The following is a 57,671-nucleotide window of genomic DNA, read 5'->3' as shown; positions in this document are numbered from 1 at the left end:
ATAGGATAAGCTATTTAGGTAGTAAAAAACGTTTTTTTAGAGTAGGAGGTTCTATTTCTTTTCAAACCACAGCTAACAATACTACATTTGTATTTTATATTGCAAAGAATGGTATCCTTATTGATAAATCAAAGGTGTTTGCAAGATCTAGTGTTTCCGATGATGTTATTGCGTTATCAATCCAAACATTAGTTGAATTGACAACCACTGATTATGTTGAATTATGGGTAGCTCGTGTAGCTGGAACAGGAGACGTAAAAATTGCGTCCGTTAATTTATCTGCCAATTAACGTGGTAAAAAGTAGTAGAATACTTTATACATTGCTCTAATGTATCCTATAAACAAAAGATATAAACTGCAGAAAAATTAAAGTTTTGGTAAAAAATTCCTAAGCTTTAATTTTTAAATTTAGCTGCTATTGGTACGTTAAAATTATTATAATATTAATTAAGCTATTTTCATTAGTCGTTACTTTGTTTAAAATTTGATTAAAATGATCTTTCGTATCGTATTCTTGTGTCTCATCCTTCTTATTATTGAGCTGTATACTTTTCAAGTATTAAAAACTTTGATAAAATCAAAGCCAGTATTATTTTCAATTCAGCTTGTAAGCCTGTTGGTTTTAGTATATATTATTTATTCTTTAATGCAATTTGATCGAAATTCAGGGCAAACTAGGCAATTGATGGGTGTTGTGGGCATACTGCTTATTGTCTATGTTCCAAAATTAATTTTGACTCTTGTCCTCATGAGTGAAGATATTTTTAGATTGGGTGCAGGAACCATAAATTATTTTGTGGATTATGACAAAAGCACGGATTTCCTTAATTCCAGACGAAAGTTTGTCAGTCAAATCGGGTTGGGATTAGCAGCGGTTCCTTTTTTATCTTTAATTTATGGTGTGACCGTTGGAAAATACAATTATAAAGTAATCAAACAACGTATTTTTTTTCCTGATTTGCCAGAAGCTTTTGATGGTTTTACGATTACTCAAATATCGGATATTCACAGCGGAAGTTTTGATAATCCGGAAAAAATTAATTATGCAATTGATTTAGTTAATGAACAAAATTCAGATTTGATTTTGTTTACGGGTGATATTGTGAACACGGATGCCAAAGAAATGCATCCTTGGATAGAAACATTCAATAGAATAAAAAAACACGAATACGGTAAATATTCAGTGTTGGGGAATCACGATTACGGCGAATATGTAACGTGGCCAACAGAAGCGGCAAAAGAAGATAATTTCAAAGCTATAAAAAGTTTATATGGGGAAATTGGTTTCAATTTGTTGTTGAATGAACATACTTTTATTGAAAAAGAAGGAGCTAAAATAGCGTTGGTTGGTGTCGAAAACTGGGGTCATAACTTTAAGCAGGCCGGAGATTTAAATAAAGCTGCAGGACCGTTAAAGAAAGAAGATTTTAAGATTTTAATGAGTCACGATCCTTCGCATTGGGAGCACGTCGTGCAACATGATGAGAAACATTACCACCTTACGCTTTCGGGTCACACACACGGAATGCAATTTGGTATCGAAATTCCCGGTTATTTCAAATGGAGCCTTGCTCAATATGTTTACAAGCAATGGGCTGGTTTATATGAAAATCTTGGACGGTACGTTTATGTCAATAGAGGATTTGGTTTTCATGCCTATCCTGGTAGAGTAGGTATTATGCCGGAAATTACGGTCATTGAACTAAAAAAAGGTGTTAATGTGGCATAATTCGTTTAAAATGCTACATTTGTAAAATAAATATCTCTTTTTAGTGAATTTTAAAAATTAAATTTTTGGTTTTATGTCAAAATTTGGAGAACTTATAAATACTCAAGTGCCTGTGTTAATTGATTTTTACACAGAATGGAACGAATCTTCCGTTTCAATGCATCCTGTTATCAGAGATGTAGCAGCTGCTCTTGGCGATAAAGCAAAAGTAATTAAAATTGATGTGGATAAAAATCAAGAATTAGCAGATGCCTTGCGTATCAAAGGTTTGCCGACGCTGATGATTTACAAACAAGGTCAAATGATCTGGAGACAATCCGGCGAATTAGATGCCAATACCCTTATTGGAATCGTGCAGGAGCAATTGTAAAATTGGTTTTGGATGTCACAAAACACCACAATTAAAATTATTTTCTTTTAAAAAAGCCAGTGTTTTTGGTAAAACATATTGAAGGTTTTTGAAGGCTTTTTCACTATCGTGAAACACAATAATACTTCCAGGTTTTACATTTGACAGCACATTATCTAAACATTGTTCTTTAGATAGTGTCGTGTCAAAATCTGCGCTGAGCACATCCCACATAATTATTTCGTATCCCAATTTTTCTATTACTTTTGCTTGAGCGGTTTTTAATTTGCCGTAAGGCGGACGAAATAGTTTAGATCTTGAATTGTAATTTGTAGTTTTTTCGATTACTTCTTCGCACAATTTAATGTTTTCAATGTAAATTTCAGTAGGCGTTTTCCACGCGTTTAAGTGATTGAATGTATGGTTTCCAATGGCATGACCTTCATTAATTACTTTGCGGAATATTTCGGGATACTTGTCAATATTTTCTCCAATACAAAAAAAGGTAGCTTTTAAATCGAATTTTTTTAATTCCTCCAAAACCCATGTTGTAATTTCTGGAATAGGTCCGTCATCGAATGTGAGATATACGGTATTTCCTGTATTGGAAACATCCCAAGTATAATTAGAAAATATTTTTTTGATGATCCAATTTGTCTTGATCCAGTAGAATTTCATTTTTTAGTTTTAAAATTAAAAAAAATAGCGACATTTTTCAACATCGCTATCTTTTCTGATTGTATTTTAAATTATTCTTTGTCTCGTCCAAAACGTTCAAACATTTTGATGTACGTGTTGAAAGTGATTTTATGCTTGTTGTAAAAATTAGCATCTCCATTTTCTTTCATGACCTGCAAAAGGCTTCTGTAACGCTCAATATCGATTATGATAGGAGTTGCAATACTACTTTGCTCGGAAGATTTAAGTTTACCATAATAGTTGAGGTTTTCCTGATACTTACCGATTAGTTTTTCCAGCAATTGTTGTGCTTTTACTTTTTCATCAATTTTATAATAACCACCAGCAAAAGGCTCTATTAAAGAGTAATAACCGAAATATTCTAAAGGCATTTTTGTCATAGCCAAATCAATTATGATTTTTGCTTTGTCTTTTTTGCCTTCAATAATCAGTTGATTCATTAACCTTGAAAGGTATGAACGATAATTAATACTGTTCTTTCTTGTTTCAGGATCGTGATATATGGTGGTGCTTTCGCTGTTTCCCCAGTCCCATTTCATTACTTTATCATACATTTTATCGGAGTCTACTTGTCCCATTTCAAGGGGTCCTCCATCTTTAGGAATAATTGTTTTTATCGGTACTAATTTGTACACCATTCCTTCCAGTTGAAGATACTCTTTCATCCAGATATAATCTTCGTCATCAAATGCGCCTCCGCTAAAATAAATAGGTCGTTTCCAGTTGTTATTAGCAACAATATCCAGCATCATTAATCTGTTTTTGTACAACGCATTTTTACTTATATCCAAATCAATATAAGAAACTATAGAATCATTGTATTTAGCAGAAACTACTTTATTTTGAATAATGATGTTTTTGTCAACTGGAATTCTAATTTTATTTGTAGGATAAAAATGAATGGTTTGTCCGTTTTGCATTTCAACCGTTGATTTTGGATTTTTAATAAAATCAACAAAATCTTTTATATCCCAACGGGTTTCCACTTTTGGAATATGCGCCACATAATCCAATTTATCTCCCACATACTGATCGTGTGTAAATGATATAGGTAATGGGTCAGACTCGTATGTTTTGGTTTTCATTTGATCGATATACCAATCCGTCATGAATAAACTAGTATTTACAATCCTGACGTCCGTTCTTACTTTTTCAATTTCTTGCGCGTACCAAAGCGGGAAGGTGTCGTTATCACCAATGGTAAATAAAATAGCGTTAGGATCACACGAAGTAAGATATGCTTTTGCCACGGCTACAGCAGTTGATTTTCCTGAACGATCATGATCATCCCAGTTTTGGGCAGCCATTAGTACAGGAGCAGCAAGTAAACTGGCGAAGATAATTATTGGGCCGGCAATTTTTGGAGCTAAATATTTTTGAATGCTTTCGTATAATGCGTAAACGCCAAAACCAATCCAGATGGCAAACACGTAAAAAGAGCCGACTAAAGCATAATCCCGTTCTCGTGGTTCAAAAGGTCTTTCGTTCAAGTATATTTTTAATGCTATTCCTGTAAAAAGAAATAAAGCCAGCAGTACATAGAAACTTTTTAAATCCTTATTGGCATGGTACATTAAACCTATTAGACCAAGAATAAACGGTAGAAAGAAATAGACATTTCTACCCTTGTTGTTCAATACATCCGAAGGTAAATTTTCTTGGCTGCCCAAGTGTAATTCATCTATAAATGATATTCCGCTGAGCCAATTGCCGTCTAAGTAATCGTATCTTCCCTGAACATCATTCTGACGACCAACAAAATTCCACATTAAATACCTCCAGTACATATAACCAAATTGGTATTCAACCATAAAGCCAATATTGTCAACGGTTGTTGGTTTGTCAACCAATAAATAATCACCGTAACTTTTTAGGAATTTAATGTAGCCTTCGTTGTCAATTTGTTTTTGAGCGTAAGCTTGTCTGAATTCATTTACGATTTTTTCGGTTTCATTTTTCAGTTGCGCAATCGCTTTATTATAATCTTCTTCACTAAGTTGACTTGGGTCAATCCCGTATTTGGCCAGATCGTCTTCGTACGGATAATTAGGATTTAATCTGAACTCTGGCGGATTTGTAAAATTCATGTAGTTTTCAATATGATCGCCACTCCACATTCTTGGTAAAATAGTTTTGTGGTTGTCATCCGTATTTTGTTCTGCATTTTTGAAATTATTGACAATAACATATTTGCCTGTTTTGTAATCTCTTTCATAATTGGGGGCTTTGTCCAGATAAGGATTGTCTTCGTCTAAACCTGAAAAAGCTTCGGTGTATTGAGGACCGTAAAACAATGGGTTTACACCGTATTGCTCTCTGTTGTAGTACGCAAGAACTTCACGCGCATCAGAAGGTTTATTTTCGTTAATAACGGTGTTGGCGTTGGCACGAATTGGCAACATGGTCCAGGTAGAAAATCCGATTAGTATAAAAAGAACACATAGAATTAAAGTGTTGTAATTTACAAGACCTCTATTGTTGGTGTATTTTAATCCAAAATAAAACAGCGCAGCGAGCAAAACAGTGACTAATATAGTTCCTGAGTCAAACGGTAATCCTAAGCTATTCACCATAAAAACTTCGGTTTTACCAAAGAATCCCATAGTCATAGGAAGAAGTAATTTGAATATAAAAAGTAAAATAGCGATTACTACCACGTTCGCAATAAGGAAACTTTTGACTGTAACAACTTTATAGTTTTTGAAAAAGTATAAAAATCCAATTGCAGGGATTGTTAATAAAGCCATGAAGTGAACTCCAAACGAGAGTCCAACAACAAGTGAAATGATTAATAACCATTTATTTCCTCTTGGTTTGTTCATGTCTTGTTCCCAGCGTAATCCGAGCCAAAATAATAAAGCAATAAATAAGGAAGCCATGGCGTAAACTTCAGCCTCAACAGCATTGTACCAAAAACTATCAGAAAAAGTATACGCCAAAGCGCCAACAAGCGAGCTTCCTAAGATTACAATTTCATTATTCCTGTTTATTTCGGAAAATCTGGAAACTAATTTTTTTAATATCATTGATGATGACCAGAATAAAAATAAAATGGTGAAAGCACTTGAGAATACTGACATCATATTGACCATTAAGGCAATTTTAGTTTCATCTGCAGCAAACATGGCGAAGAAAGCACCAATCATTTGGTATAAAGGAGCTCCCGGTGGGTGGCCAACTTCTAATTTAGCCGCTGTGGCAATGTATTCGCCGCAATCCCAGAAACTCATGGTGGGCTCAACTGTCGATGTGTAGGTTAATAATGCGATTCCAAATGTAAGCCAACCAATAATTGTATTCCATTTATTAAAATTGAATGCTGCTTTATCCATGTACTAAAGTTTAATTTAATTGTAAGTCACAAAGAAAATGTTTTTTTGTTTAACCTCCATAGCATTAACACTATTTTCTGGAAAAGTAATGCAATTGAATAACGTGTTGACTATGAATCTTTTTCGTTTGTTTTTGAAATTAAATTTAATTTCAGAGAAATTTTTTTTGATAAAAAGTTTAAAAAAGTTTGCGCAAACTAAAAATTATTATAAATTTGCACTCGCTTAACAGCAATACTGGTCTATGGTGTAATGGTAACACAACTGTTTTTGGTGCAGTCTTTCAAGGTTCGAGTCCTTGTAGACCAACAAAAAAACTTCTCATAATTTTGAGAAGTTTTTTTTTATGTCTTATTTTCAAGGAGAATTATCTACATAATACCGTGTTCCTTGATTTATCAATTTTAGGATTGATTATTTATCATAATTAAGATTTCACATCCATCAGATTTTGAAAGTAATTACAGGTTTTGTGGTGTGATTCACTAAATCTTCACTGATGCTTCCATTAAAAAAATGAGCCAATCCAGTTCTGCCATGAGTACAAAGCCCAATTAAATCTGCATCAATAGTCTTTGAAAAATTGGATATACCGCTTTCAATATTGGCATCATTAAAAATATGTAAAGAGTAGTTTTTAATATCATAGTTTTTAATAAATTCTTTCATTGTTTTTTCAGCAGTAACAGTAGTCTTAAAGCTATTTGGAGTGCAAATCATCACTAAAGACAGGTTTGCATCAAAAATCTTAACGAATTCAACCAATTTTTTGAAAGGTTTTTTGATTTCTGTTGAAAAATCAGATGCGAATACAATGTTTTTGAATTTTATTTCGCCAACATCTTTTTTTATAACTAAAACTGGAACTTCGGAGAGGCGCACCACTTTTTCGGTATTTGAACCGATAAGTATTTCTTCGATGCCGGAAGTTCCATGAGATCCCATAACAATTAAGTCAATCTTGTTTTTCTTGTTGAACGATAAAATTCCGTCAAATGCTTTTTCAAATTGAACAGTAGCATTTATAGAGAGTCCGTTTAAAAAGGGTTGCTCCTTTATTTTTTGCAGGGTTTCATTTGCTTTTTTAATGAATAACATTACCTCAGGAATGCTGGCGCCACCTGTCATGGCGTCGCTCATTTGGTTTGGTAGTTCTAATAAATGCAGTAAAAAGATCTCGCATTTGTTCTTTTTTGCAATTATGGCCGCTGCTTTTAGAGCGTTTTCAGCATGTTCGGAAAAATCAGTTGGGACTAAAATGCGTTTCATAAATTAGAAGTGTTAAATTATGGTAATAACTGTTATTTTGATACGCTAATAAAGGTAAGAAATTATTTTACAGCAATCGATTATTTTAGTTTATAAAAAAAAACACTATATTTGCACCGTTATTTATTAAAATCTAGATAATGAGGGGACTAAATGTCCCCTCTTTTTATAAAAATATGACATTTAAAGAAAAAGTAAATTCGTTATTGGCAGAATGCCTTTTAGAAAAGCCATCAATTTTTTTGATAGACCTTATTATTACTGATGCTTTCAAGGTTATTGTGACTTTAGATGGAGATAATGGAGTGGCACTTCAGGACTGTATCGATGTGAGTCGTTTTATAGATAATGAACTGGATCGCGAGGAGCAAGATTACTCATTAGAAGTAGCTTCAGTAGGAGTAGGTTCGCCATTGAAATTAATAAGACAATACAAGAAAAATATAGGACGCACATTGATTTTGAAGACTGGGGCAGAAATAATTGAAGCAGAATTAGTGGAAGCTAATGATGATTTTGTAGTTTTGTCATGGAAAGCAAGAGAGCCAAAAAAAATAGGTAAAGGAAAGGAAACAGTTCAAAAAGAACTACAACTGCCTTACGGAGACATTAAAGAAGCAATTGTTACAGTAACATTTTAATTAAAGAATTCGCATGGAAAATTTAGCATTAATCGATTCATTCTCAGAGTTTAAAGATGATAAACTCATTGATCGTGTAACGCTTATGGCAATTTTAGAAGATGTATTTAGAAATGCATTGAAAAAAAAATACGGTTCAGATGATAATTTCGATATCATTATAAATCCTGATAAAGGAGATATGGAGATATGGCAGAGAAGAGTGATCGTTGCGGATGAAGACTTAGATTTTGATCATCTTGAGATTACTTTAACTGAAGCTAGAAAAATTGAGCCTGATTTCGAAATTGGTGAAGAAGTTTCCGAAGAAGTGAAATTAATTGATTTAGGAAGAAGAGCAATTTTAGCTTTACGTCAGAATTTGATTTCTAAAATTCATGAACATGATAATACGAATCTTTACAAACAATTTAAAGATTTAATAGGTGATATTTATACTGCTGAAGTGCACCATGTGCGCCCAAGAGTTGTGATTTTGGTTGATGATGAAGGAAATGAAATCATTTTGCCTAAAGAAAAACAAATACCTTCTGACTTTTTCCGTAAAGGAGATAATGTTAGAGGAATAATAGAAAGCGTTGAATTAAAAGGAAATAAACCTCAAATTATTATGTCCAGGACTTCTGAGAAGTTTTTGGAAAAATTATTTGAACAAGAAATTCCTGAGGTATTTGACGGTTTAATTATGGTTAAAAAAGTGGTAAGAATACCAGGTGAAAAAGCAAAAGTAGCCGTAGATTCTTATGACGACAGAATTGATCCTGTTGGAGCTTGTGTAGGTATGAAAGGGTCTCGTATTCATGGAATTGTTCGTGAATTAGGAAACGAAAATATCGACGTTATCAATTATACAAGTAACATACAATTGTTTATCACAAGAGCATTAAGTCCTGCAAAAGTGTCTTCTATTAAAATAAATGAAGAGACAAAAAGAGCAGAAGTTTTCTTGAAACTGGAAGAAGTTTCAAAAGCTATTGGTCGTGGGGGGCATAACATTAAATTAGCAGGTTTATTAACGGGCTATGAGTTAGATGTTATTCGTGAAGGAGATGTTGCAGGTGCTACAGCTGATGAGGATGATGTTGAATTAACTGAGTTTTCAGATGAAATCGAAGACTGGGTTATTGAAGAGTTTGCAAAAATTGGGTTGGATACAGCAAAAAGTATTTTAAAACAAGATGTAGAAGATTTAGTAAGAAGAACAGATCTGGAAGAGGAAACGATTCTGGATGTAATGAGAATATTGAAAGAAGAATTTGACAGTTAGTCAATGCGTCTTCAACGATAAACATGCCACTTTACAATTAATTCTTGCTCGGTAGGTATCGAGTTGGAAGTAAAGTGAGGAATAACAAAAAAGGTAATAATAAAAAGGTTTTATGTCTGAAGAGAGAATTATTAGAATAAACAAAGTTTTAAGGGAATTGAATATTTCTTTAGAAAGAGCTGTGGATTATCTAAAAGATAAGGGGATTGCTATTGAAGCAAATCCAAACGCAAAAATTTCTGATGATGTATACAATGTCTTGTGCGGTCAGTTTGCAGGTGACAAAGGGAATAAAGAAGCTTCAAAAGAAGTTGGCGAAGAGAAAAGAAAAGAAAAAGAAGCTTTGCGTTTAGAACGAGAAAAAGAAATTGAAGACAAACGTAAGCTGGAGGAAGAGCGTCTTAAGCAACAAGAGGTGATAAAAGCGAGAGCGGTTATAGCTGGTCCTGTTCAAGTAGGCAAGATTGATCTGAATCCTAAGAAACCTTCAATAGTTCCGCCTGTAAAAGCTGTTCAAAAAGTGGAAGCTCCAGATGTTAAAATAGCTGAGGTAAAAGCTGTTCAAAAAGAAGTTTCAGTAGAAAAACCGTCAGCAGAAAAACCTTTGGAAGAAAAAGTTGTTACAGACAAAAAAGAGGTGAAACCTGTTGTTGGAATTAAAGAGGTGAAAACAGAGGCTGTTAAAGAAGTCGCTGCGGAACCAAAAGTTGTTGCGAAAACCGAAGCAGTGAAAGTTGATGAAGCGCCTGTTGATGAAACCATCACAACGCAATATCAAAAACTATCGGGAACTACTTTAACTGGTCAAATAATTGATTTATCGCAATTCAACAAACCGAAAAAGAAAAAAGAAGAACCAAAAATCACTCCGAATAAACCGGGTGTTCCAGGTTCGGCTGCAGCCAATGCAAATAAAAACAAGCGTAAAAGGATTGCTCCTAAACCGGGTGCTCCAAGACCGCCTGCAGTACCAGGAGTTCCTGGCGCACCAAATCCTAACAAGATTACACCTAATGTAGGTGGCGGTGGATTCAACGCAAACAGAAGTGCAAGACCTGGTTTTGTAAAAGGAAACAGACCTGCAATTGTTGCAAAAGTTGAGCCTACTGAAGAAGAAGTTAAAAATCAAATTAGAGAGACTTTAGAAAAACTACAAGGTAAAGGTGGTAAATCTAAAGCGGCTAAATATAGAAGAGATAAAAGAGATACGCACCGTCAGAAATCTGATGATGAACAAAGAGCTATTGACGAAGGAAGTAAAACTATTAAGGTTACTGAATTTGTAACAGTTGGTGAAATTGCCATCATGATGGATGTGCCAATTACTAAAGTTATTGGTACGTGTATGTCACTTGGAATCATGGTTACCATGAACCAACGTCTTGATGCAGAAACCTTGACTATCGTTGCTGATGAATTTGGTTATGAAGTTGAATTTATCACTGTAGACATTGAAGAAGCAATTCAGGTAGTTGAAGACAGAGAAGAAGATTTAGTTTTCAGAGCGCCAATTGTAACCGTAATGGGTCACGTCGATCACGGTAAAACATCGTTACTGGATTACATTCGTAAAGAAAACGTAATTGCAGGTGAATCTGGAGGAATTACACAGCATATTGGTGCCTACGGAGTAACATTGGATAACGGACAAAAAATTGCATTCTTAGATACACCGGGTCACGAAGCGTTTACTGCGATGCGTGCGCGTGGTGCTCAAGTTACAGATATTGCTATTATTGTGATTGCTGCTGATGATGACATTATGCCGCAAACCAAAGAAGCAATTAGCCATGCTCAAGCTGCTGGAGTCCCAATCATTTTTGCTATCAATAAAATTGATAAGCCAAATGCTAATCCTGAAAAAGTAAAAGAAAGACTAGCAGGTATGAATTTACTTGTAGAAGATTGGGGTGGAAAAATTCAATCACATGATATTTCTGCGAAAGTGGGAACAGGTGTGAAAGAATTATTAGAAAAAGTACTGTTAGAAGCGGAACTTTTAGATTTGAAAGCAAATCCAAATAAAGCGGCTTCTGGAACTGTTGTTGAGGCTTTCCTTGACAAAGGAAAAGGATATGTTTCTACAATATTAGTTCAAAACGGAACATTGAAAATTGGAGATTATATGTTGGCGGGTAAGCATCATGGTAAAATTAAGGCCATGCATGATGAAAGAGGGAACATAGTAACTGTTGCGGGTCCTTCGACTCCGGTTTCAGTTCTTGGTCTTGATGGAGCAGCAACTGCGGGTGATAAGTTCAATATTTTTGAAGACGAAAAAGAGGCGAAACAAATTGCTTCAAAACGTTCTCAGTTGATGCGTGAACAATCCGTACGTACACAACGTCATATTACGTTAGATGAAATTGGACGTAGAATTGCATTGGGTCAATTTAAAGAATTGAACATTATCCTTAAAGGAGATGTGGATGGTTCTGTTGAAGCCTTGTCTGATTCGTTCTCTAAATTATCTACTGAAGAAATTCAAATTAATATTATCCACAAAGGGGTTGGAGCAATTACTGAAACTGACGTAATGTTGGCTTCTGCTTCAGATGCAATTATTATTGGATTTAATGTTCGTCCTGCTGGAAATGCAAGACAATTAGCAGATAAAGAGGAAATCGATATCCGTTACTACTCTATTATCTATGCTGCTATTGATGACTTGAAAGATGCCATGGAAGGAATGTTAGCTCCGGAAATGAAGGAAGAAATTCTGGGTACAGCTGAGATCAGAGAGATATTTAAAATCTCTAAAGTGGGTTCTATTGCAGGAAGTATGGTTATGGATGGTAAAATTGTTAAGAACGCCAAAATGAGAATCATTAGAGATGGTGTGGTAGTCTTTACTGGAGAGCTTTTAGCTTTGAAGAGATTTAAAGATGATGTACGAGAAGTTGCCAAAGGTTACGATTGTGGTATTCAAGTAAAAGGATATAACGACATCGAAGAAAGAGATGTTATTGAATCGTACCATGAAGTTGCTATCAAAAAGAAGTTGAAATAAAATTTCAGTATTATAAAACTAAAATCCCGAGCAATCGGGATTTTTTTTATTTTTATAACTTACTAAAAAATTGAACCATGAATAAATTACTTATATTATTTTTTATAGCAGTCAGCACTGTTGCGTTTTCTCAAAATAAAATGGAATATCATAAAATATCTTTAAAAGATAAAAATGAAAAAGTTTCAGAATTTAATTTTTATGTCGAAAATGTTTACGATGGTAGACAGTTTAAAGAAAATATTGGAACCGTTCAAAAAGGAGGATTCAACAGAAAAGTTTTAGCGAATTTTGAAAATCCAATAATAGATGAATTTTCGGGTTACCTGGCTACTGTTTGTCCAAAAGAAAAAAATAAGTCTGAAATCTCTATTCGTATTAATGAATTATATGTTTCTGAACTTACTCGAGCAATGTCTGAAACAGGATATGCGACTTTAGTCGTCGATATTATTGAGCCTAAAGAAGGGATTGACTATATCGTAGGGACATATGCCGCTTCGGCAGAAAGTAGTGGTATGGATGTTACTAATAAACACGATGAAAGATTGAAAAAAGTTTTGCAGGAATGTTTAACTAATTATATGAAAACTAGCGATAATGATAAGACTTCTATAGTTTTTGATGGTGATCAGAATATTAAAAGTAAAACAATTACTGCGGTTCCGTCTAAGGGTGTTTATTTGACCTATGTCGATGTTTTAAATAATAATCCGCTTGAAGATAGTAATTTTGAAATGACGAACAAAAATGAGCGATTTCATTTGCTTAATAAAACTACTAAATCGAAAGAGTTGAATTATTACGGATTCAGTGATGGAAACGTTTTTTATGTAAATGTATCAAAGTATGCAAACGCAAAATATTATGCGAAAACCGAAATAATCGGGAGTAAATATTACATAGAAAATGTAGTTTATAATCCCAATAATGTTGTTGTTATGGGCGCAATGTTCGGGCTAATTGGTGTAGCCATTGCTTCCGCGACAAGCAGCTCTTCAGTGCCAATGCTTATTGATTGTTATTCTGGTCAGCCTTCTTTTTTATCAAATAATGAAATGAAAGCTATGTTGATGCCATATCCAGTGCTCTTCAAAGATTTTAAAAATAGCAAGAAAAGCAGTGCGGATATAAAAATTATTCTTAAAAAATATTACCAAGAAACAATAGCTCAACAATAAAAAAGACAATTGATTGAGACTGCACCAAAATTTTAAACATATTCATGATTAATTTGATTTTGATGAGCTCGATATTTTATCGGGCTCATTTTGTTAAAATTCAATATAATTGATATTGTTTTCTAATAGTTTATACATTCATTTATCTCAATTTTTAATTAGTCTAATGAGGTGTTTCTTTACAATAAAACACTCCCATGTAAGTATTCTATAGAAGATATCTGAAATTGTATTACCTAAGTAATTTTCTTTACTATATATACTTTGTAAAATCCCTAGCTGGCAGATCTAGTCAATCTTTAGCGTTTGGTAAATGTTGTCAATTGACAAATTCAAACAAAAAATGAATTTCCCTAATTTGCTAAATTTACGAAGAAATGTTGTGTAAATATTTTTGGATTTTCGCGTAAAATGGTAGACAAATAACAAAAAAGCAACTCTATACGTGTCGCTTTTTTGCTTGCTTCTAATTTCCGATCTCGATTGAAAATTGCAATTTAAAAGAAACATAATTTTTAGCTATTAGGTTTTATCAAATGCACATTACTGTATCTTTTACTGATTTCGATGAGGTTTCTTTCAGCTTCAATTCGTGTTTCAAAATTTCCAATCCAAACTTTATAAATGGGAGTGAAAAAGATAATGGTGCCATCTAATTCACTAAACTCTTGTCTAAATTGATTCAACGTGTTTTTAGCTTTTTCACTTTCGCCACTGAAAATTTGAATTTTATATCGGTCATTCGCAGCAATAGAAACATTGTTTTTTTTCTTTTCGTTTAATAATTGTTCAAATTTGGAGTCTTGTTTTATTGTAATATTTCCACCTTGTGCAATTGCGCTGAGGCTTGAAATACATAATGTAATAAAGATAAAAAAGACTTTTTGAATGGCTAAAATTCTCATAATGTGATTGTTTTTGTGCAAAAGTAATATTTAAGGAATGATGCTAAACGTCAAATGTTATTTAGAATAGATATAAATTGAAATTAAGATTATTTTAAGGTTTTGAGAATAGTTCTTAAGTCGTATTTTTGTGCAAGTTTTAAAATAACGGATCAGTTTTTATAGTTCATTTAGAAAAAACTGTGCCAAATTTTAGTAGATAATCTTTATACTATATGAAAAAGGTGGGTAACCATAATTCGATCACAAGGAAATTATTTCTGGGCTTAGCCTCATCGGTAATTTTCTCTTTAACTTCATTTGCTCAAGAAGCTGCTCCTGCAGTGACTGATGCAGCTGCGGCCCCTGCCGCGGTAACGGGTGGAGATGCTGTAAAAGGTAAAGAATTGTTCAATGCAAATTGTGCTGCATGTCATAAATTAGATGCCAAAGGTACAGGACCTGCTTTAAGAGGTGTAGCTGGTAAATATGATATGCCATGGCTTTACAAGTGGATTAAAAACAGTTCTGATTTGATTAAGTCTGGAGATCCTCAGGCTGTCAAGGTTTATGAAGAAAACAATAAGGCGGTGATGTCAGCTTTTCCTCAATTATCTAATGCTGATATTGATAATATTATTGCATACACATCAGAGCCAAAAGCGGAAGCGCCTGCACTAGCTGCTGGTAGCACTGAAGCGGTTCCTGGTACTGCTGCGTCAGACAGTGGAATTTCTAATAATATTATATTAGGTGCTTTAGCTCTTGTTATGATTATATTGGTGGTAATGTTGTTCTTGGTGAATCAAGTTTTAACAAAAGTTGCGAAAGCTAATGCCATCGTTATAACTCCAAAAACACCAACAACTCCGATTTGGAAAGCATTTGCCAGAAATCAATTTTTAGTCCTAGTCACTTCGGTATTTTTGCTTTTGGCTGGTGCTTATTTTATTTATGGGTATCTAATGCAAATTGGTGTAGATCAGAATTACGCTCCGATCCAGCCAATTCATTACTCGCATAGAATACATGCTGGAGACAATGAAATTAACTGTAAGTATTGCCATTCTGCGGCAAGAGTAAGTAAAAATGGTGGAATACCGTCTTTAAATGTTTGCATGAACTGCCATAAAAATATTGCGGAAGTCGCTGAATCTACAGCCACGCCGGAGTATAGCAAAGCTTTTTATGATGAGCAAATTCAAAAGTTGTATACTGCTGTTGGCTGGGATCAAACATCACAGACTTACACCGGCAAAACGCAACCTGTGAAGTGGGTTCGTATCCACAATTTGCCTGACTTTGTTTACTTTAACCACTCTCAACACGTAACTGTTGCCGGAATTGAGTGTCAAACATGTCACGGTCCTGTTCAGGAGTATGAAATCCAAAAACAGTTTGCTCCACTTACAATGAGTTGGTGTATTGATTGTCACAGAAAAACTGAGGTTAAGATGGAAGGCAATGAGTATTACACAAAAATTCATGATGAACTTTCTAAAAAATATGGCGTAGACAAGTTGACTGCGGCACAAATGGGAGGTTTGGAATGTGGTAAATGCCACTATTAATCAAATTATTAAGATTTTAATATTTATATATGTCATCAAACAAAAAATACTGGAAAAGTGTTGAAGAACTAGACAAAAATAGTTCTATTGTTGAGACGCTTAGAAATAACGAATTTGTTGAAGAAATTCCTACTGATGAATTTTTAGGAAATAATGACGCTTTGTCATCTTCGTCAACATCACGTCGTGATTTTTTAAAGTACGTTGGTTTTAGTACTGCGGCAGCTACGCTTGCAGCTTGCGAAGGTCCTGTGAACAAGTCTATACCTTATGTTCTTCAGCCGGAACAAATCATTCCCGGAGTGGCAGATTATTATGCAACTTCTGTTTTTGATGGATTTGATTTTGCTAATCTTTTAGTGAAAACTCGTGAAGGGCGTCCTATCAAAATAGATAATAATACTATTGCAGGAGCTAAGTTTAGTGCTAATGCAAGAATTCATGCTTCAATTCTTTCTTTGTATGATAGCATGCGTTTGAAAGAACCTAAAATTGAAGGTAAAATCTCAACTTGGTCTGCTGTCGATTCTAAAATTAAATCAAGTATAGCTGACGCCACTGCAAAAGGTGGTCAAGTAGTGCTTTTGACAAATACATTAGCGAGCCCGTCAACTGAAAAATTGATTGTCGAGTTTATTGGAAAAAATCCAAATGCCAAACATATTGTTTATGATGCGGTTTCTGAATCGGATGCCTTAGATGCTTTTGAAACGACGTACGGAGAAAGAGCGTTGGTTGATTATGATTTTTCAAAAGCCTCACTTATAGTTTCTGTTGGTGCTGATTTCCTTGGGGATTGGCAAGGTGGAGGGTATGATTCTGGCTACGCTAAAGGAAGAATTCCTAAAGCGGGTAAAATGTCTCGTCATTTCCAATTAGAAGCAAACATGACTTTGTCTGGTGCTGCTGCTGATAAGCGTTTGCCAATGTCTACGGCTAATCAGAAACAAGCATTAGTACATATTTATAATATCGTAACCGGTTCTTCTGTTGCAGTAAGTTTAGAAAATAAATTTAAAGCAGAAGTTACAAAAGCGGCTCAACAGTTAAAAGCTGCTGGTTCAAAAGGAGTTTTGGTATCTGGTATTCAAGACAAAAATGCTCAATTGTTAGTTTTGGCTATTAATCAAGTTTTGGCTAGTGAAGCTTTCAGTACTTCTGGCGTAAGACAAATCAGAAAAGGATCTGATGCAAAAGTGATTCAATTAATCAATGATATGAAAGCAGGAAGCGTTCATACTTTGATAATGAGTGGTGTTAATCCAGTTTATACTTTAGCAGATAGTGCTTCTTTTATTGAAGGACTCAAAAAAGTAAAGACGTCAGTGGCGTTTACTTTAAAAGAAGATGAAACGGCTTTAGTAAGTACTATCGCAGCAGCTGTTCCTCATTATTTAGAATCTTGGAATGATGTAAGTATCACGAAAGGAACTTACGGTATTACTCAGCCTACTATTCGCCCTCTTTTTACGACTAAACAATTTCAAGATGTATTGTTGTCTTTAAATGGAGTGACAGGTACATTCTATGATTATATTAAGACTAATGCATCCTCAATATTAACCGGTTCCTCTTGGAACAAAGTATTGCATGATGGTATTTACGTAGGTGTTATTCCTACTGTTTCTGCCGGTACTGCTGATTATAGCGCTGCAGCCAATGCTTTAGCAAATGCAAAAGCATTCCAAGGATTAGAACTTGTTTTATATACTAAAACAGGTATGGGCGATGGAAGGCAAGCTGAAAATCCTTGGTTGCAAGAGTTTCCTGATCCCATTACAAGAGTATCTTGGGATAACTATGTTACTGTATCGAATGCAGATGCGAAGCAATATGAACTTTCAAACGAAATTGTAGCAAATGGTGGTTTAAACGGAAGTTATGCTACTATTACGACTGCCGATGGAGTAAAATTAGAAAATGTTCCGGTAATTGTTCAGCCAGGTCAGGCTGTAGGAACAATAGGTTTAGCATTAGGTTATGGTCGTAAAGCGGCTATGAAAGAAGAAATGATGGTGGGTTTAAATGCCTACTCTTTATATAAAGGTTTTAATAATGTACAGTCTGTAACATTGGCGAAAGCTGGAGGAGAACATGAGTTTGCTTGTGTTCAAGGTCAAAAAACGTTGATGGGAAGAGGGGATATCATAAAAGAAACTTCTTTAGAGATTTTCAATACTAAAGATGCTCACGTTTGGAATGAACAACCAATGGTTTCTTTGGATCATAAAGAAGTGGAAGCAACTAAAGTAGATCTATGGGGTTCGTTCGATCGTTCAACGGGTCATCATTTTAATCTTTCGATTGACCTGAACGCGTGTACCGGTTGTGGTGCTTGTGTAATTGCTTGTCATGCAGAAAATAATGTTCCAGTTGTTGGAAAATCAGAAATTAGAAGAAGTCGTGATATGCACTGGTTGCGTATTGACAGATATTATTCTTCTGAAAGTACCTTTGAAGGCGATAACGAAAGAAAAGAAAATATTGCAGGTCTATCAAGTTCATTGTCGACATTTAATGAAATGGAAAAAGCGGGTGATAACCCACAGGTTTCTTTTCAACCAGTAATGTGTCAACATTGTAATCATGCACCTTGTGAAACGGTTTGTCCAGTCGCTGCGACTTCACACTCTCGTCAAGGTCAGAACCACATGGCTTATAACAGATGTGTTGGAACACGTTATTGCGCTAACAACTGTCCTTATAAAGTGCGTCGTTTTAACTGGTTCTTGTACAACAAAAACAGTGAATTCGATTATCATATGAATGACGATTTAGGACGTATGGTATTGAATCCAGATGTTAATGTTCGTTCTCGTGGAGTTATGGAAAAATGTTCAATGTGTATTCAAATGACCCAAGCTACAATTTTGAAAGCTAAAAACGATGGAAAAGCAATTGTTGATGGTGAATTTCAAACGGCATGTTCAAATGCTTGTTCTAATGGGGCAATGAAATTTGGCGATATAAATGATAAAGAAGGCGTAGTATCTAAATTAGCTACTGATGAAAGGATGTATCATTTATTGGAGCATGTTGGAACAAAACCAAATGTGATTTATCACGTCAAAGTTAGAAATACCTAGTACAAAAATAATTAATTAAGAATCAATATTAAGGATTATGTCGTCTCACTACGAAGCAACCATTAGAAAACCCTTAGTTATAGGTGATAAAACTTATCACGATGTAACTGTAGATGTAGCCGCGCCTGTGGAAGGTAAAGCAAACAAACATTGGTGGATTGTGTTTTCAATTGCATTAATAGCCTTCCTTTGGGGACTTGGCTGTATAATTTACACCGTATCTACAGGTATTGGAACATGGGGTTTAAATAAAACTGTTGGATGGGCTTGGGATATCACGAACTTTGTTTGGTGGGTTGGTATCGGTCACGCGGGAACTCTTATCTCTGCGGTGTTATTACTTTTTCGTCAGCGTTGGAGAATGGCGATTAACCGTTCTGCAGAAGCAATGACAATTTTCTCTGTTATCCAGGCAGGTTTATTTCCAATCATCCACATGGGACGTCCATGGTTAGCGTATTGGGTTTTGCCAATTCCAAATCAATTTGGTTCTCTTTGGGTTAACTTTAACTCGCCATTACTTTGGGACGTGTTTGCAATTTCAACGTATCTTTCGGTTTCATTAGTATTCTGGTGGACTGGATTACTACCTGATTTTGCGATGTTACGTGATAGAGCTATTACACCTTTTAATAAAAGAGTGTATTCTATATTAAGTTTTGGATGGAGCGGTAGAGCAAAAGACTGGCAACGTTTTGAAGAAGTATCTTTGGTGCTTGCAGGTTTAGCTACACCACTAGTGCTTTCAGTGCATACTATTGTATCGATGGACTTTGCTACCTCGGTTATTCCAGGATGGCATACTACAATTTTCCCTCCATACTTTGTTGCTGGAGCGGTTTTCTCAGGATTTGCAATGGTAAATACTTTGCTTATTATTATGAGAAAAGTATCTAATCTGGAAGCTTACATAACAGTTCAACATATTGAATTGATGAATATCGTGATTATGATTACGGGTTCTATTGTTGGGGTTGCCTATATCACTGAATTATTTGTTGCATGGTATTCTGGCGTAGAATATGAACAATATGCGTTCTTAAACAGAGCTACAGGACCTTACTGGTGGGCCTATTGGTCAATGATGACATGTAATGTTTTTTCTCCACAGTTTATGTGGTTCAAAAAATTAAGAACAAGTATCATGTTCTCGTTTATAATTTCGATAGTTGTAAATATTGGAATGTGGTTTGAGAGATTTGTGATCATTGTAACTTCGTTACATAGAGACTATTTACCATCTTCTTGGACGATGTTTTCACCTACATTTGTTGACATTGGTATTTTCATCGGAACGATAGGTTTCTTTTTTGTATTGTTTTTATTATATTCGAGAACATTCCCTGTAATTGCACAGGCAGAGATAAAAACGATTTTGAAAGGGACTGGAGATAATTACAAAAGAGTAAGAGAAGCAAATAAAGATTTACATCATGAGTAATAAAGTAATATACGCCATTTATAATGACGATGATATTTTGATGGATGCGGTGAAGAAAACCAGAGCTGCTCATCATCATATTGAAGAAGTTTTTACTCCATTTCCGGTTCACGGTTTGGACAAAGCTATGGGAATTGCACCGACAAGATTAGCAATTTGCGCTTTTCTATATGGTTGTGTTGGACTGGCAGTAGCTACAGCTATGATGAATTATATCATGATTCAAGATTGGCCGCAGGATATTGGCGGTAAGCCTAGTTTCAGTTACATTGAAAATATGCCGGCGTTTGTGCCGATCATGTTTGAGCTTACTGTATTTTTTGCTGCCCATCTTATGGTTATTACTTTTTATATGAGAAGTAAACTATGGCCTTTTAAAGATGCAGAGAATCCAGATGTAAGAACCACGGATGACCATTTTTTAATGGAAGTGGCTGTAAATGATAATGAAGAAGAATTGATTTCTTTTTTTCAAAGTACGGGTGCTGTAGAAGTTAAAGTAATAGATAAGCATTAATATAGATATGAAAAGCGTATATAAAATAACACTTTTATTTGGTTTTACTATTTTAGTTTCATCATGCCATAATAATGCGGCACCAAACTATCAGTATTTTCCAAATATGTATGAATCAGTAGGGTATGAAACTTATGCTGAATCGAATGCATTTAAAAATGGTAAAGAAGGACAGCTTCCTGCTGAAGGAAGTTTAGATAGAGGTACTGAGCCATATGAATACGAAAATTCTACCGCTGGATATGAGTTGGCTAAAGCGAATCTTAAATCTCCACTGGATTCTTTGAGCAGAGACGCTGAAAAAGGCGCAGCCCTTTTTGAAATATATTGTATCAGTTGTCATGGTGCTTCTGGAAATGGTAAAGGAAAGCTTGTAGAAAGAGAAAAATTTCTGGGTGTTCCTAGTTATAAAGATAGAGTTATCACTGAAGGAAGTATTTTTCACGTAATAACTTATGGTTTAAATTCAATGGGTTCCCATGCAAACCAATTGAGTGCCGATGAACGTTGGTTAGTTACTGACTATGTTCTAAAACTAAAAAGCGAATTATAATTGTTGAACAAACTGATCGTAATAGATATGTATACATTTTCAAGTAAATTAAAAACTCTTTCTTTCATCTTAATGGCCGTAGGTATATTAGGAATTGGATATGGTTTTTTAACTGCACCAAAAGATATTCAAGACGTTGAAAAACTTCTTGCAGCCGAAAGTCATGGTGGACATGGCGAAGCAAAACACGAAGGGACTACTTCAGCCGAATCGTCGCATGAAGTTGCTGTTGGCCGTGGAGAAGCTAGCGAAGACAAAAAAATGGTGGAATCTACAGCAGTAGTTAGTCCAATTGTTGATTCGACGAAAGTTGACACAGCGAAAGTTATTGAGGAAACTCAAGTTGAGTCGGTTGTAAAAAAGGAAGGTCATGAGGTTAGTGAAGAGACTGAACATAAAGAACATTTGAATCATGTTCTGCACCAGTTACAAAATAAACCATGGTCTGCTTTGTATGTTGCTTGTATATTCTTTATGCTTGTTTCATTAGGGGTTTTAGTTTTTTATGCAATTCAACAAGTCGCGCAAGCCGGATGGTCTCCAGTTTTATTCAGAGTTATGCAAGGTATAACGGCATATTTACCAGTGGGTTCACTTATCTTTTTTGTAATTTTAATATTGTGTGGATTACATTTGAATCACATTTTTATATGGTTAGATCCTGAAGTTGTTGCGAATGATAAATTAATTGCGAACAAATCAAGTTATTTAAATTTCCCTTTTTGGATTGTTAGAGCTGCTATATTTTTGACGGGTTGGAGTTTATACCAATATTTTTCTAGAAAAAATTGTTTGGCACAAGATGAGGCAAATGATGATCTTAATTACAAAAAGAACTTTAAGCTTTCAGCAATGTTTCTTGTGTTTTTTATCGTTTCTGAATCTATAATGTCTTGGGACTGGATAATGTCAATCGATCCGCACTGGTTTAGTACATTGTTTGGTTGGTATGTTTTTTCTAGCTTTTTTGTAAGTGCTATAACTACTATTGCTTTGGTTACTTTGTACTTGAAATCAAGAGGATTTTTAGAGTATGTTAATACAAGTCATATTCATGATTTAGCGAAATTCATGTTTGGTTTTAGTGTTTTTTGGACCTATTTATGGTTTTCACAGTACATGTTGATATGGTACGCAAATATTCCTGAAGAGGTGACGTATTTTATTACCAGAATTGAATTGTACAATCTTCCATTTTTTGGTGCTGTTGTAATGAATTTTTTATTCCCTTTATTGATATTAATCAATACAGATTTTAAAAGAATTACTTGGGTATTAGTTATGGCAGGAGTTGTAATATTAGCTGGCCATTATATTGATTTCTTTAATATGATTATGCCGGGAACTGTAGGAGACAGATGGTTTATAGGTATATCAGAAATAGCATCCGTTCTTTTCTTCTTAGGATTATTTATATATGTTGTTTTCACAGCATTAACTAAATCACCTTTGTTGGCAAAAAGAAATCCTTTTATAGAAGAAAGTAAACATTTTCATTATTAATATTTAAAGAAAAAAACAGATGACAAGTTTGTTGGTAATTATAGTTTTAGTTTTATTAGCTGTTGCTTTATGGCAATTGACTAAAATATTCGATCTGACGCAAGTTGGTTCCAATTCAGATAGTTCGGAAGTAGCTACAGATAACGACAATAACGTTCAAGGTTATTTGATGTTTGGGTTTTTAGCTTTCATTTATATTTTTTCAATTTATGGATTGTTTAAATGGGGACCTCTAGTTCTTCACACACCTGCCTCTGCACATGGTGGTGAAGTAGATAACTTGATGAATATTACATGGGTTCTTATCTTTATAGTACAGGCTGTTACTCAAGTGTTATTGCATTACTTTGCGTTCAAATACAGAGGTAAAAAAGATCAAAAAGCGCTTTATTTTGCTGATAATAATAAGTTAGAAGCTATTTGGAGTGTTATTCCGGCGGTTGTTTTAGCAGGTTTGATTCTTTATGGACTTTTTGCTTGGACAAATATTATGTTTGTTGATGAAGATGAAGATACTATTGTTATAGAATTGTATGCACAACAGTTTAACTGGAAAGCAAGATATTCAGGGAATGATAATGTATTAGGTAAGGCTAATGTCAGATTTATTGAAGGAGCGAACGCTGTCGGAGTTGATTTAGCTGATCCATATTCACAAGATGATATTGTAGTAACTGAATTGCATATCCCTAAAGGTAAAAAAATCCTTTTTAAAATGCGTTCTCAAGATGTTTTGCATTCAGCTTACATGCCTCACTTTAGAGCTCAAATGAACTGTGTTCCAGGTATGGTTACTCAATTTGCTTTTGAACCTATTTATACAACAACAGAATATAGAGAATTACCTTTTATGGTAGAAAAAGTGGCTAACATTAATGCTTTGAGATCTAAGAAGAGTATTGATTTAGTTGCGAAGGGTGAAACTGCTTTAGATCCTTATACTTTTGATTACTTATTGCTTTGTAATAAAATTTGTGGAGCATCACATTACAACATGCAAATGAAAATTATTGTAGATACACCTGAAGACTATAAAGCATGGTTGAAAGATAAGGCTACTATCGTAAGCGAAGTAAAAGCTGCTTTGGCTGAACCTGCTACAATTGATGGAAAAACTGTCACAGATTCTACAAAAGGAAAAGATACTGCAGCAGCTGTTGTAACGGCTATGAAATAATTAACAAGAAAATTTAAAGTAAACATATATGTCAGCAGAAGGTCACGATCACACAATAGATCACGAACACGAACATCACCATAAAGACACTTTTATTACTAAATATATCTTTAGTATCGATCATAAAATGATTGCCAAGCAATACTTAATTACGGGTATTTTCATGGGTATTATAGGAGTTGGAATGTCTATGTTATTTAGAATGCAATTGGCATGGCCAGAAGAGTCATTTAGGATTTTTAATATACTACTTGGTGATAAATGGGCTCCAAACGGAGTAATGACAAATGATATTTACCTTTCATTGGTTACCATACATGGAACAATAATGGTATTTTTTGTTCTTACAGCGGCTTTAAGTGGAACATTTAGTAACTTATTGATTCCACTGCAAATTGGAGCAAGAGATATGGCATCAGGATTCATGAATATGATTTCCTATTGGCTATTCTTTTTATCAAGTGTTATAATGATAAGTTCATTATTTATTGAGTCAGGGCCAGCGAATTCCGGATGGACAATTTATCCTCCTCTGAGTGCGTTGCCACAAGCGATATCTGGTTCAGGTTTAGGTATGACTTTATGGTTGATTTCTATGGCAATATTTATCGCTTCATCATTAATGGGGTCGTTGAATTATGTTGTGACGGTTATTAATCTTAGAACAAAAGGAATGTCAATGACAAGGTTGCCACTTACAATTTGGGCTTTCTTCGTTACTGCTATTATCGGTATAGTTTCTTTTCCGGTTCTTTTATCTGCGGCTTTATTGTTGATTTTTGATAGAAGTTTTGGAACTTCGTTTTTCTTGTCTGATATTTATATTGCTGGAGAAGTGTTACATTATCAAGGTGGTTCACCAGTATTGTTCGAACACTTATTTTGGTTTTTAGGGCATCCTGAAGTTTATATCGTTTTATTACCAGCTTTGGGTATTACTTCTGAAGTGATTGCGACAAATTCGCGCAAACCAATTTTTGGTTACAGAGCGATGATTATGTCAATAATTGCAATTGCATTTCTATCGACTATTGTTTGGGGTCACCACATGTTTGTCTCTGGAATGAATCCGTTTTTAGGATCTGTATTTACTTTTACTACATTATTAATTGCTATTCCATCGGCAGTAAAAGCTTTTAATTACATAACCACATTGTGGAAAGGAAATTTACAGTTGAATCCTGCTATGCTGTTTTCTATTGGATTAGTTTCTACATTCATTACAGGGGGTTTAACAGGAATTATTCTTGGTGATAGTACTTTGGATATCAATGTCCATGATACTTATTTCGTTGTTGCTCACTTTCATTTGGTAATGGGTATTTCTGCTCTTTATGGTATGTTCGCCGGAATCTATCACTGGTTCCCAAGAATGTTTGGAAGAATGTTAAACAAGAACCTTGGTTATGTACACTTTTGGGTTACTGCAATCTGTGCTTATGGAGTTTTCTTCCCAATGCACTTTATCGGATTAGCTGGTTTACCAAGACGTTATTACACAAACACAAACTTTCCGTTATTTGATGATTTGCAAAACGTAAACGTTTTGATTACAACATTTGCTTTAATTGGTGGAGCTTTTCAATTGGTTTTCTTATACAACTTTTTCGTTAGTATTTTCTACGGTAAAAAATCTGTAATGAATCCATGGAAATCGAATACACTTGAGTGGACTGCTCCAGTAGAACACATTCACGGTAACTGGCCTGGTGAAATTCCTCACGTTTATCGTTGGCCTTATGACTACAGTAATCCAGCACACGATGTAGATTTTGTACCTCAAAATGTTCCGATGAAAGAAGGAGAAGAAGTTTTACACCACTAAAACATAATGATAAGCCTCTGCGAAAGTAGAGGCTTTTTTATACTTTTTATTTTGTTTACCAAAGTGCTATCATTTCACTCATTTACTTTTTAATTTTTATAGCATTTAAAATTTAAAATTTATAATTCAAAATTGCTTCGCTATCTTTGTTACATGAATGAAAATTTAGATCCAACATCAAACGGTTATAATTCGGAAGAGCTTGATCTTGAAAAAAAATTAAGGCCGCTTTCTTTTGATGATTTTGCAGGACAGGAACAAATTTTAGAAAACTTGAAAGTTTTTGTTCAAGCGGCAAATCAACGAAATGAAGCGCTTGATCATACGCTTTTTCACGGTCCTCCAGGTTTAGGAAAAACTACATTAGCTAATATCCTTGCTAATGAATTACAAGTGGGTATCAAAATTACTTCTGGTCCAGTTTTAGATAAACCGGGAGATTTGGCAGGTTTATTGACTAACCTTGAAGAAAGAGACGTTTTATTCATTGATGAAATTCATCGTTTGAGTCCGATTGTAGAAGAATATTTGTATTCCGCAATGGAGGATTTCAAAATTGATATTATGATTGAATCAGGACCAAATGCAAGAACAGTGCAAATTAATTTAAATCCATTTACATTAATTGGAGCCACGACACGTTCTGGTCTATTAACCGCTCCCATGAGAGCTCGTTTTGGAATTTCCTCCCGTTTACAATATTATACTACAGAGTTATTAACCACTATCGTGGAAAGAAGTGCTACCATATTTAAAATGCCAATATCAATGGAAGCAGCTATAGAAATTGCAGGAAGAAGCAGAGGAACACCACGTATCGCTAATGCATTGTTGCGTCGTGTACGCGATTTTGCCCAGATAAAAGGAAATGGAACAATTGACATAGAAATTGCCCGTTATGCCTTAAAAGCGCTTAATGTAGATGCTCATGGTCTGGATGAAATGGATAATAAAATTCTTACTACAATTATCGATAAATTCAAGGGCGGACCGGTTGGTTTAACTACTTTGGCAACAGCGGTATCCGAAAGTAGCGAAACAATTGAGGAAGTTTATGAGCCGTTTTTGATTCAGGAAGGATTTATTATGAGAACACCTCGAGGTAGGGAGGTTACCGATAAAGCCTACAAGCATTTAGGGAAATTAAAGACAAATATGCAAGGCGGTTTATTCTAATTTTTAAGAGCTATTTCCTGCTATTCGCTATATCCGCGCAGAAAAAGCGCGGGATGCCGCTGCTATCAGCGCTAGGGAGTTCCATTTATCAACTTCTATTTTTTTAATTATCAACCACAAGACTACATACACGCAATTTATTAAATCCGAAGCGCAACGCCTCGGTTTTCTATCTTGTGGAATTTCCAAAGCCGGTTTCTTGGAACAGGAAGCGCCACGTTTAGAAAACTGGTTAAATAATAACAGAAACGGCCAAATGTCTTTTATGGAAAACCACTTTGACAAGCGTCTAAATCCAACTTTATTGGTCGATGATGCCAAAAGTATTGTTTCACTGTTGCTTAATTATTACCCTGAAGAACTACAATCCCGAAGCGTGGGAACTGATTCTTATAAAATTTCAAAGTATGCGTATGGACAGGATTACCATTTTGTAATTAAAGAAAAGTTAAAAGAGTTTTTAACTTCCATTCAATCAACAATTGGAGAAGTTTCTGGACGTGCCTTTGTCGATTCCGCACCAGTACTCGATAAGGCTTGGGCTGCCAAAAGTGGCTTAGGCTGGATAGGTAAAAACAGTAATTTACTGACTCAAAAAGTTGGTTCTTTTTACTTTATTGCGGAACTCATCATCGATTTAGATTTAGACTATGATAACCCCATAACGGATCATTGTGGAACTTGTACCGCTTGCATTGACGCCTGTCCTACGGAGGCGATAGTTGCACCTTATGTGGTTGACGGCAGTAAATGCATTTCCTATTTTACGATTGAATTAAAAGAAAATATTCCTCAGGAAATGAAAGGTAAGTTTGATGATTGGGCTTTTGGTTGTGATGTTTGTCAGGATGTTTGTCCTTGGAACAAGTTTTCAAAACCACATAATGAACCTCTTTTTAACCCAAATCCAGAATTACTTTCGATGTCTAAGAAAGACTGGATGGAACTAACCGAAGAAACATTTAAAGTAGTTTTTAAAAATTCGCCATTAAAGAGAGCAAAGTTTCAAGGCATAAAAAGAAATATAGATTTTCTAAAATAACGGTATCTTAAATTTCACTTTTATTTGAAGATTTTCTTACGATAACCTTAGTTTCCAGTTCTATAGTTCTTGGAGTAAAAGGAATCCCTTCTTTATGGCAATTCATTTCTTCTAATAATAAATTAAAAGATTCAATTCCCATTTGATGACTTGGCTGATCTACAGTGCTTAATTTAGGAGTTAGCACTTGTGACATAAACCAATTACTAAAGCCAATTACTGCTATTTGTTCTGGTACTTTGATTTTATTTTCATTGAAATAAGCCAGTGCGCCGACCGCAACTAAGTCTGTAATGGCAAAAACACCATCTACGTCAGAATGTTCAGTAATAATTTGTTTAGCAAAATTTCTTCCTTCTTCAAAAGTTACGTATTCACAAGTATAAACTAATTTAGTATCAAAAGGGATTTTGTTACTTTCTAACGCTTTTTTATAGCCAATGTAACGGTCTATGGCGTTTTGAGGATTCAATGGTCCACGAATATGAGCGATTTTTTTGCAGCCATTATCAATTAAGTGCTGGACAGCATTAAAGGCTGCTTTCTGGTCATCAATTATCACTTTCGAGCATTTAGAAAGCTTGGCAATCTTGTCAAACATCACAAAAGGAATGTTTCTATTTATAATTTCCTGGATGTGACCGTCGTTGTTAGATTCATTCGAAAGTGACATAATTATGCCATCGACTCTCTTGTTTATGAGTAATTCTACTTGTTTTTTTTCCAAAGCTAAAGTTTCATTGGATTGCAAAATGATGACAAGATATCCGTTTTTCTCTGCTTCGTTAATAATGGCATTTACCACATTCGAAAAAAAGTGATGCACCACTTCAGGGATTATTAAACCAATAGTTTTTGACTCTTTTGTTCTTAAATTTACGGCAAAACTATTAGGGGTATAATTTAATTTCTGAGCAAGTTCGATTACCGAGTCCTTAGTTTTTTTACTAACATCGGGATAATTTTTTAGCGCTTTTGAAACAGTAGTTATCGAAATTCCCAGTTTAGTTGCAATTTCTTTAAGAGTAATATCTTTCATGAATCGAATTTCTACGTATTTAATTTTTGGAAAATAATTTGAGAAATGACTTTTTAAGTTTTCTGATGTTTACTAGAAACGACTTTTACTTTAAATATTCGTTACCAAGATATTAATTTTTATCTTAATTGTACTTTTTTTATCAAAATAAACAAATTAATATCGATTCGTTATATAAAATAAAGAAGAGCAAGATTATTACCAAAGAATCCGATTTTGTTATGTTGATTCTCTTTCAATGATGGTGGTTTCTAATTCAATTGACTGAAAAATTACGGGTAAATTTTTCTTTTTTTGATTGATTTCGTCAAATAGAATTGATGCTGATCTTCTTCCAATTTCAAAACCAGGTTGGTCAATTGAGGAGAGTTTTGGGGAGATAACGCTCGACATAAACCAATTGCTGAAACCTAAAACAGCGATGCGTTGTGGAATTGAAATCTCTTTTTCATTAAAGTATTTAATGATTCCAATGGCAACTAAATCTGTAACGGCAAAAATAGCGTCGATTTTAGGGTGCTCGTCTATTACTTTTTTAGCATTTTCATAACCATCTTCAAAATCGGTGTTGTTGTCACACACATAAACAAGAGATGAATCATATTGAATTCCGTTATCTTCGAGTGCTTTTTTGTATCCTAAAAACCTATCGATAGCATTTTGTGGAAGATAAGAGCCTCTAAAGTGCGCTATTTTTTTGTAGCCTTTTTTTATAAGATAACAAACGGCATCATACGCTGCTTTTTTATCATTAATGGTTACTTTGGAACAGTTTACAAGCTTTGCAATTTTATCAAAAAGTACCAGTGGAGTCTTGTAAGCAATAATCGATTTTAAATGTTCAAAATCACCAGTTTCATTAGACAAAGACATCAAAATACCATCTACTCTTTTGTTCAATAATAAATCGATTTGTTTTTTTTCAAACTCTAATTTTTCATTGGATTGTAAAATGATAACCAAGTAATCCCGCTTTTCAGCTTCTTCCAGAATTCCTTTGATTACATTTGAAAAAAAATCATGAACAAGCGTAGGGATTATCAATCCTATAGTTTTTGATTCTTTCGTTCTAAGGTTTACTGCAAAACTATTTGGAGTATAATTAAGTTTTTTAGCAAGTTCAATAACCGCTTTTTTTGTTTTTTCGCTAACGTCTGAATATCCTTTTAATGACTTTGAAACTGTGGTTATTGAAATCCCTAGTTGAGCGGCAATTTCTTTGAGAGTGGGATTATTCATAGTTCAATATTCTGTTTGTAAAAGCCAAAAAAACTGTTTTTTGAAAACGAATTTACAATTTATTTATTGTAAATCATTTTTCAAAAAACAGTTTGGTATACTTTTGTCAGTTTTAAAAAAAATGATGAATTTAATACAGAGTAATAGAGTGATTACTAATTAATGGAAAATTCTATTAGAAAGTTCTTATTATTTGATCCCTTTACAATTATTTAAAATAGCATTTAGGTATTCATAAAATCATTGATTTCTCGATTGGAAATTTTTGGATTTGCCCCTTCGTTTTTTGCTACAATCGCCACTAAAGCACAAGCAAAATCAATTGCCTCCTGTGGATTAGCATCAGCTAAAAGTTTAGAAAGTAATCCTGCCAAAAAGGAATCTCCGGTACCTACCGTATCGACAACATTAATTTTGTAACCACTTTTGTTGTACATTTTTTCATTGTAATACAAAACCGCACCATGACTTCCTTTGGTTACACAAATGTGTTTTGTGTTCGTCTGCTCTGCAATAAAAACTATGTTTTGTTCCAATGAATGATAGGGGGAATTCAAAAAAGCACTTATTTCATACAACCCATCAGCATTGAAATTTATAAAATCAGACTGCATCATCAAATCAATCAGTATTATCTTGGTGTAAAAAGGAGCACGTAAATTAACATCGCAAACAGCGTATTTTGCATAATTCATCATTTTTAATAGTGATTCATGTGAATCGGAATCTCTACATACAAGGGCGCCAAAAACAATTGCATCCGCTTTTTTGAGCGTGATTTTGTCTTCTGGAATGCAAATAATTTTATCCCAGGGAACCGGATAATTAATGGTGTATGAAGCAGAACCTTTTTCGTTCAATTGAACAATAACTTGTCCGGTAGATAAGTTTTCGTCTATTTGAATCGTATCGGTATCAACTCCGTTTTTTTCAATAAAAGCGAGGAGTTCTTTTCCGATTTCATCCTTTCCAATTCGGCTGATTATTTGAGCATTTATCCCAAGTGATGCGAGTCTTAATGCGACATTTAATGGTGCACCGCCAATTTTTCTATGTGTTGGGAAAACATCAAACAAAACTTTCCCGAAACAGATTATTTTTTTGGTCATGATTATTCGTTTTTTGATAAACTTTCAGATAGTTCTTCCAATGTCCTTCCTTTGGTTTCCGGCAATTTTGTAAATACCCAAAGCAATGGGAAAACCATCATAATACAGAAGATGGCAAAAACGGTTGTTGTTCCAATTTCTTTAAATAAAAATGGAATAAAAGAGGGAATTAAAGCCGCTAAAATCCAATGAACCGAGGTGCTAAAAGAAGTTCCGGCGGCTCTTAATTTATTAGGGAATAATTTAGAAATAAATACCAAAATTACAGCTCCCTGACCTACGGCATGGCAAGCTATAAATAGGAATAAAAATATTGGAACAGCCATTCCTTTCCATTCAAAATAAAAAGCGGTTGTTACTAATCCCAAAGAAATGATGTATCCTACAGAACCCAAATACATAAGTGTTTTTCTTCCGTATTTGTCAATTAGCGATATTCCAATCATGGTAAATATTAAATTAATCACTCCAATTCCGATACTACTCAAAAAAGAAGCTGATTTCTCTAATCCGGCCAATTCAAAAATTCGGGGAGCACAATATAAGAAGGCATTAATTCCGAACAGTTGATTGAAAAATGTAATAGAAAACGCCAAGAGTAATGGTTTTCTGTATTTTGCCATGAAAATAGATTCGTTTTTTACTTCAACCATGTTTCACCTTCATCTAAACTGTAAGCCAAACCTTGCGTTTGATAATCCGTTTTGGCCGCTTTTTCGCCTGCCATGTCGTAGTAGGTGAAATCGCTATCATCGGCGGATTTTCAGTTGTTCCCAAACCGGAGGTGTTATTTAGATTTACAACCGCGCTTCCTGAAAATATCATTCCTACTGTATCAGGAAATAAAGCAATTTTTTTATTTGTCCAATGAATTAAATCGCTGCTGTTAGCGTGCCCCCAATGAATTGGTCCCCAGACAATATCGTCCGGGTAATATTGGTAAAATAAATGATAAATCCCTTTGTAGAAAACCATACCGTTCATGTCATTCATCCATTTTTTTTGGTAAAAAATGAAATTGAGGTCTAAACCACTCTTTGTATTTCTGTGAGGAATCAATTTTTATTTTTTCAGATACGTCAATCGCAATGGTTGTACTGCCGTCTTCTTTTTTACAAGAAAGCAAGAATAATGTACTTCCAAATAGGGAAAAAATTAATAGTATGTTGGTTGCGAATTTTATCAAAAAAAGAATTTATTGTTATGTTGTCTCTATAAAAATAGAATTCTATTTTATACTAATTTAAAATCGTATCACTAAAAACGTTTTCGGTAAGTCGAAAACGTTTTCGAATTGTATTCCATGTACTATATGGAACTATTCATTTTTTTAATAAATAAATTATATAAGTTTGAAAATATTATTAAAAAATACAACTATGATTTCAACATTTAAGAGTTTAGTCTTCCTGCTTTTAGTAAGTCCAATTGTTTTTGGCCAAACTAAATCAGACGAATGGCATTTACTGGCAAATTCCAGAGAAAATTATTATGGTGTAGCCATGGCAAATGGTCAAATAGGAATTGTTACAGATGATATGCCTTTGAAAACAAAAGAAATTATTTTGAACGGAGTTTACGATGGCAGTCCCGAAAATGGAATTAGCAGAATTGTTCGAGGAATTGAGTTTTTGAATCTGCATTTGAACATAAACAATCAAGAAATCAAATCAGACAATATTAATAATTGGAGCCAAGTGGTTTCTATGAAGGAGGGGACAAGTACCACATCATTTTCATTTAAAGATTTGGCAACTATTAATTATACAATTTTGGCTAATAGAGCTATTCCTTTTTCAGCAATGGCAATTGTCGAAATTACCCCTAATAAGGATATAGAAATTACGGCTAATAATTACATGGTAGTTCCTGATGAATTGAAAGAGGCTAAAAGTCAATTTCGCGTTTTAAAAGACAATCAGTATTTAATGCCGGTTTTTGGAACAGTTGCCAAAACGCGAATTGGAAAATATACTGTTGCGGCTTCAACAACTTTTCTTTTTGACGGTCAGGGAGAAACTTTAAAGCAAACCGAAAATGAAGTTGGTTTTACTAAAAAATTACAAAAAGGTAAAAAATACCGATTTGCAGTTGCAGGTGGAATTTGCACTTCGAAAGATGTTACGGATCCTTTGAACGAATCCGAAAGACAGCCAATATATGCTTTGCAGGAAGGAATTGATAAATTATTGAATCGTCATAAACAGGCTTGGGCCGAATTATGGAATACGGGTGATATTCAAATTGAAGGCGATTTAGATGCGCAACAACGCGTACGTTTTGCCTTGTTCAATTTGTATTCATATATCCGTCCGGAAACCAGACAGAGTATTGCGCCAATGGGTTTGTCTTCACAGGGATATAACGGACATATTTTTTGGGACACGGAACTTTGGATGTACCCCACACTTTTAGCATTGCAGCCAGATATGGCAAAATCGTGTTTGGATTATCGTTCAGACCGTTTGCAAAAAGCAAAGCAAAAAGCTTTTATTTATGGTTATAAAGGTGCGATGTATCCTTGGGAATCGGATGATACTGGAGAAGAAGCAACGCCAACTTGGGCATTGACCGGGATTTTTGAACAACATATTACGGCCGATGTTTCGATTGCTTTTTGGAATTATTACAGCTACACACAAGATAAAGCCTGGTTGAAAAAAGAATGGGCGGTTCTAAAAGAAACGGCTGATTTTTGGGTAAGTCGTGTAGTGAAAAATCAGGACGGGAGTTTCTCTATTTTGAATGTTGTTGGTGCCGATGAATATGCACAACACGTAGATGATAATGCCTTTACCAATGCATCAGCGATTGAGTCTTTGAAAAATACGATTAAAGCAGCCGTAATTTTGAACGAACCAATTAATCCGCTATGGAAAGAAGTTTCGGAGAAATTACTCATTCACAGGGAAAATGGGATTACTCAAAATTATAAAGGCTATCAGGGCCAGGTGATAAAACAAGCCGATGTGAATTTGTTAGCGTATCCTTTACACGTAATCACAGACAAGGCTCAAATTGAAAAAGATTTGGAATACTACGCTGAGAAAATTGACAAAAAAGATGGTCCGGCGATGGCTTCTGGTGTTTTATCAGTTTTGTATGCGCGATTAGGAGATAGAGAAAAAGCCTATAGTTATTTTGTTAAATCCTATTTGCCAAATAGTCGACCGCCTTTTGGTGTGTTTTCGGAATCAGCCAATAGTAACAATCCATATTTTGCAACAGGAGCGGGAGCGATGCTTCAGGCGGTTATTTATGGTTTTGGCGGAGTGGAACAAACAGACATGGGATTGAAATATAACAAAGGATTGCTCCCAAAACAATGGAAATCGTTAAAGATTATTGGAATTGGAGTTGACAATAAAACGATTGTTGTAAAATAATAAAGTAAAGAATTTTTGCCACGAATGCATAATCAGTCTGTTTTGAGGATTGTTACGTATTCGTGGCTATTTTGTTTTTATCTTCCAATGGATTTTAATTCAACGTAAATTTTCAATAAAAGAAATTTGAAAGAATATGGACAATTACTTTTTTTTACTATTTTGATACGCATTATTTAAATAAAAGAAATAAAATGAAATCATAAAATTATTTTTTTTAAGTTATTTCTTTCAAATTTTTATTTTTGAAAGTGTTAAATTTTCTTAACAATACGTTTTATAATTGTGATATTTTTAGCAACATAAACATAGATAAAAAAACGGATATGGTATTTCAGGATTGCTATTTTTAAGTCTTTAATGCAAATCAAACCAAATTGTCAATTTATAGCAAAAAACTCCATTACGATGAATAATTCGCAATCTTATCCTATATTAAGATCGTTTATTGAAAATTATACAATTGATTTTTAACATACAAGCCATTAAACTGTAAAAATATGTTTTTTATTCCCTTTTTTTTGTGTTTTATATAATTTTAGTATTAAATTTTTAAAGTATTAATTTTAAAATCGAAAACGTTTTCGGCACAACGAAAACGTTATAGTTTGTTAATATCTTAATATTATCATAAATTTATAATTATGTTTGATGTTAATATTTAAACAAACCATTTAAACAAATTATTAACCAACTTATTTATTACGTATGAAAAATAGTCTAATTAAAGGCTTGATGTTGTTTCTAACGGTACTTTGTACAAGCTTGACGTATTCGCAAGATGTGTCCGGTACAGTATCTGATGCTAATGGTCCGCTTCCAGGGGCTTCTATCTTAGTTAAAGGAACAACAAACGGAGCACAAACGGATTTCGATGGAAAATTTACTATCAAAAACGTTGGCTCAAACGCAGTTTTAGTTTTTAGTTACATTGGTCTTAAAACTCAAGAGCTAAATGTAGCAGGAAAAAGCACAGTTAATGTAGTATTAAAAGAAGATTCAGCTGAATTAAAAGAAGTTGTAATTATAGGCTACGGTTCAGTCAGAAAGAAAGATGCAACGGGTGCAATTGATCAAATTAGCTCTAAAAAATTTGATAACGTAGCCTCTCCTTCGCCAGCGCAATTATTGAGAGGTAAAGTGGCAGGTGTTCAAGTTACTCAATCAAGCGGAGAACCAGGTGGCGCGATTTCTATTAGAGTTCGTGGTAATACTTCTGTTCGTTCAGGAAATGGACCGTTGATAGTTATTGACGGTGTTCCGTTAGATGGAGGAAATGTTTCTGCCGGAGGTGATGGTTTATTGGGTGGTTCAACTCCAAGAAATCCGTTGAACTTTGTGAATCAGAATGATATCGAAAGTATGACTGTGTTGAAAGATGCGTCTTCTACAGCTATCTATGGTGCTCGTGGAGCAAATGGAGTTATTGTTATAACGACTAAAAAAGGGAAATCTGCAGAGCCAGAATTAGCTTATTCAACATCTGTTCAGTTTAGTAAAATTGCAGGAGATTTTGGTGTAATGACAGCAGATCAGTTTGTTGCGGCAGGTGGTGATGACCAAAAATCGAGATCATACGATTGGAAAAAGGCAGTTCTTAGATCAGGGATTACTAAAAATCATGATTTATCCTTCAGTAAATCAACTGACAATTCCAATACCAGATTATCTCTTAGTGCGACAGATACTGATGGTATTGTCAGAAATACGGGAATAGGAAAATACACTGCTTCACTTTATAATTCAAATGACTTTTTTGGTGGTGCTTTGAAAGTGGAAACTAGATTGGTTTACGCAGGTATTAAAGATCAAACAACGCTTATTTCTAATGACGCTGGATTTATAGGTAATATAATTGGTTCCGCTTTGTATTGGAATCCAACATCTCCAATCTACAACACAGATGGTTCTTATAATGTAATAAGTAATACTTTTTTGAATCCAGTACAATTATTGAATTCTTACACAGATTATACCAATACAAGTAAATTATTTGGAAGTGTTGCAGCTACTTATAAAATTAATAGCAACTTTAGCTATAAATTTTTATTCGGTATTGAAAATTCAACTTCTACTAGAAAAAGTCAATTGTTGCCAACAATGGATATACAAGGACCTCAATTTCAAGCAACAGATCCTGCAGATAACACTGTAAAAAGAGGGACTGCTTTTATTTCAACGCAAAATAAATTTAACAGAACTTTTGAGCATACTTTGAATTATAACAAAGAATTTAACGAAAATTTTGTTTTTGATGCTTTAGCAGGATATTCCTTCTATGAATATAATTATGACGGTTTTGGCGTCAGTGCAAAAGGATTTAATATTGACCAATTAAACTTGATCAATAACATGGAAGGGGCTCTTAGCAGAGAGTACCGCGTTCCAAGTAGTGGTAGAAACAAAGTAGACTTACAATCGTATTTTGCCAGGGTTAATGCCACTATATTCAAAAAATTATTGTTAACTGGTACAGTTCGTATTGATGGTTCTAGTAAATTTGGAGAAAATAACAAATACGGAACATTCCCATCTTTAGGGGTTGGTTACAAAGTAATTGAAGCTAAATCAGGTTTAGTGAATGATGTCAAAATTAGAGGAAGTTATGGTATAACTGGAAATCAAGAATTTGCTCCTAACTCAGCTATTTCTGCAGGTCAATTTGGCTTAAATGGTACTCCAGTGACGGTTAATAACGCGAATCCAGATTTGAAATGGGAAACTACTACTTCTTCAGGAGTAGGTGTTGATTTTGAATTGATCAACAATAGATTAACAGGTTCTGTTGATTATTATAATAAAAACACTACTGATTTGATTTTTCCTAATCAACCAGATGGTTCTCAGCCAGGAACTTATTTTCCTCGCTTGCTGAACGCAAAAGGAAATTTAATAAACAAAGGGTTTGAAGTTTCATTAAACTACAAAGTAATCGATTCAGGAGATTTTACTTGGGATGTGTCGGGTAATGCCTCTTTTAACTCAAATAAATTTACAAACTTTGCTGGATTCATTCAAACGGGAGGTTTAAATGGTCAAGGATTATCAGGAGCTTATGCTCAAATTATAACGAATGACAGACCTTTATATTCTTACAATTTGTATGAATGGAGAGGTTATGATGCTAATGGAATGTCAATTTATGCTGATGCTGCAGGTAATGATACCGGATTAGGTACAGCCGCTAAAAAGATATTAGACAAGCAACCATTACCAAAAGTTAATGTAGGTTTTTCTACAAATGTTACTTATAAAAACTTTGATGCAGGTGCATCTTTTTATGGTGCCTTAGGTCATTATATTTATAACAATACAACGAATGCCTATTTCTTTAAAGGTTCATTCTTAGGAGGCAGAAATACAACTTTAGAGGCTGCTACTTCCCCTCAGGCGCAAGGAGACCCTAATTCTCCGTCTACTAAGTACTTAGAAAAAGGAGATTTCTTAAGATTAGGTAACTTAACGTTTGGTTACACATTTTCAGGGAACATTATTGAAAGATTTAAAATTAAATCTGCTAGATTGTTTGTCAATGGATCTAACTTATTTATTATCACTAAATACTCTGGAACTGATCCAGAAGTTGATACCGATAAGTCATTGAATGGCGTACCTTCCGCAGGTATGGAATATTTATCATATCCTAGAGAGAAAAGTTTAGGATTGGGACTTAACGTAACATTTTAATAAAAAAAACAATGAAAAAAATAAATATAATTAAAGGTATTTTCTTCGCTAGTACACTCGCGCTTGGAGTTGGCTGTACGAATCTTGATGAGGAAGTATTAGATGGATATGTAATTCCGGAGAAAGCTATTGAAGGTACTATTAATCCAGTGCAATTTTTAGCAACTGCTTATGAAGGATTAAGAAACTTCCAAGGACAGGGGACTATGTTCGCTTTAAATGAAATGTCTACTGATGCTTTAGTCGGACCTACACGTGGCGGTGACTGGGATGACGCGGGAGTTTGGAGACAAATTCACGTACACACTTGGGGACCAGACCACAATGAGGTAAGAGGTGCTTGGAACCAATTATTATCACAAGTTAACAACTGTAACTTAGTAATTTTCAGTGGTAGCGGGACAACGTCTCAAAAAGCACAAGCACGTTTTTTAAGAGCCTTCTATTATTATCATGTAATTGACTTATTTGGTCAAGTTCCTTACAGAGAGGCGGGAAGTTCTTCTTTAGCAGACCCGAAAGTATGGACTAGATCTGAAGCAACTACTTTTGTAATTAGCGAAGTAGAAGCTATTCTTGCGGACTTACCAGCTAGAATTGTTGGAGATCCTGGAACTGCTAATAAAGATGCAGCTAATTTCTTATTAGCAAAGTTGTATTTGAATAAAGGTGTTTTTACAGCCGCTGATGCTGCAGGGCCTTACACATTTGCAGCTGCTGATATGACAAAAGTTGTTCAGCATGTAAATGCTATTAACAGTAGCTTAGCACCAGACTATTGGGATAACTTTAAGCCAACAAATAATACATCTCCTGAGATTTTATTTGCGTCAAGAAACAGTCCTGGAAACGGAGGTAATGTTCAATGTTTCTGGAGAATGGGTATGCACTACAATCAAACTCCTGATGGATGGAACGGTTTTGCTACAGTAGCGGAATACTATGACAAATTTAAACCTAATGATAGACGAGCAAAAAATGCTGATGCTTCAATTATTGCTGCTTTCGGTAATCCAGTTGGTTTCCAAATAGGTCAAATATATAAGCCAGGAGGAACTCAAATTGTGCGTGATAGAATCAAAACAGATGCTAATCCACTTGGTCAACCCTTAAAATTTACACGCGAATTGACATTAATTACGAGCGGAGCAACATTAGAATCTGCTGGTATTAGAGCTCAAAAGTACATTCCGGATGTTGCTAGTTTGGGTTCGCCAGATAATGATTTTGTTTTAATGCGTTATTCTGATGCTTTATTGATGAAAGCTGAAGCTATCTTGCGTGGTGGATCAGGAACAGCTCCTAATATGACCGCGTATTTTGCAAGAACTAACAGTCCTGCTGTAACTTTAGATCTAGAAGAAATTTATGCTGAGAGAGGTCGTGAGTTATGGTATGAAGAGTACAGAAGAAATGATATGATTCGTTTTGGAAAATTTCTTCAGGAAAGAGAGCTTAAAAAGTATGTGTCAGACAAGAGGTATGCATTGTTTCCAATCCCATCTGCGGCTTTGTTTAATCCAAATTTATCGCAAAACCCTGGTTACTAAAGATTTGTTTACTATTAATTGTTTTTTGAATTAGTTATAAAGAGGGTATTTATTACCCTCTTTATTTTATATCTATTTTATTCTTTTTTTATATCAATATTATATAAATTAGGCAACTCTAATCAAGCAATTACCTAACTAAAATGCTACAATATAATATGTCAAATCGTTTTGTCTTATTACCCCTAATTCTTCTGTTTTTTTCCAATTGTTCCAAAGAAAATTCAGAAAACAAAGACGCTTTATTCTCCAAACTAGATGCTTCCCAAACTGGAATTAATTTCCTTAATGAAGTTAAAAATGGTGCGGAAATGAACATATTCAAATACAGAAATTTTTATAATGGTGGTGGTGTTGCTATTGGTGATATCAATAACGATGGTCTTTCTGATGTTTATTTTACTTCAAATCTTGGAGCCAACAAACTCTATTTAAATAAAGGGAATTTTAAATTTGAGGATATTTCCAAAAAAGCCGGGGTTGAAGGAACCAAAACCTGGTCAACCGGTGTTGTTATGGTTGATTTAAATGCAGATGGTTTGCTCGATATTTATGTATGCAATGCAGGAAATAGTTTGGGTAATCAACAAAAAAATGAACTTTTTATTAATAATGGCAATAATACTTTTACTGAAAAAGCAGATCAATACAATCTGGCTGACACAGGTATTACTACGCATGCTGCTTTTTTTGATTATGATAAAGATGGGGATTTAGATGTTTATATATTAAACAACAGTTTTATTCCGGTAAGTAGTCTTAATTATTCCAATAAAAGAGACTTGCGGGATAAAGATTGGGATGTTGCTGAAATTTTAAAAGGAGGCGGTGATAAACTAATGCGTAATGACAACGGAAAATTTGTTGATGTAAGTGAAAAATCAGGCATTTATGGCAGTTTAATTGGCTTTGGTTTGGGCGTTACCGTAGGCGATGTAAATGGGGATTTATATCCGGATATTTATATTTCAAATGATTTTTATGAAAGAGATTATTTATACATAAATAACAAAAACGGAACCTTTACCGAACAAATTCAGGGATGGACAGCACACATCAGTCAATCTTCAATGGGTGCTGATATGGCCGATGTAAACAATGACGGGAAAGCCGATATTTTTGTAACGGATATGTTACCGGAACCGGACGAACGCTTAAAAACGACTACAAATTTTGAAAACTATGATTTATTTATCAGAAAAGTAAACCTTGGTTTTTATAATCAATATATGCAAAACACGCTGCAAATTAATAACGGCGACAATCAATTTCTTGAAATAGCAAATCACGCTGGCGTTGCCAAAACCGACTGGAGTTGGGGCGCATTATTATTTGATATGGACAATGATGGTTACAAAGACATTTATGTTTGTAACGGAATTTATAACGATTTAACCAATCAAGATTTTGTTGATTTTTTTGCCAATGAGGTCATGCAAAAAATGGTGGTTACCGGTAAAAAAGAAGAAATCCAGACTATTATCAGTAAAATGCCAAGCACACCGATTCCAAATTACGCTTTCAAGAACAATAAAAATTTAACGTTTACTAATGAAGCCAAAAAGTGGGGACTGGATACTCCTAGTTTTTCTAATGGAGCTGCTTATGCGGATTTAGATAATGATGGAGACTTAGATCTAGTTGTCAATAATGTCAATATGGAAGCATTTGTCTACAGAAACAACTCAGAGAAGAACAAAAAAAATCATTACGTTAAAGTAAAACTAAAAGGAGATAACCAGAATAAATTTGCTGTAGGAAGTATTGTTGAGTTATACTCGGGTAAAGAAATTCTCAGACAAGAGTTGATTCCTTCCAGAGGTTTTCAGTCTTCAGTTGATTATGTAATGACTTTTGGAATTGGGACCAAAAAAATCGATTCACTACACGTAATTTGGCCTAATGATAAATTTCAAACGGTTAAAAATATTACCAATAATTCAACAATAAATTTGGATATTAAAAATGCTAAATTAAATTATACTCCGAATGCTGTTAATTTAAAACCCTTCTTTACGGAAAGTAAAACGACTTTTATCGCACACAAAGAAAATAATTACGTCGATTTTGATCATGAAGGGCTAATTTCCAAAATGCTTTCGCAAGAGGGTCCTTCACTGGCAGTTGCTGATATAAATGGTGATGGAAACGAAGATGTTTTCATTGGAGGAGCCAAAGGACAAGCCGGTAAAATATATGTAAATAAAGGGAATGGTAATTATTCAATTACGGATCAAAAAGACTTAGATGCAGATGCTAATTTTGAAGACACAGCAGCCAGCTTTTTTGATGCTGATAATGATGGTGATATGGATTTATTAGTTGGTTCCGGTGGTAACGAAAAAACGGATCAGGCTAATTATAAAAATCGGCTGTATTTGAATAAAGGAAAAGGAGTTTTTGTTAAAAGCATAACCAATATGCCAACTACAAACAATAACGTTTCGGTAATTGCGCCAAACGATTTTGACAATGATGGCGATACCGATGTATTTATAGGAAGCCGAAGTGTACCGGGAGTTTATGGAATTGATCCTAAACATTTGTTATTGGAAAATGACGGAAAAGGAAATTTTACAAATGTAACGGATAAAAAAGCATTTAAAATTAACTCGGTTGGAATGATTACTGATGCAGTTTGGGAAGATATTGATAATGATTCCAAAAAAGATTTAATCTTAGTTGGGGATTGGACAGCGCCAATGATTTTCAAAAACAATGGACGAAGATTGGTAGAGTTCAGATCGAATCTGACAAATTTTCATGGTTTTTGGAATGCAGTTACCTGTGTAGATTTAAACAATGACGGTAAAAAAGATTTGATTCTGGGAAATAAAGGAACAAATACAAGCTATAAAGCGACCAATGCTAATCCGATGAAATTATTTATCAATGATTTTGATAATAACGGAACTATTGAACAAATAACAACTCGATCTATTGATGGGAAGGATCTACCAGTTAGCCTAAAACAAGAATTAGCCAGACAAATTCCTTCGATTAAGAAGAAAAATTTGAACTATTCGGATTATTCCAAGAAAACATTTCAGGAATTATTTGCAAAGGAAGTAGTTGATAATTCGATTGAAAAGACTGTGAATATTCAAGAAAGTGTAATTGCAATCAATAAAGGAAATGGTAAGTTTGAAATAAAAGCCCTTCCAAAAGAAGTTCAGTTTTCCTGTGTGAACTCTATTAGTGCAATGGATGTGAATAAGGATGGGATTTTGGATTTAATCTTGGGTGGAAATCAATATGAGTTCAAACCGCAATTCTCCCGATTAGACGCTAATTATGGAAGTGTATTATTAGGGAATAGAAAGGGTAATTTCTCTTGGCTAACATATAGCCAATCAGGTTTCTTTATAAACGGTGAAGTGAAACAGGTAAAAATAATAAAGGATAAGGATAAAAAGGTTTCAATTATAGCAGTTGTAAATGATAATACCCCTAAAATATTTAGACGCAATGAATAATTTTTTTAGAATAGGACTGGCTTCATTGCTGTTTATGGGTTGTTCCAAAAAAGAAACGCAATTATTTGAAAAATTGTCTTCTGAGAAAAGTAATATTACCTTTAACAACCAATTATTAGAATCCAAGAATATTTCGATTTTAGATTATCTCTATTATTACAATGGGGGAGGCGTATCGCTGGGTGACATTAACAATGATGGTTTAGTAGATATTTATTTTACTGCTAATCAAGGAAAAAATAAATTATACCTAAACAAAGGCAATAATAAATTTGAAGATATTTCTGTAAAAGCAGGAGTGGAGAGCCAGAGCGATTGGAATACGGGGACGGTAATGGCCGATGTAAATGGAGATGGATATTTGGATATTTATGTTTGTGCTGTTGTAGGGATTAATGGTTTTGAAGGTCAAAACGAATTGTTCATAAATAACGAGGATAATACATTTACCGAAAGTGCTGCTGAATATGGATTGGATCTCGATAACTACAGTTCCTCAGCCGCTTTCTTTGATTATGATATAGATGGGGATTTAGACATGTATTTATTGAATCATGCCGTACACTCTGAATTATCTTTTGGTAACGCCGAAACTAGAAATAAACGAAGTTACGAGTGCGGGGATAAATTATTTCGGAACGATAATGGAAAATTTGTCGATGTAAGTGAACAGGCAGGAATTTTTGGCGGTGCCAATGGGTACGGTTTAGGATTGGCAGTTTCCGATTTTAATTTAGATGGGTATCCGGATATTTACGTAGGGAATGATTTTCATGAAGATGATTATTATTATTTGAATAATGGAGATGGAACTTTTACAGAAAGTTTGAAAAACTATTTTGGGCATACCAGCAGGTTCTCTATGGGAGTTGATGTGGCGGATGTTAATCATGATGGTTTTCCAGATATTCTCACCTTAGACATGCTTCCGGAAGATGAAAAAGTATTGAAATCTTCATTGGGAGATGACAATTCTCAAATGTTAAAAATGAGAACCGAAAAACTAGGCTATCATTATCAATACAGCAGAAACATGCTGCAATTGAACCAAGGAGGTAATCATTTCACGGAGACCGCTTTATTAAGTGGCGTGGCGGCTACTGATTGGAGTTGGAGTACATTATTTGGGGATTATAATCAAGATGGCGAACAGGATCTATTTGTGTGTAACGGAATTCCTAAACGGCCTAACGATTTGGACTACGTAAAATACTATTCAAATGATCAGATTAAAAGTAAAATAAGTACGACAAAATTATTAGACAAAGAAGCGTTGAAGCGCATGCCAAAAGGAAATGTAACCAATTATGTTTTTCAAGGCGCAGCTGATTTGCAGTTTAAAAACCGATCGAAGGATTGGATAGAAAATGATTCGTTAATTTCTAATGGATGCGGATATGCTGATATTGATAACGATGGCGATCTTGATGTAATTACCAATAATACGAATTCGATTGCTTCTATTTACGTTAATACAACTAATAAAAAGGCAAACTATTTAAAATTAAAATTGCGTTTTACAGGGAAAAACACATTCGGAATTGGAGCTAAAGTGATTTCTTATTCCAAAGGAAAAAAACAATTTAAGGAATTGCAAACTACTCGAGGATTTCAATCCTCATCAGAACCAATACTTCATTTTGGATACGGTAAAACAAGCAAGATAGATTCTCTCGTAGTAATATGGCCAGATAAAACATACCAAACTGTGAAGAATGTAAAGGCGAATCAAACCCTTACCATAAAAGCGAATAAGGATAGAAAAATTTTTGATTATAGAAAGTTACACCCAGCAGTATTACCAATTTTTAAAAAGGTAGAAACGGGATTGGGCATCGATTTTATACATGAGGAAAATGATTATATTGATTTCTTAGTTCAAAAACTGATTCCATATCAACGTTCTGATCGCGGTCCGGCTTCTGCAGTAGGGGATTTAAATGGAGATGGAAAAGAGGATATCTTCTTTGGGGGTTCCAAAGATAAAAAAGCAGCAATTTACATTCAAAATTCAAATGGTTTTGCTAAAAAAAGAGTTGCTGCAATCGAACAGGATTCTATTTTTGAAGATGCTTCCGCCGTCATTGGGGATTTTAATAATGACAAACTAAATGATTTGTATGTTGCTTCTGGAGGAGGTGAAAATGCTTCTAATTTACAAAGCCGATTGTATGTATCCAAAGGCAATCAATTTGTAAAAACGACCATAACTAAGCTGGCCCAGAATGCATCAGTGGTTAAGGCATTTGATTATGATAATGATGGGGATCTCGATATTTTTGTTGGGAATAATTCAATAAACAATAGATTTGGGAGTATGCCGGATTGTTATTTGTTAAACAATAATAAAGGAGTGTTCACAATAGTTGACAGTAAAGCTTTTTCGAAAACAGGAATGGTTACAGATGTCATTTTTACAGATTTTAACAACGACGGAAAAACAGATTTAATTATAATAGGAGAATGGATGAAGCCTACTTTTTTTGCCAATAAAAGTGGTAAATTCAGTAATGTAACTGAAGCTGTTTTTCCAGAAAAAAGTAATGGATTGTGGCAATCAATTATACCTTTTGATATTGATCAGGATGGCGACGAAGATTATTTGGTTGGGAACTGGGGCAAGAATTCTAAATTTAAAGCATCACAAGAGTTTCCTATGAAAATGTATTATGATGACTTTGATGGGAATGGATATTTTGAAACCATTGTGGCAATAGAAAAAAATGGCAAATATTACACAACTTTGGGCCTCGACGAATTAGCCGAGCAATTTAGCGGGATGCTAAAAAAGAAATTCAATAGTTACAAATCCTTTGCAGGAAAAACACTGGAAGAAGTTTTTGACCCAAAAATGCTGGAGAAAGGAAAATTGTTTGAAGTTCATAATTTGAAATCTGGTTATTTAAGAAATCATAAAGGGAAATTTACTTTTGTTCCTTTTTCGAATAAAATGCAAGTCGCTCCCATTACCAGTTTTCTGAAATCTAATTTTGATTCAGATGCGAAAGAAGAAGTTTTTGCGGCAGGAAATTACTTTGGAGTTTCTCCGTATCACAGTAGATTTGATGGATTTTCAGGTGCGTTGATTAAAAATGCTACAAACATATTTTTAGGCAATCAAATAGGAGTCGATTTGACTCAAAAAGCAGTTAGACACTTGGATATTATCAATTTCAAAGGAAAGAAATACATGCTGATTACGATCAATAATAAAAAGGCTGAATTATATGAAATGCCTTCAATAAAAGAATAATAGAACATAAAATAACCTACAAATCAATAAAAAATGAAAACGAAAGTTATAAGTATTGCGGTGATTTGCCTTCTTTTTATTTCTTGTAATAAGAATAAGTCGATTGTAGTTACTACAGATGATTATCATGCGGCAATAGATAATGTGACTCAAATTATGATTCATGATATTTTCTCGCCACCCGTTGCCAGTAGAATTTTTGTCTATCCAAATATTGCGGCTTATGAAGTTATAGCACAAAATAGCAAAACCTATACGAGCCTTCAAAATCAATTGAACGGATTGGATTCTATTCCAAAGTTAGACCCTAAAAGTGGCGTAAATCAACCTGTTGCTGCACTTATTGCACACATGGAGTTGAGTAAGCAATTAGTTTTTTCAGAAGAAATGGTGGAGAAGTTTAGAGATAGTTTGTATCAAAAATGGAATGATGAAAATGAAGAAGAGTTTCTAATTTCTAAAGAATACGGACTAAAAGTTGCTGAACACATCAAGAAATGGATGGGACAAGACAATTACAAACAAACCCGTACAATGTCTAAATTTTCTGTGTATGCCAATCAGCCAGGAAGATGGCAGCCTACTCCGCCAGCTTATATGGATGCCGTAGAACCGCATTGGGGCGAGATTAGAACTATGGTTCTTGATTCCGCTTCACAGTTTAAACCAGTACCGGCTTTTGCATTCTCGTTAGATAAAAAATCACCTTTTTTCAAAGAAGTACAAGAAGTGTATGACATTAGTAAAGAGATGATTAAAAAAGGAGATAATTCAGAGGAAATTAAAATTGCTCAGTTTTGGGATTGTAATCCGTATGTTTCTGTAAGTCAGGGTCACATGATGTTTGCTAAAAAGAAGATTACACCTGGAGGACACTGGATGGGAATTGTAAAAATTGCAAGTAAAAAATCAAAAGCGGATTTTGCTAAAACAGTTTTCGCCTATACCAAAACTTCAATAGGAATTTTTGACGGTTTCATCAGCTGTTGGGATGAAAAATTTAAGAGCAATGTAGTGCGTCCAGAAACAGTTATTAATCAAAATATTGATGAAAACTGGAAACCTTTGTTACAAACACCTCCTTTTCCTGAATATACTAGTGGGCATTCAGTAGTTTCAATGTGTTCGGCTTCTATTTTAACGTCTGTTTTTGGAGATAATTTTGCGTATACCGATGATACTGAATTGCAATTTGGATTGCCAAATAGAAAATTCGCATCCTTTGATGCTGCCGCTAAGGAAGCTGCGATGAGCCGTCTTTATGGAGGAATTCATTACAAAGCTGCCATAGTTAACGGTATTGACCTTGGTCAGAATGTAGGAGATTTTATTGTTGGAAAACTAAAGATGATTAAAAAGTAATGACAGTCAGAAAAAAAATTATAATTGGTTTTAGTATTTTGTTTTCCTTGTTTTTGGTTTGGTATCTTTTAATAAAGGAAACCGACTACTGTATTTCATTTAAAGTAAATGCAGCTACAGGAACCGTTTTTCAAGGGATTCAGGAGTGGTCAAATGCTCAGGGTTTAAAGGAGTCTGAAAGGTATGTGATTTTAGAAAAAAGAAATTTTGACTTTATCAAACACGAAATGACCAAAAAAGAGGTTCAAATGCACTACACTTGGAACATTATTCCTATGAATGATTCAATGACAAAAGTGAGTATTGGCATCAAAGATTTAAATCATAGTTGGTACAATAAACTAACCGCACCTTTTTTTAATACTGAATTCAAGGAAGAACAAATCAAAAAAATAAGTGGTTTTAAGAAAGGATTGAGCGAACATTTAAAGAATTTTAAAGTCAGAATTGATGGAGAAGGTACAACAGAAGAAACATTTGTGGCCTACATCAATTTGAAGAGTGTTTTACAGGAAAAAGCACAAAATATGATTGCGAATGATGCTATTATTACTGGTTTTCTTTTTGAGAATCAAATAAAAATAAAAGGAAGACCCTACCTGGAAATTGTAAAATGGGATCGTGATAAAGAAACAATCGATTTTAATTATTGTTTTCCAGTTGAAAAACCCACAACAAATATTGTAAATAACGATGTAAAATTTAAAACCTTACCTGCGGTCAAAGGATTAACAGCGACTTATTACGGTAATTTCAGAACTTCAGACAGAGCTTGGTTTGCGTTGCTTGATTATGCAAAAAAGCACAAACTTAAATTGGAAAATAAAGTATTGGAACATTTCTTGTCAAATCCTTTTAATGGCGGAGCAGAGTTGCAATGGGAAACTAAAATAATTATTCCTTTTGCTTCCAAATAAAGAGCAGTTTATTTAGGTAATTTAAATTTATCGAAAACGTTTTCGGGTCTTCCGAAAACGTTTTTGTTTTTATTCTGTTTTTAATTGGCATTATTAAAATTAATTTTAGAAATAATTAACAAATTAACCAATCAGAATGAATTTAAAAGTAAAATTGAGCTTTTGGCAGATCATCAATATGAATGTTGGTTTTTTTGGCATTCAGTACAGCTTTGGCTTGCAACAAAGTGCCGTCAATCCTATTTACGATTTTCTACATGCAAGCCCGGATCAAATCCCTATACTAAATCTTGCGGGACCTTTAACTGGTTTATTGATTCAACCTATTATTGGTGCGATGAGCGATAAAACGTGGCATCCAAGATGGGGAAGGCGTAAACCTTACTTTTTTATTGGAGCCATAATTTGCAGTATCGCTTTATTTCTATTCCCATTTAGCAGTTCCTTGTGGATGGCTGCGGGTTTACTTTGGATTCTGGATGTGGGTAACAACACCGCTATGGAACCGTATCGCGCTTTTATTGCGGATACGCTGGACGAAGAACAACAGCCAATAGGTTTTCAGGCGCAAAGTTTTTTTACTGGTTTCGGACAGTTTCTGGCCTATATTTCTCTGTTTCTATTTCCTCTTGTTTTTGTTGGTTATACCGGATCATTGCCAACGTGGATTTATGCTTCCTTCTTTTTAGGAGCGATCCTCTCTGTAACTTCCATTTGGTGGAGTATGGGTAAAACAAAAGAAATCCCGCCCACAGCGGAAGAAATAGCAATTTTAAAAGCAGAACGATTACATATTTTTTCACCTTTCATCGATATATATAAAGCAGTTTTAGAAATGCCAACTGTAATGTGGCAAATATTTCTTGTTTATCTGTTTCAATGGTATGCGATGATGTGTTACTGGCAAAACAATTCAAAAAGTATTGCTTTATCCGTATGGAATGTAACCCCGATGAATGCAATGGGCTACGAAAAAGCGGTAGAATGGAACGGATTAATCGGTGCTTTTGGATTTATAGTTACTTTTTCAATTGCTTTTTATTTGGCAAAATTAGCCAAAAAACACGGTGCAAAAATGATTCATTTTGTCTGTCTGTTATTTGGAGCCGTTTCGTTTTTATGGTTTCCAATAGTACAAAATCAATATGTGTTTTTTGCGGTAATTATTGGCTACGGCATTGCTTGGGCAAGTATGATGGGAATACCATATTTGATGGTCGTTGCTGTTATTCCAAAAGAGCGCTATGGAGTCTACATGGGTATTATAAATATGATGATTGTTATTCCAATGATTATCCAAAATCTCTCTTTTGGTTATATTTTAAAAAACTTCTTAGATAATGATCCTCGCCAAGCCATTACTTTTGCTGGGGTTCTATTGTTAATCAGTGCTTTTTGTACCCTTTTGATTAAAACAAAAAAAAATTCAACCCAACAATATGAATAGTGATCTGAATTACACAAAAGCAATTGAGTTGCTTGAAAAAGTCTCCTCGTCAGAAGGGTTTTTGGCGAGTGCCCAAAATATTTCTAACTATAAAAGAGTCTGGGCTAGGGATGGTGTGATTTGTGGATTAGCAGCTTTGGCTTCGGGAGACGAAAAATTAATTGAAACATTTCGTAAAACATTAGAAACATTAGCCAATAATCAACATCAAATCGGAACTATTCCATCAAATGTGATGACAAATGGCGACCAAGTTGAGGTTAGTTATGGCGGATTGGCAGGAAGAGTAGATGCGGTGACTTGGTTTGTAATTGGGATTTGCCAATATGCCTATTATACAAAAGACATTACCTTTGTGGCAAAATACGATACTGAAATTGAAAAGTGTTTTGCGCTCCTGGATGCTTGGGAATTTAACAATAAAGGACTTTTATATGTGCCATTATCAGGAAACTGGGCAGATGAATACATTACAGACGGTTATGTCTTGTACGATCAATTACTCCGAATTTGGGCTCTGAAAAGCTACAATCATTTTGCGCAGGACGAGGATATTACCGTAAAGATTGCCACAATAACAAAGCAACTGGAAATTAATTTCACACCAAACTCTGCAGGTGAAAAATATCACGAACGGGCTTACAATGAGGTAAATATTCAAAAATACATGCCATGTTCCTTTTCACCTGCAGGATATAAAACACAGTTTGATGCTTTTGCAAATTCGTTGGCTTTGTACTTAAACATTGGTTCCGAAGATTTTCAAAATTCAATTTTAGAATATTCAATTGCACTCAAAAACGAAATGAAATTGCAGTTGTTGCCTGCTTTTTGGCCACCAATAAAAGAAACTGATTTAGACTGGAATTTGCTTAAAAACAATTGCAAATACGAGTTTAGGAATTACCCGAATGAGTTTCATAACGGAGGAAGCTGGTCTATGGTTAATGGCTTTTATGGTCTGGCTTTGTTTTCAAAAGGAAAAAAGAAGGAGGCTCTTGCGCTTTTAACTGCAATAAACGAAGCCAATGCTTTGGAAGATTTTACTTTCTACGAAAACTTCAATAGTGAAACCAAAGAGCCAAACGGTGTTCCTTTTTGCGCTTGGAGTGGTGCAGCAACGGTGCTATTACACCAAAGTTTACATACAAATTTTAAATTTTTAGTTTAATTGGAAAAAACAATAGACATAATATGTGCAGGCGAAGTTTTGATTGATTTTATTGGTCACGAAATGAATACGTCTATAAATAGGACCAAAGATTACCATCGTTTTTTGGGAGGTTCACCAACAAATGTTGCTGTAAATGCAACGCGTTTGGGTTTGAAATCAGTATTAGTAGCTACCTGTGGAGAAGATGGATTAGGCGAATATATTGTTAGGAAGTTAAAAGCGAATCATGTTATTACATCACATGTTAGGAAATCAGAAAGTCATCCCACTTCTGTAATATTTGTTTCAAAATCGACCAGTACGCCTGATTTTATTCCGTACAGAGAAGCTGATTGTCAAATTGAGCAAAGTCAAATACCGAATGACTTACTAGAAAGTGCTAAAATTTTCCATACGACTTGCTTTGCTTTAAGCAAAAATCCGGCTCGTATAACTATTGTCGAAAGTGCTAAACGAGCAAAAGCGTTAGGATTACAAACCAGTATTGATATTAATTTTTCGGAAAGGATTTGGCCGAATCGTGAAGAAGCAAAACAGGTTTTGAAAGAATATTTGTCAACTGATCCGTTAGTAAAATTAAGCGAAGACGACTGTTACCGTCTTTTTGCGGAAGCAAAAACCGAAGATTTTATTTTTGATTATTTTCATAGCTTAGGAGCTTCAACCATTTGTTTGACAAAAGGGAAGGATGGTGTTGTTTTATCGAATGTTGATTCCGGAATGTTTCATCAAAAAGCTTTACCGGTTGAAGACATCAAAGACACAACAGGCGCAGGAGATGCTTTTTGGACGGGTTTTTTATACGCGCAATTGTTGAATAAAAACTTTGAAGAAACGATAACTATTGCACAGAAATTGGCAGTTTTGAAACTTCAGAATGTAGGCAGATTGCCGGAAGGAGTAGACATTCAGGAATATTTAAATATAAATTTATAATCCAAAGTTAAATGCTAATTCAACTCAAAATATTACGTAAAAGATGAAAAAAAGTACGGTTAAAATTGCCATGTATCTCAATTACTTTGTATTTGCGATTCTGCTGAACAGCGTAGGAATTGTGATACTAAAGGCGCAAAAAAATTATGGGGTAGATGAGTTGCAAGCCAGTGTTCTAGAAGCTTTTAAGGATTTACCTATTGCCATTGTTTCGTTTTTAATCGCTTCGTTTTTACCCAGAATTGGATATAAGAGAGCTATGCTTATTGGTTTGGCTTTGGTTTCAGTAGCTTGCGTCAGTATGTATTTTGGAAATTCTTTTGGAACGGCAAAATTGCTTTTTGCTACCGTTGGCGTTTCTTTTGCACTGATAAAAGTATCGGTGTATTCGCTTATTGGAACCATAACAGAGAATCAGCAGGAGCACAATAGTTTGATGAGTAGCATTGAAGGCGTGTTTATGATAGGAATTGCGTTGGCGTATTTCTTATTTCCTGCTTTTAATTCAGATGCGAATCCAGATGCTTGGTTGAACGTGTATTGGCTATTGGCGGGAATTTCAGCAGTGTCTTTTGGCTTTTTATTTTTTACCAAATTCGAAAGTCAAACGGACATTCCGGGTGTTGATTTAGCCGATGACTTCAAAGAAATGTTTAAATTATTCGCGAAACTGTTAACCATCGTTTTTGTAATTAGTGCGTTCCTGTTTGTAATGATCGAGCAGGGAATTATGTCTTGGCTCCCTACTTTCAACAGTAAGGTATTGCATCTTCCGGAGAATATCAGTATCATGATGGCAAGTATTTTGGCTATTTCATTAGCTGTGGGACGACTTTTGGCCGGCGTTATTACGAAAAGAGTCAATTGGTTTTGGGTACTTAGTTTTAGTATTGTAGCGGCAATGCTTATTGTGATTTTTGTACTTCCAAAAGCAGTTGGATTGGATGTCAAAGAAATTAATTCGCTTGGGGATATTCCTTTGATAGGATTTGCTTTTCCATTAGTGGGACTTTTTATTGCGCCAATTTATCCGCTTTTAAATTCCGTAGTTTTAAGCGCCCTGCCTAAAAAATTGCATAGCTCAATGACCGGGTTAATTGTAGTTTTTTCTGCACTTGGCGGTACTTTGGGTTCCAGAGTAATTGGTTATTTATTTAAAAACGAAGGTCCGGAAAATGCATTTTATTACACATTAATCCCAATGGCGCTATTACTTGTCTCTTTCTTTATTTTAAAAAAACTTACTGCTAAACAATGAAATTCTTACTCAACATAGACAAAGTATTCCACGCTTTATTGCTTCAAGAGGATACAGATCAAGATAGAAAAATTACTAAAGACGACAAAGGACCTAAAAAATTTGTTTTGGTTGACGAAACTAGCAAACAGGAAGTGGCTATCATAGGGACGTACCATTTGTCAAATTTATTGCAAGAATTAGCCCAGCTAAAGGAGATGAATTTAGGAATGGGTGAAGTTGATTTAAGTCGCATTCAAGAGAATCCTGTACACCGAATTTCAAGAAAAATAAAGGATGATTATTGGGAAGAATTGACTCGAACGATTGATAAAAAAGGGTTGGGGCAAATTATTGAAGACGAAAAAACCTCCAGTGATGTGGCAACACTTTATGTTGCTGCCAAAGACAAACAGGGAGTTGCTTATTTTCAAGAATTGGAAAAAGAATTGTCAAATTTTAAAGTTGAAATTCTGCCTGAAAATTATTCGATGGAATATGTGGAAACTTTAAATGAGAAACCGGGAATTCTAGCTTTGGCTTTGGAACAAAAAACATACAGTTTGCAAGGCGTTCCTTTTGTGGTTCCCGGTGGAAGATTCAACGAAATGTATGGTTGGGACAGCTATTTTATTGGTGTTGGTTTATTGATCGACGGTCAAGTAAATAAAGCAATGGCGATTGCTGAGAATTTTAAATACCAAATTATTCATTACGGAAAAATTTTGAATGCAAATAGAAGTTATTATTTGACAAGAACGCAACCACCTTTATATTCTTCTTTGCTAATTAAAATTGCAAAAAAGAAGATACCAAGTTTAGACTGGTTAAGAAGTCATTTGGAAACGGTCATTTTAGAATACAATACGGTTTGGATGGTTCAAGGAAATCGATTAACGCCAACAGGTTTAAACCGATACAAAGCCGATGGAATTGGGATGCCATTTGAAGTGGAACCGGGACATTTTGATGATGTTTTAGAACCGTACGCAAAAAAATACAATTTGCCTGTTCGAGAATTCGAAAAACAGTATTTGCAGAGAACGCTTATAGATGCGGAACTGGATGTCTATTTTGTTCACGACAGAAGCATGAGAGAAAGTGGACACGACACCACAAACCGACTCATTAATAGGTGTGCCAATTTGAATTCAGTAGATGTCAATAGTTTTCTTTATAAATATGAAAAAGATGTCGCTTATCTAATAAAAGAGCATTTCGATACTGCTTTCCAGGTTGGCGATGTGGTTTACACTTCGGAAGAATGGGAACAAAAGGCACTTTCCAGAAAAAATAAAATGAATGAATTGTGTTGGAACGAAGCGTCAAGCATGTATTTTGATTATGATTTTGTGAATCATGAGCAATTTCCGTTTCAAGCAGCAACAACATTTTTTCCTTTGTGGGCTGGGTTGTGTGATGAAAATCAGGCTAAAAAATTAGTGGAAGTTGCCTTACCGCAATTTATAAAAACAGGAGGAATTACGGGAAGTACCAAAGCGAGTGTTGCAAATGCTTCAAAAGAGGCTCCGCAGCGACAATGGGACTATCCTTTTGGATGGGCACCGCACCAAATGTTGTTATGGGAAGGATTGATTAACTACAATTATTTGGATAAAGCACAAGAAATGGTGTACAGATGGTTGTGGTTAATTACAAAAAATGCAGTGGATTATAATGGAACGATTCCGGAAAAATTTGATTTGGAAATCAATTCGCATAAAGTTTTTGCCGAATATGGGAATGTAGGGACTAAATTTGATTACATCGCCAAAGAGGGTTTTGGGTGGGTAAACGCGTCTTATCAATATGGATTGCAAATTTTAAGCGAAGAATTAAAAGAGAAATTAGGAGAATTGATTTTTCCCGATACTATTTTTTAGCCCTGAAAAATATTTTTTGTTGTTTGAATGTATATTTTTTTTAACTTTATAATTCACTAAATGAATCAATTATGACTGTTAATCAAATTTTAAGCACCAAAGGAAAGGATGTTTATTCCATACTTTCTACAAACACTGTATACGAAGCATTGACAGTGATGAGCGAAAAAAATATCGGAGCTATTCTTATCATTGAAGATACAGTTTTGAAAGGGGTTTTATCTGAAAGAGATTATGCTCGAAAAATTGTTTTGAAAGCAAAATCTTCAAAGAAAGCCTTTGTTTATGAAATTATGGAAACTGATGTGGTTACGGTAAATCCATCGGATAATTTAGAGTACTGCATGGAATTAATGAGTACAAAAAGAGTTCGACATTTGCCAGTTTTGGAAAATGAGATTGTAATTGGGATTATCTCAATAAGTGACGTAGTAAAAGCCATAATTGAGATGCAAAAAGATACCATTCAACATTTAAACTCTTACATTACGCAATAAAAACAATTAAAAAAGATTTAATTACAAAAAGCTACAGTTGATGTAGTTTTTTTTTTTGGAATCGAAAAGGGCTTTTTTTGCAAAAGAATAGGATAAAAGTAAACTTTTTAAACCAAGTCTTCTATCTTTGTAAACTAGAATAAAATCTAAAAACAATGGACAAAAATAGCAAAAGAAGAGAAGCATTATTATACCACGCAAAGCCAACTCCTGGTAAAATTCAAGTAGTTCCTACTAAGAAATATGCAACACAAAGAGATTTATCTTTGGCATATTCTCCTGGTGTAGCTGAGCCGTGTTTAGAAATAGCCAAAGATGTAAACAACGTTTATAAATATACCGCAAAAGGTAATTTAGTTGCAGTAATCACCAATGGAACTGCAGTTTTAGGATTGGGCGACATTGGCCCGGAAGCATCAAAACCAGTAATGGAAGGGAAAGGATTACTGTTTAAAATCTTTGCTGATATTGATGTATTTGACATTGAAATTGGAACAAAAGATATTGAAGAATTTATCCAGACCGTAAAAAATATAGCCCCCACTTTTGGTGGAATTAATTTAGAAGACATTAAAGCACCGGAATCTTTTGAAATTGAAAGACGATTAGTTGAAGAGTTGAATATTCCTGTAATGCACGATGATCAGCACGGTACAGCCATCATATCTTCGGCTGCATTGTTGAATGCATTAGAATTAGCAGGTAAAAAATCAGAAGATGTAAAAATGGTTGTCTCTGGAGCCGGCTCTGCTGCCTTAGCTTGTGCTAATATGTACGTTTTATTAGGTGTTAAAATTGAGAATATATTGATGTTTAACAGTAAAGGAGTTTTGACAAAAGACAATCCTTCTTTATCTATTTTGCAACAAAAATATGCGCAAGACATAAAACCAATAAGTCTTGAAGAAGCATTAGTGGGTGCGGATCTTTTTTTAGGATTGTCATCAGGCAATATCATGACTCCAAAAATGTTGCTGGGGATGGCCGAAAATCCAATTGTTTTTGCAATGGCAAATCCAGATCCGGAAATAGATTATAACCTTGCGATTGCAACTCGTAAAGATCTTATAATGGCAACAGGACGTTCTGATTTTCCTAATCAAGTAAATAATGTTCTAGGATTTCCCTATATTTTTAGAGGCGCATTAGATGTTCGTGCTACCAAAATAAATGAGGCTATGAAAATGGCAGCAGTAAGAGCCCTAGCTGCATTAGCAAAAGAATCG

At 34.5% G+C, this 57,671-nt stretch carries 40 protein-coding genes, 1 tRNA gene and 1 pseudogene (2 of these 42 only partly in view); 32 read left to right on the top strand and 10 right to left on the bottom strand.

The window, feature by feature from the left end; all coding sequences use genetic code 11:
* The 3 genes from BMZ76_RS01710 to BMZ76_RS01700 all read left to right on the top strand — a co-directional run.
* On the top strand, positions 1-290 hold the 3' portion of the coding sequence (locus tag BMZ76_RS01710; RefSeq protein WP_091202972.1) for a hypothetical protein. Its footprint begins 1,201 nt before the window's first position; only the last 290 of its 1,491 coding nucleotides appear in the window; its start codon lies off the left edge, out of view; its stop codon occupies positions 288-290.
* A 204-nt stretch (positions 291-494) separates the two neighbouring features.
* Positions 495-1,730 (top strand): metallophosphoesterase, encoded by a 1,236-nt coding sequence (locus BMZ76_RS01705; RefSeq protein ID WP_091202971.1) that lies wholly within the window; start codon positions 495-497, stop codon positions 1,728-1,730.
* Positions 1,731-1,803: 73 nt separating this feature from the next.
* Positions 1,804-2,100, top strand: a complete 297-nt coding sequence (locus tag BMZ76_RS01700) for a thioredoxin family protein (protein ID WP_073352222.1) — start codon at positions 1,804-1,806, stop codon at positions 2,098-2,100.
* 15 nt (positions 2,101-2,115) lie between these two features.
* On the opposite strand, the gene BMZ76_RS01695 is transcribed toward BMZ76_RS01700, so the two are convergent.
* Together BMZ76_RS01695 and BMZ76_RS01690 are read right to left on the bottom strand one after the other, a co-directional pair.
* Positions 2,116-2,757, bottom strand: coding sequence for a polysaccharide deacetylase family protein (locus BMZ76_RS01695; protein WP_091202969.1), 642 nt, complete (start codon positions 2,755-2,757; stop codon positions 2,116-2,118).
* A 71-nt stretch (positions 2,758-2,828) separates the two neighbouring features.
* On the bottom strand, positions 2,829-6,110 hold the full coding sequence (locus BMZ76_RS01690) for a glycosyltransferase family 117 protein (protein WP_091202967.1): 3,282 nt from the start codon (positions 6,108-6,110) through the stop codon (positions 2,829-2,831).
* Positions 6,111-6,348: 238 nt separating this feature from the next.
* On the opposite strand from BMZ76_RS01690, the gene BMZ76_RS01680 reads away from it, so the two are divergent.
* Positions 6,349-6,419 (top strand) — tRNA-Gln (locus BMZ76_RS01680).
* Positions 6,420-6,554: 135 nt separating this feature from the next.
* Here the strand turns inward: BMZ76_RS01680 and BMZ76_RS01675 are convergent.
* A complete protein-coding gene (locus BMZ76_RS01675; RefSeq protein WP_091202962.1) occupies positions 6,555-7,379 on the bottom strand; it encodes a universal stress protein in 825 nt (274 codons plus the stop codon).
* A 176-nt stretch (positions 7,380-7,555) separates the two neighbouring features.
* Here BMZ76_RS01675 and rimP point away from each other — a divergent pair, with 176 nt between their 5' ends.
* The 4 genes from rimP (at position 7,556) to BMZ76_RS01655 (ending at position 13,478) form a co-directional block, all read left to right on the top strand.
* Positions 7,556-8,020 carry a ribosome assembly cofactor RimP gene (gene rimP, locus BMZ76_RS01670; RefSeq protein WP_091203092.1) on the top strand — a complete coding sequence of 155 codons (465 nt, stop codon included), beginning with the start codon at positions 7,556-7,558 and terminating at the stop codon, positions 8,018-8,020.
* Between the two features lie 13 nt (positions 8,021-8,033).
* Positions 8,034-9,287, top strand: a complete 1,254-nt coding sequence (gene nusA, locus BMZ76_RS01665; protein ID WP_039108733.1) for a transcription termination factor NusA — start codon at positions 8,034-8,036, stop codon at positions 9,285-9,287.
* Between the two features lie 112 nt (positions 9,288-9,399).
* Complete coding sequence (gene infB, locus BMZ76_RS01660; RefSeq protein ID WP_091202960.1) at positions 9,400-12,297, top strand: translation initiation factor IF-2; 2,898 nt, start codon at positions 9,400-9,402, stop codon at positions 12,295-12,297.
* A 77-nt stretch (positions 12,298-12,374) separates the two neighbouring features.
* Positions 12,375-13,478, top strand: coding sequence for a DUF6563 family protein (locus BMZ76_RS01655; RefSeq protein ID WP_091202957.1), 1,104 nt, complete (start codon positions 12,375-12,377; stop codon positions 13,476-13,478).
* Between the two features lie 515 nt (positions 13,479-13,993).
* Here BMZ76_RS01655 and BMZ76_RS01645 read toward each other — a convergent pair.
* Positions 13,994-14,383 carry a Rossmann-fold NAD(P)-binding domain-containing protein gene (locus tag BMZ76_RS01645; RefSeq protein WP_091202952.1) on the bottom strand — a complete coding sequence of 130 codons (390 nt, stop codon included), beginning with the start codon at positions 14,381-14,383 and terminating at the stop codon, positions 13,994-13,996.
* A 215-nt stretch (positions 14,384-14,598) separates the two neighbouring features.
* Here BMZ76_RS01645 and BMZ76_RS01640 point away from each other — a divergent pair, with 215 nt between their 5' ends.
* From BMZ76_RS01640 to queG, 10 genes are all read left to right on the top strand, one after another.
* Complete coding sequence (locus tag BMZ76_RS01640) at positions 14,599-15,933, top strand: c-type cytochrome (RefSeq protein WP_091202950.1); 1,335 nt, start codon at positions 14,599-14,601, stop codon at positions 15,931-15,933.
* 29 nt (positions 15,934-15,962) lie between these two features.
* Positions 15,963-19,019 carry a TAT-variant-translocated molybdopterin oxidoreductase gene (locus BMZ76_RS01635; RefSeq protein ID WP_091202948.1) on the top strand — a complete coding sequence of 1,019 codons (3,057 nt, stop codon included), beginning with the start codon at positions 15,963-15,965 and terminating at the stop codon, positions 19,017-19,019.
* Positions 19,020-19,056: 37 nt separating this feature from the next.
* Entirely contained in the window at positions 19,057-20,460 is a 1,404-nt protein-coding gene (nrfD, locus tag BMZ76_RS01630; RefSeq protein WP_091202945.1) for an NrfD/PsrC family molybdoenzyme membrane anchor subunit, read from the top strand.
* Positions 20,453-20,977 carry a DUF3341 domain-containing protein gene (locus tag BMZ76_RS01625; protein ID WP_091202943.1) on the top strand — a complete coding sequence of 175 codons (525 nt, stop codon included), beginning with the start codon at positions 20,453-20,455 and terminating at the stop codon, positions 20,975-20,977. Before nrfD ends, BMZ76_RS01625 begins: the two co-directional genes overlap by 8 nt.
* A 7-nt stretch (positions 20,978-20,984) precedes the next feature.
* Positions 20,985-21,530 (top strand): cytochrome c, encoded by a 546-nt coding sequence (locus BMZ76_RS01620; protein WP_091202940.1) that lies wholly within the window; start codon positions 20,985-20,987, stop codon positions 21,528-21,530.
* 27 nt (positions 21,531-21,557) lie between these two features.
* Entirely contained in the window at positions 21,558-23,033 is a 1,476-nt protein-coding gene (locus BMZ76_RS01615; RefSeq protein ID WP_091202938.1) for a cation-translocating P-type ATPase, read from the top strand.
* Between the two features lie 19 nt (positions 23,034-23,052).
* Positions 23,053-24,210, top strand: a complete 1,158-nt coding sequence (locus tag BMZ76_RS01610; RefSeq protein ID WP_091202936.1) for a cytochrome c oxidase subunit II — start codon at positions 23,053-23,055, stop codon at positions 24,208-24,210.
* A gap of 28 nt (positions 24,211-24,238) precedes the next feature.
* Entirely contained in the window at positions 24,239-26,035 is a 1,797-nt protein-coding gene (locus BMZ76_RS01605) for a cytochrome c oxidase subunit I (RefSeq protein ID WP_091202933.1), read from the top strand.
* Between the two features lie 153 nt (positions 26,036-26,188).
* Entirely contained in the window at positions 26,189-27,211 is a 1,023-nt protein-coding gene (gene ruvB / locus BMZ76_RS01600; RefSeq protein ID WP_091202930.1) for a Holliday junction branch migration DNA helicase RuvB, read from the top strand.
* A gap of 106 nt (positions 27,212-27,317) precedes the next feature.
* On the top strand, positions 27,318-28,253 hold the full coding sequence (gene queG / locus BMZ76_RS01595) for a tRNA epoxyqueuosine(34) reductase QueG (protein ID WP_091202928.1): 936 nt from the start codon (positions 27,318-27,320) through the stop codon (positions 28,251-28,253).
* 7 nt (positions 28,254-28,260) lie between these two features.
* On the opposite strand, the gene BMZ76_RS01590 is transcribed toward queG, so the two are convergent.
* From BMZ76_RS01590 to BMZ76_RS16345, 6 genes and pseudogenes are all read right to left on the bottom strand, one after another.
* The gene (locus BMZ76_RS01590) at positions 28,261-29,292 is read right to left on the bottom strand and encodes a LacI family DNA-binding transcriptional regulator (protein ID WP_091202925.1); all 1,032 of its coding nucleotides are present in this window, start codon (positions 29,290-29,292) and stop codon (positions 28,261-28,263) included.
* A gap of 219 nt (positions 29,293-29,511) precedes the next feature.
* The gene (locus BMZ76_RS01585) at positions 29,512-30,531 is read right to left on the bottom strand and encodes a LacI family DNA-binding transcriptional regulator (RefSeq protein ID WP_091202923.1); all 1,020 of its coding nucleotides are present in this window, start codon (positions 30,529-30,531) and stop codon (positions 29,512-29,514) included.
* Positions 30,532-30,755: 224 nt separating this feature from the next.
* Positions 30,756-31,640 carry a carbohydrate kinase family protein gene (locus BMZ76_RS01580; protein ID WP_091202920.1) on the bottom strand — a complete coding sequence of 295 codons (885 nt, stop codon included), beginning with the start codon at positions 31,638-31,640 and terminating at the stop codon, positions 30,756-30,758.
* Between the two features lie 2 nt (positions 31,641-31,642).
* Positions 31,643-32,287 (bottom strand): annotated as a pseudogene (locus BMZ76_RS01575) (MFS transporter); the annotation flags it as partial.
* Positions 32,288-32,306: 19 nt separating this feature from the next.
* Complete coding sequence (locus BMZ76_RS01570; RefSeq protein ID WP_317615041.1) at positions 32,307-32,633, bottom strand: glycoside hydrolase family protein; 327 nt, start codon at positions 32,631-32,633, stop codon at positions 32,307-32,309.
* Positions 32,626-32,826: a hypothetical protein gene (locus BMZ76_RS16345; RefSeq protein ID WP_091202918.1), complete on the bottom strand. Its 201-nt coding sequence runs from the start codon at positions 32,824-32,826 to the stop codon at positions 32,626-32,628. The genes BMZ76_RS01570 and BMZ76_RS16345 overlap by 8 nt, the downstream gene beginning before the upstream one ends.
* Positions 32,827-33,019: 193 nt before the next feature.
* Here BMZ76_RS16345 and BMZ76_RS01560 point away from each other — a divergent pair, with 193 nt between their 5' ends.
* From BMZ76_RS01560 to BMZ76_RS01495, 14 genes are all read left to right on the top strand, one after another.
* Positions 33,020-35,026 carry a kojibiose hydrolase gene (locus BMZ76_RS01560; protein WP_091202916.1) on the top strand — a complete coding sequence of 669 codons (2,007 nt, stop codon included), beginning with the start codon at positions 33,020-33,022 and terminating at the stop codon, positions 35,024-35,026.
* Between the two features lie 708 nt (positions 35,027-35,734).
* On the top strand, positions 35,735-38,713 hold the full coding sequence (locus BMZ76_RS01555; RefSeq protein WP_244281727.1) for a SusC/RagA family TonB-linked outer membrane protein: 2,979 nt from the start codon (positions 35,735-35,737) through the stop codon (positions 38,711-38,713).
* An 11-nt stretch (positions 38,714-38,724) separates the two neighbouring features.
* On the top strand, positions 38,725-40,263 hold the full coding sequence (locus BMZ76_RS01550) for a RagB/SusD family nutrient uptake outer membrane protein (RefSeq protein WP_091202913.1): 1,539 nt from the start codon (positions 38,725-38,727) through the stop codon (positions 40,261-40,263).
* Between the two features lie 143 nt (positions 40,264-40,406).
* The gene (locus tag BMZ76_RS01545) at positions 40,407-43,739 is read left to right on the top strand and encodes a VCBS repeat-containing protein (RefSeq protein ID WP_244281726.1); all 3,333 of its coding nucleotides are present in this window, start codon (positions 40,407-40,409) and stop codon (positions 43,737-43,739) included.
* Positions 43,732-46,992, top strand: coding sequence for a VCBS repeat-containing protein (locus BMZ76_RS01540; protein WP_091202909.1), 3,261 nt, complete (start codon positions 43,732-43,734; stop codon positions 46,990-46,992). The genes BMZ76_RS01545 and BMZ76_RS01540 overlap by 8 nt, the downstream gene beginning before the upstream one ends.
* Positions 46,993-47,025: 33 nt before the next feature.
* Positions 47,026-48,354, top strand: a complete 1,329-nt coding sequence (locus BMZ76_RS01535) for a vanadium-dependent haloperoxidase (RefSeq protein ID WP_091202906.1) — start codon at positions 47,026-47,028, stop codon at positions 48,352-48,354.
* The gene (locus BMZ76_RS01530) at positions 48,354-49,271 is read left to right on the top strand and encodes a GyrI-like domain-containing protein (protein ID WP_091202902.1); all 918 of its coding nucleotides are present in this window, start codon (positions 48,354-48,356) and stop codon (positions 49,269-49,271) included. The genes BMZ76_RS01535 and BMZ76_RS01530 overlap by 1 nt, the downstream gene beginning before the upstream one ends.
* A gap of 136 nt (positions 49,272-49,407) precedes the next feature.
* Positions 49,408-50,718, top strand: coding sequence for an MFS transporter (locus BMZ76_RS01525; RefSeq protein WP_091202899.1), 1,311 nt, complete (start codon positions 49,408-49,410; stop codon positions 50,716-50,718).
* On the top strand, positions 50,711-51,889 hold the full coding sequence (locus BMZ76_RS01520) for a glucosidase family protein (RefSeq protein ID WP_208857623.1): 1,179 nt from the start codon (positions 50,711-50,713) through the stop codon (positions 51,887-51,889). The genes BMZ76_RS01525 and BMZ76_RS01520 overlap by 8 nt, the downstream gene beginning before the upstream one ends.
* Positions 51,890-52,828 carry a carbohydrate kinase family protein gene (locus BMZ76_RS01515; RefSeq protein ID WP_091202896.1) on the top strand — a complete coding sequence of 313 codons (939 nt, stop codon included), beginning with the start codon at positions 51,890-51,892 and terminating at the stop codon, positions 52,826-52,828.
* 43 nt (positions 52,829-52,871) lie between these two features.
* On the top strand, positions 52,872-54,086 hold the full coding sequence (locus BMZ76_RS01510) for an MFS transporter (RefSeq protein WP_091202894.1): 1,215 nt from the start codon (positions 52,872-52,874) through the stop codon (positions 54,084-54,086).
* On the top strand, positions 54,083-55,948 hold the full coding sequence (locus BMZ76_RS01505) for a trehalase family glycosidase (protein WP_091202892.1): 1,866 nt from the start codon (positions 54,083-54,085) through the stop codon (positions 55,946-55,948). Before BMZ76_RS01510 ends, BMZ76_RS01505 begins: the two co-directional genes overlap by 4 nt.
* 71 nt (positions 55,949-56,019) lie before the next feature.
* Positions 56,020-56,445, top strand: a complete 426-nt coding sequence (locus tag BMZ76_RS01500; protein WP_091202890.1) for a CBS domain-containing protein — start codon at positions 56,020-56,022, stop codon at positions 56,443-56,445.
* 155 nt (positions 56,446-56,600) lie between these two features.
* Positions 56,601-57,671, top strand: the 5' end (the start) of a protein-coding gene (locus BMZ76_RS01495) for an NADP-dependent malic enzyme (protein ID WP_091202887.1). 1,218 nt of this gene lie beyond the right edge of the window; only the first 1,071 of its 2,289 coding nucleotides appear in the window; its start codon is at positions 56,601-56,603; the stop codon falls past the right edge of the window.

The sequence above is a fragment of the Flavobacterium xueshanense genome (assembly GCF_900112975.1).
GTDB classification, from domain to species: Bacteria; Bacteroidota; Bacteroidia; order Flavobacteriales; family Flavobacteriaceae; genus Flavobacterium; species Flavobacterium xueshanense.
Note: the sequence above shows the minus strand (reverse complement) of the source record. Positions and strands in the feature narration are given on the sequence as shown.

What these genes read in the sequence shown, in the direction of transcription:
- BMZ76_RS01705 (WP_091202971.1), top strand. Translation starts at nt 495, where the DNA reads ATGATCTTTCGTATCGTATTCTTGTGTCTCATCCTTCTTATTATTGAG.
- BMZ76_RS01700 (WP_073352222.1), top strand. Translation starts at nt 1,804, where the DNA reads ATGTCAAAATTTGGAGAACTTATAAATACTCAAGTGCCTGTGTTAATT.
- BMZ76_RS01695 (WP_091202969.1), bottom strand. Translation starts at nt 2,757, where the DNA reads ATGAAATTCTACTGGATCAAGACAAATTGGATCATCAAAAAAATATTT.
- BMZ76_RS01690 (WP_091202967.1), bottom strand. Translation starts at nt 6,110, where the DNA reads ATGGATAAAGCAGCATTCAATTTTAATAAATGGAATACAATTATTGGT.
- BMZ76_RS01675 (WP_091202962.1), bottom strand. Translation starts at nt 7,379, where the DNA reads ATGAAACGCATTTTAGTCCCAACTGATTTTTCCGAACATGCTGAAAAC.
- rimP (WP_091203092.1), top strand. Translation starts at nt 7,556, where the DNA reads ATGACATTTAAAGAAAAAGTAAATTCGTTATTGGCAGAATGCCTTTTA.
- nusA (WP_039108733.1), top strand. Translation starts at nt 8,034, where the DNA reads ATGGAAAATTTAGCATTAATCGATTCATTCTCAGAGTTTAAAGATGAT.
- infB (WP_091202960.1), top strand. Translation starts at nt 9,400, where the DNA reads ATGTCTGAAGAGAGAATTATTAGAATAAACAAAGTTTTAAGGGAATTG.
- BMZ76_RS01655 (WP_091202957.1), top strand. Translation starts at nt 12,375, where the DNA reads ATGAATAAATTACTTATATTATTTTTTATAGCAGTCAGCACTGTTGCG.
- BMZ76_RS01645 (WP_091202952.1), bottom strand. Translation starts at nt 14,383, where the DNA reads ATGAGAATTTTAGCCATTCAAAAAGTCTTTTTTATCTTTATTACATTA.
- BMZ76_RS01640 (WP_091202950.1), top strand. Translation starts at nt 14,599, where the DNA reads ATGAAAAAGGTGGGTAACCATAATTCGATCACAAGGAAATTATTTCTG.
- BMZ76_RS01635 (WP_091202948.1), top strand. Translation starts at nt 15,963, where the DNA reads ATGTCATCAAACAAAAAATACTGGAAAAGTGTTGAAGAACTAGACAAA.
- nrfD (WP_091202945.1), top strand. Translation starts at nt 19,057, where the DNA reads ATGTCGTCTCACTACGAAGCAACCATTAGAAAACCCTTAGTTATAGGT.
- BMZ76_RS01625 (WP_091202943.1), top strand. Translation starts at nt 20,453, where the DNA reads ATGAGTAATAAAGTAATATACGCCATTTATAATGACGATGATATTTTG.
- BMZ76_RS01620 (WP_091202940.1), top strand. Translation starts at nt 20,985, where the DNA reads ATGAAAAGCGTATATAAAATAACACTTTTATTTGGTTTTACTATTTTA.
- BMZ76_RS01615 (WP_091202938.1), top strand. Translation starts at nt 21,558, where the DNA reads ATGTATACATTTTCAAGTAAATTAAAAACTCTTTCTTTCATCTTAATG.
- BMZ76_RS01610 (WP_091202936.1), top strand. Translation starts at nt 23,053, where the DNA reads ATGACAAGTTTGTTGGTAATTATAGTTTTAGTTTTATTAGCTGTTGCT.
- BMZ76_RS01605 (WP_091202933.1), top strand. Translation starts at nt 24,239, where the DNA reads ATGTCAGCAGAAGGTCACGATCACACAATAGATCACGAACACGAACAT.
- ruvB (WP_091202930.1), top strand. Translation starts at nt 26,189, where the DNA reads ATGAATGAAAATTTAGATCCAACATCAAACGGTTATAATTCGGAAGAG.
- BMZ76_RS01590 (WP_091202925.1), bottom strand. Translation starts at nt 29,292, where the DNA reads ATGAAAGATATTACTCTTAAAGAAATTGCAACTAAACTGGGAATTTCG.
- BMZ76_RS01585 (WP_091202923.1), bottom strand. Translation starts at nt 30,531, where the DNA reads ATGAATAATCCCACTCTCAAAGAAATTGCCGCTCAACTAGGGATTTCA.
- BMZ76_RS01580 (WP_091202920.1), bottom strand. Translation starts at nt 31,640, where the DNA reads ATGACCAAAAAAATAATCTGTTTCGGGAAAGTTTTGTTTGATGTTTTC.
- BMZ76_RS01570 (WP_317615041.1), bottom strand. Translation starts at nt 32,633, where the DNA reads ATGAATGACATGAACGGTATGGTTTTCTACAAAGGGATTTATCATTTA.
- BMZ76_RS01560 (WP_091202916.1), top strand. Translation starts at nt 33,020, where the DNA reads ATGATTTCAACATTTAAGAGTTTAGTCTTCCTGCTTTTAGTAAGTCCA.
- BMZ76_RS01555 (WP_244281727.1), top strand. Translation starts at nt 35,735, where the DNA reads ATGAAAAATAGTCTAATTAAAGGCTTGATGTTGTTTCTAACGGTACTT.
- BMZ76_RS01550 (WP_091202913.1), top strand. Translation starts at nt 38,725, where the DNA reads ATGAAAAAAATAAATATAATTAAAGGTATTTTCTTCGCTAGTACACTC.
- BMZ76_RS01545 (WP_244281726.1), top strand. Translation starts at nt 40,407, where the DNA reads ATGCTACAATATAATATGTCAAATCGTTTTGTCTTATTACCCCTAATT.
- BMZ76_RS01540 (WP_091202909.1), top strand. Translation starts at nt 43,732, where the DNA reads ATGAATAATTTTTTTAGAATAGGACTGGCTTCATTGCTGTTTATGGGT.
- BMZ76_RS01535 (WP_091202906.1), top strand. Translation starts at nt 47,026, where the DNA reads ATGAAAACGAAAGTTATAAGTATTGCGGTGATTTGCCTTCTTTTTATT.
- BMZ76_RS01530 (WP_091202902.1), top strand. Translation starts at nt 48,354, where the DNA reads ATGACAGTCAGAAAAAAAATTATAATTGGTTTTAGTATTTTGTTTTCC.
- BMZ76_RS01525 (WP_091202899.1), top strand. Translation starts at nt 49,408, where the DNA reads ATGAATTTAAAAGTAAAATTGAGCTTTTGGCAGATCATCAATATGAAT.
- BMZ76_RS01520 (WP_208857623.1), top strand. Translation starts at nt 50,711, where the DNA reads ATGAATAGTGATCTGAATTACACAAAAGCAATTGAGTTGCTTGAAAAA.
- BMZ76_RS01510 (WP_091202894.1), top strand. Translation starts at nt 52,872, where the DNA reads ATGAAAAAAAGTACGGTTAAAATTGCCATGTATCTCAATTACTTTGTA.
- BMZ76_RS01505 (WP_091202892.1), top strand. Translation starts at nt 54,083, where the DNA reads ATGAAATTCTTACTCAACATAGACAAAGTATTCCACGCTTTATTGCTT.
- BMZ76_RS01500 (WP_091202890.1), top strand. Translation starts at nt 56,020, where the DNA reads ATGACTGTTAATCAAATTTTAAGCACCAAAGGAAAGGATGTTTATTCC.